This is a genomic window from Clostridium sp. AM27-31LB (assembly GCF_003480745.1).
GTDB lineage: Bacteria > Bacillota > Clostridia > Lachnospirales > Lachnospiraceae > Butyribacter > Butyribacter intestini.
Map to the genome: position 1 here is coordinate 231,552 of NZ_QUJS01000005.1, position 50,825 is coordinate 282,376.

At 37.0% G+C, this 50,825-nt stretch carries 53 protein-coding genes and 1 pseudogene (1 of these 54 only partly in view); 9 read left to right on the top strand and 45 right to left on the bottom strand.

Annotation, left to right across the window (positions count from 1 at the left end; all coding sequences use genetic code 11):
• Positions 1–452 carry the start of a sugar ABC transporter substrate-binding protein gene (locus tag DW721_RS09410; protein WP_055945011.1) on the bottom strand. Its footprint begins 871 nt before the window's first position, so only the first 452 of its 1,323 coding nucleotides appear in the window; it begins with the start codon at positions 450–452; its stop codon lies off the left edge, out of view.
• Positions 453–696: 244 nt separating this feature from the next.
• On the opposite strand from DW721_RS09410, the gene DW721_RS09415 reads away from it, so the two are divergent.
• A complete protein-coding gene (locus DW721_RS09415; RefSeq protein ID WP_118745590.1) occupies positions 697–1,731 on the top strand; it encodes a substrate-binding domain-containing protein in 1,035 nt (344 codons plus the stop codon).
• Positions 1,732–1,734: 3 nt separating this feature from the next.
• On the opposite strand, the gene DW721_RS09420 is transcribed toward DW721_RS09415, so the two are convergent.
• Together DW721_RS09420 and DW721_RS09425 are read right to left on the bottom strand one after the other, a co-directional pair.
• Positions 1,735–2,964 carry a chloride channel protein gene (locus DW721_RS09420; RefSeq protein WP_118745591.1) on the bottom strand — a complete coding sequence of 410 codons (1,230 nt, stop codon included), beginning with the start codon at positions 2,962–2,964 and terminating at the stop codon, positions 1,735–1,737.
• A gap of 291 nt (positions 2,965–3,255) precedes the next feature.
• Complete coding sequence (locus DW721_RS09425) at positions 3,256–4,467, bottom strand: iron-containing alcohol dehydrogenase (RefSeq protein WP_022013677.1); 1,212 nt, start codon at positions 4,465–4,467, stop codon at positions 3,256–3,258.
• Between the two features lie 646 nt (positions 4,468–5,113).
• Here DW721_RS09425 and DW721_RS09430 point away from each other — a divergent pair.
• Positions 5,114–5,353, top strand: a complete 240-nt coding sequence (locus DW721_RS09430; RefSeq protein ID WP_055232114.1) for a DUF6061 family protein — start codon at positions 5,114–5,116, stop codon at positions 5,351–5,353.
• 121 nt (positions 5,354–5,474) lie between these two features.
• Here the strand turns inward: DW721_RS09430 and DW721_RS09435 are convergent, their stop codons facing one another.
• The 13 genes from DW721_RS09435 to DW721_RS09495 form a co-directional block, all read right to left on the bottom strand.
• Positions 5,475–5,738 carry an HTH domain-containing protein gene (locus DW721_RS09435; protein WP_118140411.1) on the bottom strand — a complete coding sequence of 88 codons (264 nt, stop codon included), beginning with the start codon at positions 5,736–5,738 and terminating at the stop codon, positions 5,475–5,477.
• 31 nt (positions 5,739–5,769) lie between these two features.
• Positions 5,770–6,519, bottom strand: a complete 750-nt coding sequence (locus DW721_RS09440) for a hypothetical protein (protein WP_118535702.1) — start codon at positions 6,517–6,519, stop codon at positions 5,770–5,772.
• A 40-nt stretch (positions 6,520–6,559) separates the two neighbouring features.
• Positions 6,560–7,507: a hypothetical protein gene (locus DW721_RS09445; protein WP_118535704.1), complete on the bottom strand. Its 948-nt coding sequence runs from the start codon at positions 7,505–7,507 to the stop codon at positions 6,560–6,562.
• Between the two features lie 27 nt (positions 7,508–7,534).
• Positions 7,535–8,434 carry a hypothetical protein gene (locus tag DW721_RS09450; protein ID WP_021739841.1) on the bottom strand — a complete coding sequence of 300 codons (900 nt, stop codon included), beginning with the start codon at positions 8,432–8,434 and terminating at the stop codon, positions 7,535–7,537.
• A 29-nt stretch (positions 8,435–8,463) separates the two neighbouring features.
• Positions 8,464–9,219, bottom strand: coding sequence for a flagellar filament capping protein FliD (gene fliD, locus DW721_RS16380; protein ID WP_243035980.1), 756 nt, complete (start codon positions 9,217–9,219; stop codon positions 8,464–8,466).
• A gap of 21 nt (positions 9,220–9,240) precedes the next feature.
• Entirely contained in the window at positions 9,241–10,020 is a 780-nt protein-coding gene (locus DW721_RS09460) for a FlxA-like family protein (protein ID WP_117465676.1), read from the bottom strand.
• A gap of 279 nt (positions 10,021–10,299) precedes the next feature.
• Positions 10,300–11,670: a GHKL domain-containing protein gene (locus tag DW721_RS09465; protein WP_118745592.1), complete on the bottom strand. Its 1,371-nt coding sequence runs from the start codon at positions 11,668–11,670 to the stop codon at positions 10,300–10,302.
• On the bottom strand, positions 11,667–12,380 hold the full coding sequence (locus DW721_RS09470; RefSeq protein WP_118142328.1) for a LytTR family DNA-binding domain-containing protein: 714 nt from the start codon (positions 12,378–12,380) through the stop codon (positions 11,667–11,669). The genes DW721_RS09465 and DW721_RS09470 overlap by 4 nt, the downstream gene beginning before the upstream one ends.
• Positions 12,381–12,734: 354 nt before the next feature.
• Positions 12,735–13,445: a DUF6040 family protein gene (locus DW721_RS09475; protein WP_015520980.1), complete on the bottom strand. Its 711-nt coding sequence runs from the start codon at positions 13,443–13,445 to the stop codon at positions 12,735–12,737.
• On the bottom strand, positions 13,423–15,144 hold the full coding sequence (locus DW721_RS09480) for a MobA/MobL family protein (RefSeq protein ID WP_055195989.1): 1,722 nt from the start codon (positions 15,142–15,144) through the stop codon (positions 13,423–13,425). The genes DW721_RS09475 and DW721_RS09480 overlap by 23 nt, the downstream gene beginning before the upstream one ends.
• Complete coding sequence (locus DW721_RS09485) at positions 15,120–15,425, bottom strand: hypothetical protein (protein ID WP_118333199.1); 306 nt, start codon at positions 15,423–15,425, stop codon at positions 15,120–15,122. Before DW721_RS09485 ends, DW721_RS09480 begins: the two co-directional genes overlap by 25 nt.
• Entirely contained in the window at positions 15,425–15,739 is a 315-nt protein-coding gene (locus DW721_RS09490; protein ID WP_041254741.1) for a hypothetical protein, read from the bottom strand. The genes DW721_RS09485 and DW721_RS09490 overlap by 1 nt, the downstream gene beginning before the upstream one ends.
• Before the next feature lie 144 nt (positions 15,740–15,883).
• Positions 15,884–16,114 (bottom strand): helix-turn-helix domain-containing protein, encoded by a 231-nt coding sequence (locus DW721_RS09495; RefSeq protein ID WP_003505382.1) that lies wholly within the window; start codon positions 16,112–16,114, stop codon positions 15,884–15,886.
• 174 nt (positions 16,115–16,288) lie between these two features.
• Here DW721_RS09495 and DW721_RS09500 point away from each other — a divergent pair, with 174 nt between their 5' ends.
• From DW721_RS09500 to truA (DW721_RS09525), 6 genes and pseudogenes are all read left to right on the top strand, one after another.
• Entirely contained in the window at positions 16,289–16,918 is a 630-nt protein-coding gene (locus DW721_RS09500; RefSeq protein WP_015520978.1) for a helix-turn-helix transcriptional regulator, read from the top strand.
• A gap of 86 nt (positions 16,919–17,004) precedes the next feature.
• Entirely contained in the window at positions 17,005–18,300 is a 1,296-nt protein-coding gene (locus DW721_RS09505; protein WP_118333201.1) for a tyrosine-type recombinase/integrase, read from the top strand.
• A 334-nt stretch (positions 18,301–18,634) separates the two neighbouring features.
• Complete coding sequence (locus DW721_RS09510; RefSeq protein ID WP_015567822.1) at positions 18,635–19,072, top strand: radical SAM mobile pair system MarR family transcriptional regulator; 438 nt, start codon at positions 18,635–18,637, stop codon at positions 19,070–19,072.
• Positions 19,069–19,759: pseudogene (locus DW721_RS09515) on the top strand (radical SAM mobile pair protein A). The gene DW721_RS09510 and the pseudogene DW721_RS09515 overlap by 4 nt, the downstream one beginning before the upstream one ends.
• A complete protein-coding gene (locus DW721_RS09520) occupies positions 19,747–20,655 on the top strand; it encodes a radical SAM mobile pair protein B (RefSeq protein ID WP_055945035.1) in 909 nt (302 codons plus the stop codon). The pseudogene DW721_RS09515 and the gene DW721_RS09520 overlap by 13 nt, the downstream one beginning before the upstream one ends.
• Positions 20,656–20,688: 33 nt before the next feature.
• Entirely contained in the window at positions 20,689–21,426 is a 738-nt protein-coding gene (gene truA, locus DW721_RS09525) for a tRNA pseudouridine(38-40) synthase TruA (RefSeq protein WP_118745593.1), read from the top strand.
• Positions 21,427–21,445: 19 nt separating this feature from the next.
• Here truA (DW721_RS09525) and coaBC read toward each other — a convergent pair whose 3' ends face one another.
• From coaBC to DW721_RS09590, 13 genes are all read right to left on the bottom strand, one after another.
• Positions 21,446–22,642, bottom strand: a complete 1,197-nt coding sequence (coaBC, locus tag DW721_RS09530) for a bifunctional phosphopantothenoylcysteine decarboxylase/phosphopantothenate--cysteine ligase CoaBC (RefSeq protein WP_118745594.1) — start codon at positions 22,640–22,642, stop codon at positions 21,446–21,448.
• 132 nt (positions 22,643–22,774) lie between these two features.
• Positions 22,775–23,173 (bottom strand): aspartate 1-decarboxylase, encoded by a 399-nt coding sequence (gene panD, locus DW721_RS09535; protein ID WP_022013680.1) that lies wholly within the window; start codon positions 23,171–23,173, stop codon positions 22,775–22,777.
• Between the two features lie 87 nt (positions 23,174–23,260).
• Positions 23,261–24,103: a pantoate--beta-alanine ligase gene (gene panC / locus DW721_RS09540; RefSeq protein WP_118745595.1), complete on the bottom strand. Its 843-nt coding sequence runs from the start codon at positions 24,101–24,103 to the stop codon at positions 23,261–23,263.
• 123 nt (positions 24,104–24,226) lie between these two features.
• Complete coding sequence (gene panB / locus DW721_RS09545; RefSeq protein ID WP_055945044.1) at positions 24,227–25,054, bottom strand: 3-methyl-2-oxobutanoate hydroxymethyltransferase; 828 nt, start codon at positions 25,052–25,054, stop codon at positions 24,227–24,229.
• A 59-nt stretch (positions 25,055–25,113) separates the two neighbouring features.
• Positions 25,114–25,992, bottom strand: coding sequence for a Rossmann-like and DUF2520 domain-containing protein (locus tag DW721_RS09550; protein WP_118745596.1), 879 nt, complete (start codon positions 25,990–25,992; stop codon positions 25,114–25,116).
• Positions 25,993–26,165: 173 nt separating this feature from the next.
• A complete protein-coding gene (truA, locus tag DW721_RS09555) occupies positions 26,166–27,089 on the bottom strand; it encodes a tRNA pseudouridine(38-40) synthase TruA (protein WP_118745597.1) in 924 nt (307 codons plus the stop codon).
• Between the two features lie 82 nt (positions 27,090–27,171).
• Positions 27,172–28,587: an ATP-binding protein gene (locus tag DW721_RS09560; RefSeq protein WP_118745598.1), complete on the bottom strand. Its 1,416-nt coding sequence runs from the start codon at positions 28,585–28,587 to the stop codon at positions 27,172–27,174.
• Positions 28,588–28,933: 346 nt separating this feature from the next.
• Entirely contained in the window at positions 28,934–29,242 is a 309-nt protein-coding gene (locus DW721_RS09565; protein ID WP_118745599.1) for a hypothetical protein, read from the bottom strand.
• Positions 29,239–29,793 carry a hypothetical protein gene (locus tag DW721_RS09570; RefSeq protein WP_147355398.1) on the bottom strand — a complete coding sequence of 185 codons (555 nt, stop codon included), beginning with the start codon at positions 29,791–29,793 and terminating at the stop codon, positions 29,239–29,241. Before DW721_RS09570 ends, DW721_RS09565 begins: the two co-directional genes overlap by 4 nt.
• 111 nt (positions 29,794–29,904) lie before the next feature.
• Positions 29,905–30,474, bottom strand: a complete 570-nt coding sequence (locus DW721_RS09575; protein WP_118745601.1) for a hypothetical protein — start codon at positions 30,472–30,474, stop codon at positions 29,905–29,907.
• A 36-nt stretch (positions 30,475–30,510) separates the two neighbouring features.
• Positions 30,511–31,029 (bottom strand): sigma-70 family RNA polymerase sigma factor, encoded by a 519-nt coding sequence (locus DW721_RS09580; RefSeq protein WP_147355399.1) that lies wholly within the window; start codon positions 31,027–31,029, stop codon positions 30,511–30,513.
• 126 nt (positions 31,030–31,155) lie between these two features.
• The gene (locus tag DW721_RS09585; protein ID WP_118745603.1) at positions 31,156–31,809 is read right to left on the bottom strand and encodes a DUF4352 domain-containing protein; all 654 of its coding nucleotides are present in this window, start codon (positions 31,807–31,809) and stop codon (positions 31,156–31,158) included.
• Positions 31,810–32,126: 317 nt separating this feature from the next.
• The gene (locus DW721_RS09590) at positions 32,127–33,284 is read right to left on the bottom strand and encodes a serine/threonine-protein kinase (protein ID WP_118745604.1); all 1,158 of its coding nucleotides are present in this window, start codon (positions 33,282–33,284) and stop codon (positions 32,127–32,129) included.
• Positions 33,285–33,469: 185 nt separating this feature from the next.
• Here DW721_RS09590 and DW721_RS09595 point away from each other — a divergent pair, with 185 nt between their 5' ends.
• A complete protein-coding gene (locus tag DW721_RS09595; protein WP_118745605.1) occupies positions 33,470–33,898 on the top strand; it encodes a helix-turn-helix transcriptional regulator in 429 nt (142 codons plus the stop codon).
• A 129-nt stretch (positions 33,899–34,027) separates the two neighbouring features.
• On the opposite strand, the gene DW721_RS09600 is transcribed toward DW721_RS09595, so the two are convergent.
• The 16 genes from DW721_RS09600 to DW721_RS09670 form a co-directional block, all read right to left on the bottom strand.
• Positions 34,028–34,804, bottom strand: coding sequence for a carboxymuconolactone decarboxylase family protein (locus tag DW721_RS09600; RefSeq protein ID WP_118745606.1), 777 nt, complete (start codon positions 34,802–34,804; stop codon positions 34,028–34,030).
• Between the two features lie 18 nt (positions 34,805–34,822).
• Positions 34,823–35,293 carry a flavodoxin gene (locus tag DW721_RS09605; RefSeq protein ID WP_118498850.1) on the bottom strand — a complete coding sequence of 157 codons (471 nt, stop codon included), beginning with the start codon at positions 35,291–35,293 and terminating at the stop codon, positions 34,823–34,825.
• Positions 35,294–35,611: 318 nt separating this feature from the next.
• Positions 35,612–35,746 (bottom strand): hypothetical protein, encoded by a 135-nt coding sequence (locus DW721_RS16610; RefSeq protein WP_279221167.1) that lies wholly within the window; start codon positions 35,744–35,746, stop codon positions 35,612–35,614.
• A gap of 34 nt (positions 35,747–35,780) precedes the next feature.
• On the bottom strand, positions 35,781–36,071 hold the full coding sequence (locus tag DW721_RS16615) for a LysR family transcriptional regulator (protein ID WP_207665618.1): 291 nt from the start codon (positions 36,069–36,071) through the stop codon (positions 35,781–35,783).
• A gap of 226 nt (positions 36,072–36,297) precedes the next feature.
• Positions 36,298–36,753: a hypothetical protein gene (locus DW721_RS09615; RefSeq protein ID WP_182436284.1), complete on the bottom strand. Its 456-nt coding sequence runs from the start codon at positions 36,751–36,753 to the stop codon at positions 36,298–36,300.
• Between the two features lie 314 nt (positions 36,754–37,067).
• Positions 37,068–37,838, bottom strand: coding sequence for a hypothetical protein (locus DW721_RS09620; RefSeq protein ID WP_118745608.1), 771 nt, complete (start codon positions 37,836–37,838; stop codon positions 37,068–37,070).
• 324 nt (positions 37,839–38,162) lie between these two features.
• Entirely contained in the window at positions 38,163–39,809 is a 1,647-nt protein-coding gene (locus DW721_RS09625) for a glycoside hydrolase family 43 protein (RefSeq protein ID WP_118745609.1), read from the bottom strand.
• Positions 39,809–41,134, bottom strand: a complete 1,326-nt coding sequence (locus DW721_RS09630; protein ID WP_118745610.1) for an MFS transporter — start codon at positions 41,132–41,134, stop codon at positions 39,809–39,811. Before DW721_RS09630 ends, DW721_RS09625 begins: the two co-directional genes overlap by 1 nt.
• A gap of 329 nt (positions 41,135–41,463) precedes the next feature.
• Positions 41,464–42,324: an AraC family transcriptional regulator gene (locus DW721_RS09635; protein WP_118745611.1), complete on the bottom strand. Its 861-nt coding sequence runs from the start codon at positions 42,322–42,324 to the stop codon at positions 41,464–41,466.
• Positions 42,299–44,044 (bottom strand): AAA family ATPase, encoded by a 1,746-nt coding sequence (locus DW721_RS09640; protein WP_118745612.1) that lies wholly within the window; start codon positions 44,042–44,044, stop codon positions 42,299–42,301. Before DW721_RS09640 ends, DW721_RS09635 begins: the two co-directional genes overlap by 26 nt.
• Positions 44,045–44,285: 241 nt before the next feature.
• Entirely contained in the window at positions 44,286–46,130 is a 1,845-nt protein-coding gene (locus DW721_RS09645; RefSeq protein WP_022013702.1) for an ABC transporter ATP-binding protein, read from the bottom strand.
• A gap of 2 nt (positions 46,131–46,132) precedes the next feature.
• Positions 46,133–47,971 (bottom strand): ABC transporter ATP-binding protein, encoded by a 1,839-nt coding sequence (locus DW721_RS09650; protein WP_022013703.1) that lies wholly within the window; start codon positions 47,969–47,971, stop codon positions 46,133–46,135.
• 206 nt (positions 47,972–48,177) lie between these two features.
• The gene (locus DW721_RS09655; protein ID WP_243035981.1) at positions 48,178–48,900 is read right to left on the bottom strand and encodes a GHKL domain-containing protein; all 723 of its coding nucleotides are present in this window, start codon (positions 48,898–48,900) and stop codon (positions 48,178–48,180) included.
• Positions 48,901–48,909: 9 nt separating this feature from the next.
• Positions 48,910–49,200, bottom strand: a complete 291-nt coding sequence (locus tag DW721_RS09660; protein WP_347560371.1) for a LytTR family DNA-binding domain-containing protein — start codon at positions 49,198–49,200, stop codon at positions 48,910–48,912.
• A gap of 6 nt (positions 49,201–49,206) precedes the next feature.
• On the bottom strand, positions 49,207–49,650 hold the full coding sequence (locus DW721_RS09665) for a response regulator (protein WP_182436285.1): 444 nt from the start codon (positions 49,648–49,650) through the stop codon (positions 49,207–49,209).
• Between the two features lie 53 nt (positions 49,651–49,703).
• The gene (locus tag DW721_RS09670; protein WP_118745615.1) at positions 49,704–50,366 is read right to left on the bottom strand and encodes a TRIC cation channel family protein; all 663 of its coding nucleotides are present in this window, start codon (positions 50,364–50,366) and stop codon (positions 49,704–49,706) included.
• Between the last annotated feature and the right edge of the window lie 459 nt (positions 50,367–50,825).

A 50,825-nucleotide genomic window follows, 5' to 3' on the forward strand; every position in this document is an offset into this window, starting at 1 on the left:
GCATATAACTTATCGTTATATGTACCCTGTTCAATAATAGATTCAAGATACTCTGACTTTTCTTTCTCTGAAATCTCCGCTAATGGCTGTATAATCCCATTCTCTGCATATGCTGCAATATTCGGGCCATCTACGGTAAGAACATCTGGAAGATCCCCCGACATAACTGATGCATTTATTTTGTCAGAATATCCTCCACCACTGTCATTTCTCGGAATAAATTCAATGTCAGCAAAATATTTTCCATCATATGCTTTATTGAATGACTCTACTGCTTCCCTGTAGCATTTTCCTTCGTCAGTGTCTTCAATGGAATGCACCCATATTGACAAATATTTTTCCCCTTCGTCATATCCAGAAATGCTCCCCGCTTCATGTGTGCTCTTTTGGCAGCCAACCGTAGTTAATACTATACAACAGGCTGTCAATAAGGCAAGTATGTGCTTTCTCATAGCAACTTCTCCTTTCCCAATGTTTTTTTAATATATTGATTTCGTTTGCATAACCGGTTAAGTAACCGGTTACTTTATGTCACATATATTACTCTTATAATCTTTACTTGTCAAGTAGTTTTCAGCAAAAAAATAACCGGTTACTTAACCAGTTATTTTTTTGTTGTCTTTTATCTGGATAATTGCTATACTTAACTAATGTGATTTATAACATTACCAGTTTTCAACAAGAGAGGTTAGTAATATGGCATCTGAGAAAAAAAAAGTAACATTTAATGATATAGCAAAATATACAAATTTTTCAAAAACTACTATTTCACGCTATTTTAATAATCCTGATTCTTTGACATTAAAAAATCAGGAAATAATTGCAAAAGCACTGGTAGATTTAAATTATCAGGAAAACAAGCTTGCAAAAGTATTGGCAAATGGAAAAAGTGAATTTGTAGGAATACTACTTCCAAATCTTTACTTACATTATTATTCAGAAATGCTAAACCAGTTATTGGCAACATATGAAAAGTTTGGATATAAATTTATTGTTTTTGCCGGCACCGGAGCCGAAGAAACAGAGCGAAAATATCTTCAGGAACTTCTTTCATATAAAATTGAGGGGCTTATTGTTCTCAGCCATACTATTTCTTCCAAAGAACTGTCATCTTACAATATTCCTGTGGTAACTATTGAACGCGAGGATAAATATGTAAATAGTATCAATACCGACAATTATATGGGTGCAGTTCAGGCAACCAGTCTGCTGATAAAAAATAATTGTGACATTTTAATTCATATAAATTCACATGTCAAACAGGAAATTCCGGCATATAACAGAATCAAAGGTTTCACAGACATCTGTAAAGAGCATAATATGAAATATAGACTTTTCCTTGAAGATCTTGGAAATACATATGACGAAACACAAAATCATATTAAAAAGATTTTTGATACTATACAAAAATCATACCCAGGTACACGAAAAGGTATATTTGTGGCAAATGACACCCACGCAAATATATTAATAAATATATTAATGCGTGAATATGGCAAATTTCCCGATGAATATAAGGTTGTAGGTTTTGATAATTCTCCAATCGCTTCAGAAGCTATTATTCCCATAAGTACGGTAGGACAGCAGATAGATAAGATTGCATATGAAGCCATGAGTCTGCTTGTAAGCCAGATGAATGAATTAAAGAAAAGAAATCCACAGCCACAAACAGAGATAATTCATAAAAAAGTAACGCCTGTCTTAATCAGGAGGGAAACAACATCCATATAAATATTATAACTGGCAACTGTTGGAACTTCCCTGTGCTCCATAAATACACCTGTCTCCATTTACGATATATGCTATACTGCACACCAGCACAAACGCAAGTGCATTTTTTGCCCCAAACACTTCAATTCCTATCAGAAACGGTGCTATAACGGTATTTGTTGCACTTCCAAAGACGGCTGCATATCCAAGTGCCCCACACAATACAGGTGAAATTCCAAATAAATTTCCCAGACAGAAGCCGAGCGAGGCCCCGATTGAAAACAGAGGTGTAACCTCGCCGCCCTGAAATCCGATTGATAATGTAATAACTGTCAAAAGCAGTTTTATAATCCAGTCAAAGCTAAAAATTTCTCCTCCTGTAAATGTCTGTGATATAAGATTTGTTCCAAGGCCACAGTAACGACCATTCCAAAATGCAAAAAGAATTATTGCAAGCGGTATTGATACAAATCCAATTCTTTTATATGGATTTGCAAGTTTCTCCCCCATAAACGCTTTAGCTCTTTTTAGCAGCACTGAAAACACACGCCCCGTAAGTCCGAATGCCACACCTAGAATAACCATATAAAACATAGTCTTAGATTCTGACAGGTTAAAGCTCTGCTTAAGCGGTACTTCAAATTTTTCAAGTCCAAGTGTATTTGAAACTGTCGAAGCCGTAACTGCCGCTACCAATGACGGCAAAAATGCCTGATATAACATTTTTCCGGTAACGACAACCTCCATCGCAAAAAACACAGCCGCAAACGGTGTCTGGAACAATCCGCCAAAACCTGCCGCCATTCCTGCTATGAGCAAAATTGTTCTATTATCAGCAAACTTAAATCTGCGTGCAAACCAATGAGACAATGTTGCTCCAATCTGAACTGCAACTCCCTCCCTGCCTGCACTTCCCCCAAAAAGATGAGTAATCCATGTTCCAACCATAACCAGTGGAACAAGTGCGAGCGGTATATCCGCCCTCTTTCCTTGGGCAGTTTCAAGAACAAGCGTCATTCCCTTTAAACTCATCTCATTAAAACGATGATACATCCAACAGATAAACAGACCTGCAATCGGCAGAAACCAAATAAGAATTTGAATATACCTTCCCCGGAAATCAGTAATTGCAATAAGGACACACCCAAATAAAGCATCAATGCCTCCTACAATAAGTCCTATCATAAGTGCTGATAAAATATAATATAAATTTTCTTTTGTTTTTTTTATTTTCTTTTGAATTAATCTTTTCATTCTTTTCCCCTTTTTAATTTCTGCCAAATAGCCTTAGCTCTCTGTTCATCCTGACGCATAAGGATCATCAGCAGAAAAAATGATGATTTTTTCAATAAGATAACTATAAAATATAGATTATTGCTAAGTCAATACTTTACGATAAATATTCCTGCTTATCTTTATTATAATAAAAAACACCTTCTAAACAGATATATGTGAAATTTCCATACTCTGCTCAGAAGGTATTTTTGTAACTATAAAATATTTTATCCGACAATTTTTTTAATTTTGTCGATTTTCGATACTTTTTTAGAAATCAACTTCTGTATCGTAATAACAGCATTTAAGAAGTTTCTCCATTTCCTCCTGTGATGGCTGACGAGGATTTGAACCCGTGCAGGCATCAAGAATAGCATTTGCTGCTATATCGTGAAGTTTTTCAAGGAATTCATCCTCAGGCACGATTCCTTCATCTGCCGGAAGTCCGCCCTCACCATAGTTTTTAATGCAATGAGGAATATTAAGGTCATCGTTCATCTGGCGAAGGTATTTGATAAGTAAATCTACCTTTTCATCATCACTATTTCCACCTAATCCCATATAATCAGCTATCTCACCATAGCGTTTCTTTGCCGTCTCGTCCTTGCTGTTATATTTGATAACCTTTGGAAGATACATTGCATTTGCCGCACCATGAATGATATGTCCGTTCTTGAAAGCTGCACCTGTCTTATGTGCCATAGAATGTACGATTCCAAGGAGTGCATTTGAGAATGACATACCAGCAAGACACTGTGCATCATGCATCTGATCTCTGCTCTCCATATCCTCATTATATGATTTTACAAGATGCTTCTGTATCATCTTGATAGCCCATATAGCAAGCGGGTCAGTATAATTGCAATTTGCTGTTGATACATATGCCTCGATAGCATGAGTCATGGCATCCATACCTGTATGTGCAACAAGTTTAACCGGCATTGTCTCCGCAAGTTCAGGATCTACAATGGCAACATCAGGTGTAATCTCAAAGTCCGCAATCGGATATTTGATACCTTTCTCATAATCCGTGATAATAGAAAATGCCGTAACCTCAGTAGCAGTACCCGATGTAGAAGAAATCGCACAGAAATGTGCTTTCTGTCTGAGTTTTGGAAGTCCGAATACCTTACACATATCCTCAAATGTCACATCCGGATATTCATACTTAATCCACATAGCCTTTGCCGCATCAATAGGAGAACCGCCACCCATAGCAACAATCCAGTCAGGTTTAAACTTCTGCATAACTTCCGCTCCACGCATAACAGTTTCTACTGACGGATCAGGCTCAATGCCCTCAAAAAGTTCTACTTCCATACCTGCTTCTTTAAGATAACCTATCGCTCTGTCAAGAAATCCGTTTCTTTTCATAGAACCACCGCCGACACAGACAATAGCTCTCTTTCCGTCAAAGTCCTTCAAAGCCTCCAAAGAACCCTTTCCATGATATAAATCTCTTGGTAATGTAAATCTTGCCATTATCTAAAACCCTCCTTACCGACTGCCGATATTGTAGGAAATAAGCAGCCTAAAAATATTTATCGCTGCCATGCATAACTAACTGTATGCAAGACAATCGTTTATTACCCTAATTAATATCTGTTGCAAAAATATAATCAGTTTTGTATTTTGGGCAACTTCAATTTTGCTAAAGTTTTTCTCCAAACTCCTTTTCTATCTTAACACTGATAAAATTTATCGTCAATCTTTTTTGGTGATTTTATATATTTTTAATCTTTATCACTAAAATCCATTGTATAATTTTTACAAATAAATGCATTTTTATGGAAATTTCTATCTTATTTCTGATATTATGATAGATAAGGCAAATCGGAATTGAGATTTCACCTGTTTTAAGAGATTTAATAACTGTTATATTTTGTTATTAAATTCTCCACAAGCCCTTGAAAACACTGGATTTATCGCAGGTGAGCTTTTCCTTATTGTTTCCCTTGTGTTATATCGTCCCATCAGTGTTTACGAACTCTGATAAGGGCAAATACAAGGGCAAGAAAAATCTATAAAACAGTATAACACAAAATAAAAGTGACATGGTGAACTGATTGAAATGCTTCTGATTTTTGTAACTGATAATTGATTGAATGATAAGGAGAGATAAGATACGATGAGAACAATATTTGCAGAATACAATCCACAGCGCAATAGTATTGATGTTTACACCTCTGCTGGCTATATGCTCCGCATTGATTGCTGGGAAGCTGAAAAGAATTTAAAAACTACACCCGGATCAGACTGTGCATTAAACGCACTTGCTATTGATGAACCACTTGAATATGTACGATTATATTTGGACGGGAATATGCAGATGTGGGTAGATGCAGAAGATTCATTAGAACTATGGTGATTTTTCGACGGTGTGAAATTTTTTCTGTAAATTCAGATCTTCTATGATAATTGATGCGGCTTAACAGCAGTTTTCTGTTGTTAAGCCGTTGTTTATTTAATAGCAAAAATAAGCCGGTATGTCAAGAGCACCCAGAAAATCTGAACGTACATTTACTCTTGATCATCCGGCTTATTTTCAACAGCACTAAGATTACCTTTTTTAATATTGTTTGGGATACTCCCTCCATAACCGTCACATCAATTTTATACTTTACTTCGATTTCAACTTTTTCTGGTGGATTGACTAAAAGCCTGTCAATATCATTTTCCTCAACACCAGCCATTTTTGCTATCGTTAGCTTGGATATGCCATGATAGGAAACAAGCACTTCCAACCAATGCACCGATTTGATATTTTCCTTTTACCGAACCCTCTTATGCCTTAATATCAAAACTTGATCTATCAGGTGCAGAAATACTCACAGATTCTGCTACAAGGCTCTGTGTCATACTTTTTACATCATTACCAGTTACGGATAAGGTATAATCACCCGTTTCTTTTCTTTCTGCCGATTTTTCTGCACGTTTCTTTGCAGCTTTTTCTTCCTCTGCTTTTTTAGCAGCTCTTTTCTCTTTTACTTTTTCCTCTTTTTCTCTGTTCTCTTTTGCTTTTCGTTCAGCATTCTCTTTCGCTATTTTCCCATCTGGATCATTTGTACAAGATGCTGTCTCTATAATATTTCCGTTTGCATCAATCATATAACTCTGATTTGTCACAGTGCCCAAACATCCATTAATCGTATCTTTTGTACAATCCGGAATGGCTGCTAAGTTTTCCTCCAAATACTTTGCTTTTTCCGGATCATTCATGCACTTTTGTAAAAATGCACTTGAAACAGATACCGTTGTCGGAATACCCTGCATTGAAGTCAGCCCTATATTCATATAATGGTATTTTCCTTGCAAGTATTTTGAATAATCATTTACATTACTATACCCTGTCTTAATCTGCTCTGTTTTTGTCACACCGGGACGTGATGTTTTTAATTCAACTGTACTTGTTGTCACGTTGCCATCTTTTGTATTTGTACTATCCTTTTCACTATCTGTTTTTTTTACAGTATTCTTATAATTTGAAGCATAATACGATGTGTAACTGCTGTTATTGATACCTGTAATTGCCATAATCCTACCTCCCTGTTATTGAAACTTAAAATAATTTCTATTATATTGAACGACTTGGATATTTAATTTCCGTTGATGTAAATTCATCTTCCGCCGAAACATTGATATGCCCACTGCTGTCAATAGCATACTCTTTACCATAAACGGAAAACGTATCTCCTTCTTTATATCCGATTTCTATCCAGTTTATATCATTTAACTGTTTTATCTTTGCGTCAACATTTATGGTCTTTCCTGATTCCTGCAATAAATAAGTGTGTTTTCCTGCTCCCGCATCTATAGAAAAGAATCCCGGAGAAATCCCGACTTTCTCACAGACGGACAATACCTCCTCATTGCTGTAGAGATACCCACACACACTCTTTCCCTGTGCCAGATCAGACAGGATATTGCCTGCCTTACACATTTCCCACTTATAATTTGTTCCTTTTTGATTTGTATTCTCTGCAAGCAACGATTCCGAGGCTGCCCAGCCTATTCTTCCATTATTGACCGTCCATGTATATTTACCGCCACTTGATGTTGTCCATGCATAATAACTTTTATTACTTAGTACCAGAGAATTATTCGCAGCACAAATGCCTGACATGGTGCTTGTATTCATTTTCGGTACTGCATAATTAGGTACTACCTGTCTGCTCCCATTAAGGTCAAAGGAAATAACCCCGTACTCCTTAAAATCAGAATTATATCCACAGGAAACATTCTCCCCAAAATTGATTGCATCCAAAATAGCACTTGAATTATTATAGTTTGCAAAATAATAAGCTAATTCACTGTTAGAAATATTCGCATTTTTATCTATCAGTGCAGCTATGGATTGCTTTGAAAAGCCTCGTGCAGCATCAGAAATACTTAAACTGTCCTGTTTTTTATTATTTCCTGCTCCAAGCAACATCTGTATTGCTTTTTGGTGTATTCCTGCCTCTGCCTGCTTTGAATATGTCAACAGCTGGTTTACTGTGTTTACATCTGTTACTGTCTTCATAATTATTCTCCAAACCCTTTTTCAACATTAAACGCCAAACATATGCTGCAATTTGTCCAGCATATTATTTACTCTGCCTTCAACAGCTTCTGGCTGATTCCTTAATTCATACCTGCTTCCATAGTAATCATTTAAACGGTCTTTCATCTCATTACAAAATAATTTTTGATCTGTTTTACCATTTAAAAACTGATTGCAGATACCACTTATCTCTTTCTTCTCATTTGTATAAAAAGCTGTCTCATCTGAGATTATTTCTGACTTGTACTTATAAGATTCTGTTTTGCTTCCAATTCCAACAACCATGTAATCTGGTGTCATTCTCTCCATGATGGAATTACGTGCTGAATCATTAAAATGAACATATTCGTCAATCATGTCTGAAAAACCAGCTTGAAATTGCTCTGGAACATACATTTCATTTACTTTCCTTAGCCCCACTTCACTTGCACTTAACAAAAATACAGATTCATAAGAAGTTCCTCTATATCCCTCCTGAGCATTCAAAGAATCTACATCTGCTGTCATTGCATTAATCTTCTCTTTTAAATCTTTCATTTCATCTTCTGTCAAATATTCAGAAGCATTTTCGTCCAGCCATTTTTCAAAAACCTCTGACTGATTTTCCGAACAGCCTTCAAACGCACTTTGTTCTCCAGAAATGGAAGCTGCTTTCAAATCTAATTTGAATAAATTTTCACATTTATATTCTGCTGGTATCTCTCTTATCTCTCCCATAATAGATGAAAAATGCATTGTATGAAAATCCGATACCTTATTACGAGCAGTCTCAACTAACTTTCTTGCTGAATCACTGATTTTCACATCATCCTCCGAAATAATATTCTGAGGAACAGTTGTTTTCTTCTCAACCTTATTTTTTATCATCTCTGGATTATTAATATACCTATTTCCTTGAACTTTCATAGCAACCTCCTTAAGTTAGTCCACACTTTCTATACTTCTTTATCTATCTTGCTCGATGTCAAAGAAGAATCCGTCTTAGAGTACGTACCATTATTTGTATAGGTTGCACTCGCCCAGTTTGCAGCATTCGATATACCAGTTGCTTTCTGCGATATTTTGCTTACAAAAGAATTATATCCTGTAAAGACCGTTTTCAGCGAACTGATATCTGCCTGCTTTAAAGCATCCTCATCTAATTCCAACTTGTTTCCTTTTCCTATGGTAATACCTATTTTGGCAAGCATATTACTGTTTTTGTCTGTCATTCCAGTCATCCATGAAGCATTTCGCAATACATCCTTTGTATTAGATTCTCCGGCTTCCTTAACTACATCATTATAATCTTCAACAAAAGATTTTACTGCCTTGGTGATTTTATCCCAGTCATAATCCTCTACCTCAATCTCTTCCCCCGTTTTTTCATCTTTCTTTTTTATTTTCTTTTTTTCCCAAAGAGAAGAGTCATTCAAAGCATCTGCTGATTTTTTCAGAGAATCTGCACTTGTTTTCATCAAGGTAAGTTTTTGTGAAGTATCACCTTTTCCCGATAATTTTTCAGCATCCTGTTTTGCATAATATGCTTTCATAAGTTTTCCATAGCTTCCATTTTTGATTGCAGCATAATCAGAAAGCATATTTGTATTGCCTACTGATGAACTATCTGACGTTCCACTAAACAACGCTGAAAAATCTACATTGCTGTTATATTTACTTGTATAATCACTAAAACTTTTGATTTCTGACATAACACCAGCCTCCTTTCCGAACTATAAACGTATATCGATCGGTGTATATACTACCGACTGTCCACTTTCTGATGCTGGATTTTTTATTGTTTCTGCTGTTTCTGTTTTAACATCTGCATTCTCTGATGCATCTGTTGCCGTATCTGCATTTTCCTGTGTATTCTCTGCTTTCTGCGTTTGATCCTTCTTTGTTTCTGCTGCATCTGTACGGTTGTCTGCCTTTGCTGCTTCTTCCATAGATTTATTTGCATCTGAAAGTGAAGACATCTGTGATGCTGTTGCAGACTGCGCTTTTGCCTGCAAATCTGCCAGTTCTTCTTCTTTCTTTTCGGTATTGCCTTTTCCAGCATCCTGCTTGATTTCAGACTCAAGCACACCGGCTCTTCCTTCCATCTGTGTTGCCATACTACCCTGCACTTTTGCTTGCTTCATAGATGAATCTGCGGAAATCATTGCCCGCATACCTGCCTGTGACAAGCCTGTTCCTTTCTTTGCAGATGTATTTTTTGTACCAGCCACCATATCATCCATAGATGATTTTTTACTCTGCTGTTCCTTTCTCTGTTCAATCTGGTGCTGTCTTAACTGTTGATTGAGATTTGTAATTTCCTGTTGTATCTCCTGACGTTTCTTCATCTTATCCTCTAATGACAGTTCTTCATTTGATGATAAGTCCTGCAATTTCTGCTGTGCATTTGCAATCTGATTCTGAATATTTTTACTCACAGAATCATTCGCCTGTGCCATTCCCATTGCTCCTGTCTGCGTATTCGTTCCGTTAAATCCATTAATTTTCATCATTTCGTTGTCCTCCTTGAGCTAATACTCTGAAATCCGTTTCCTGAAAATCTGTATAACATGATTTCTCTTTATTTTTTCTTTCGGCATATCTTTCTTCACAATAAACTGTGATGTTGTGAACCGCCCTTTTTTTGTTGTGAAGCAGTCTGAAAATGCTTTTCAGACTGTCGCAGTGCTCCTCAAATATTGTTGCAAGCAACATATTTTCATCGCTACCTGCGCAAAAAAAGCACTACATATTTCTGTAATTTACAAAATACATAGTGCCAATTTATTTCTTTATTCTACCTGCATCATAATGCTAAGGATTACTTCCTCATTTCCCTGCTCCAAAGATATATCTCCCATATACATTCTGGCAACCCGGCGAATGTTATTCAGACCCATTCCATGTTCCCTCCCAGATTTGGTTGTTTCTGGCAAATCGCTATCACCAAAATTAAGCTGACCCCCAAAACTGTTTTTTATGGTTATCATAAAGATACTGTTTTTCCGAAAAGAAGAAATGCTGATATACGGATCATCTCCACTTACATTTTCCATGCAGTTATTCAAGGCATTATTCATGATCACACTCAGATCAAATGCATTTAACTTCGTATTCTGCGGATAATGAAAATCCGACAGAAACCGAATCTGCCTTTCTTTTGCTTCTCTCAGCTTTTCCATCAAAATGACATCAATTACCGGACTTCCTGTCTTTATTTCCAGAGATACCTCGTCCCATTCATTTTTCAGATGTTCCAAGTATTCTGCAGCATCATCCATATTATTATGTGCCACCAGATGTTCCAGTGTCTGTATATGATTTCCCATATCATGGCGCATGGAGCGGATATCCCGATACAACTTTTCGACTTCCCCGATATGCTTTTTCATGTCACTGATCTGATTTAATACCAGCTCTTGTCCCCGCTGTTCTTCCTGCATCTCTTTCCAGTTTTGAAACATTACAATCACAACAAAAATAGCAACTATGGAAATCAGATAGTGTAAAAAGCTTAAAGCTCCATAAAATCCATATGTATCAATCAAGTTCTTTCCAGTATCTCTTTCGTATATCATGAGATAATATTGTAAAATGCCATACCCAGTGACGCCTACAAGTGAAGGTATAATAAGCATTACCATCTCTTTGACGCTCATTTCATCTTTTTTGTATATATACGCTTTATTGATCAGTCCTATTGCAACCGCAATAAAAGCAATACAAAGTACAATATCCAAAACTCTGGTTCCAACATATAGTCCGTACTGCAACCACACTTTTTCTGCACTCATATTCCGAAATACAAGTGCTTTTGTAACAAGATCATCAAGTCTGGCTGCCATTGCAACCGTTAACCATCGGATCGAAAAGAACGTAATTGCAAGAAATATTTTCTGATATATATTTCTTCTGTCCTCTATATACATTGCAAGAAACGCTGCTATAACTCCAATCAGATATGCGGAAAAATTATCAATCTGTGGCGGAATCATATATAAAACAAGCATAATCGTAATATAAACAATACTGACTGCCACAGCCCCTTTTTTCTTTTTTATATAGGGACAAACAAATTTTCCAAAATAGATTCCTGTAATCATAAGGAGTGCAATAACAGAAATTTTCGATGTAACCATCCAGCATTTTTCTACCAAACTCATCCGATTTCTTTTCCTTTCCTCTGATTATATTTCAAATATTGTTTTACAAACTCAGAATAATTCTGTTTTGCAATCAATGCAGTTCCATTTTCCATCGTCACACAATTTGCATCATATTTCTGAACATATTTGAAATGTACGAGGTAGGCTCTGTGTGTACGAAAAAAATCTGCTCCCGCAATTTCACTCAGTTCCTGCAATTTTCCATAATATTCAATATTCGTATCCCGTGTATGGATAATGACTTTTCGATTATATACCTCGGCATACACAATATCCTTCAAAAACACTTTCATATGGCTTCCTCCGGACTGCACCATCATGTATTTTTCATCCGATTGATTTTCAGAATATTTTTCAATGCTTCTGACTGCACGTTTCACAACTTCCTCAAATTTTTCATCTGAAAACGGTTTCACCAGATAATGAAATGCTGCAACATCAAATGCCTGAAAAACATACTCCTCCACAGCAGTTACAAATATCAATACCATTCTTTCATTTTTCTGACGCAGAATCCTTGCCGTTTCCATTCCATCCATTCCTGGCATCTGAATATCCAAAAATAGAATATCCGGCTCACAACCACTTGCAATCAATTCATCACCAGATAAATATTTTTCTATTACTGCATCCGGTAATAATTTCTTTATTTTTTCTTCTAATATCAATCCTATAGACTTATCATCATCACAGATTGCAATTTGCATCTTGTCACTTCCTTGCTTACATACAATTATATTTATTATATCGGAAAAGTTCTTTTAATAGCTAGCCACCATGTTGTGAACCGACCTTTTTTTGTTGTGAAATAGAATATCACATATAACGCGTTATTTGCTTCCTGTTAATACGCAAAAACACTGTATCTCAAACTCATTGAAATACCATGCTTCCCCGCATTTTCTATATTGTTCTATTGATATTATTACTTTACTATCCGACACGCCTCTTGGCGTGACTGTATCTATCAAAAAAGAAGCCAGCAGTTTATTCACACACTACTGACTTCCTATACTACTCATTTTATTTACTTCGCTGCGTCTCAGACAAGTTTTCCATCACTAAACATAACCTCTGTTTTCCCGCCATCCTTTTACATACCACCTGATTCCAACATATACCAGTTGCACAAATAATAAGAGAAATAGCAGATTGATCGGCAATACTGTCTTTATCGAATCTCCAAAGTAGATTGTTATTGCCATGCTTATAAGTATCACCATTACAGTAATCATATCCCAACAGTATTTCTTATATAACCCTGCAATCTTCATCCCTATAAACACTACAAGTATTCCCGCACCCACCAGACATCCACTATAAACCAGTATTTTTATCAGCCAGTATATAATTCCAGCAACGACAGGATTGGATATTCCATTACTAATCTGTGCCACGGTCTTTCCTGTCAGTACAACCCAGCCAGCAATGGTCTGTGTGAAAGTTGCGATTGTATCAAAGAATACCACGCAATCAGAAATAAATATTTTTGACCGTATCATCTGAAAAAGAGTAGTTGATATGGAATACCATATCAACAGAAATATCAATGCTTCATACATGACTGTTTTTGCTTTATATCTGCCTGCCAGTTTTTCTCTCTGTGTATCATACCTTTCCTTCGCTTTCAGATAAGCTGTCTGGTTACAATTCCAGCACTTTTGATAGAATACCGGCTTTTCAACCGGTATCTCTACTTTTTTCTGATGGGAGAGTGCATAATCCCGTTCCTGTTCTGCCTGCCTTAGCTTATCTTGACATTCCTCTGTCATGATTTCGGCAGCGTGCGTTTTCTCTTTCTCGCTCTGCAATAATTCTTTTGTTTTCCTCAAGTCGTTCTTTAAGGCTTGAATGTTCCCTGCTTTGTTCTCGCTGTTTAACTTCTCGTTCAAGGTCAGCGATTCGTCGATCTGCATTTTCAATTTCTCGATAGTCCGGTCTTTCTGGTCGAGTTCTTCCTGCATCTGCTCTGTCAGCATTAGCAGTTCTTCCAGTTGATCGTCGCTCTTTGAGTTTTCGTATTCTGTCATCTATATCCCTCGCTTTCTCTATCTGCTGTTCAATGTCAGTAATTCGCTGTTCTGTTTCTGTAATAATCGGTTCTCGCTGTTTAATTTCTGTGCTAATTCCTGCCATTGCTGATTCTCGTCTGTAAGTCGCTGTATCTGGTCTGCCTTTTCTTCCAGAAGCATCAGCAGTTCTTCTGTATCCGGCAAGATTTGAAGCAGCTCTGATAATTCTTTCTCTAATTGCTGCAATCGTTCTTCCTGCTCCTGAAAGCACATCAGCTTCTCGTCCTTTTCCTGTATCTCCTGAAGCATCTCTGCCATGATATTCTGTTGTCCCTCTATCTGTGTAATCATTGCTTCCATCATGGGAATTACTTCTTTGCTTTCTTCTAATGTCATTCAAACACTCCCTCCACATTGACAATGCACCGGATACCTTACCAAAGGTTGCAATTACCTTTTGTAACAGTGCATTTTGTTTTTTAATCATCCGGTTTTCCTCAACCTTCCATGAACCTTTCCTTATCTGTCCGGTGAGATATTTTTCGTCAATCTTTCTTGCATCCGCACCCTCATGAATCATAGGGACTTTTAATTTGCCCTGTCTTTCATAAGAGCGGTGGTCAATCTGATTGTCTATGGATAAATGCCGGTTACACATCCCAGCCCATTCGCTTCGCCATAACTCACAATTCTTTGGATTGTTCCATCCGGTAGCGTCAGTCAGAACCCGTTTCCATTGTTTTCTGTTTCTTGCCCCGACTTTCTGTACTCCGTTTTCATCAAGTACCGGAATGCGGATTCCATGCCGGTCAGGATTTTTCTTATCCTGCCACCAGTCCGGGTGGGATTCATCAACCACGATATTTCCGTCAGTATCTCTGACAAAATCCCAGTCCTTGACTTCTTTGTTGCCCCATGAGTGATCTGGATTGAATGGTCGCATGGTTACAAGTAAATGCACATGTGGGTTCCCATCGTTCTTATCGTGTATGCTCCAATCGGCACACATTCCCTTGTCCACGAAAGTTTTTTGAATATATTCGGTTGTATAATCAATCTGTTCCTGTCTGCTCCATTCTTTCGGCAGGGAAAATTCAAATGAGCGTCCAAGCTGTGCATCTGCATTTTTTTCTATCTTTAAGACCTCATTCCATAGACGCTGTTTCTGAAATGTGATTTTAAACTTTTCCAGTGCGGCATCTTTATCATCCGCTCTTTTATAACGGATAGACTGTTGAAACCTTTTTATATTTTCTTCCGGTACATGCAGCCATTCAGGAGGTGCATTTTCGCACATCATCAGACTGGTGTAGACGACTTCCTTTTTGGAAGTATAGTAACTGATTCTGCCTGTTTCCTCATTCTTCATCACATCTCCATTAAGATATGCCGATGCGGATATGACAGATTTTCCTTTACTGCGCCCGACAATCTTTACTGTAAAGTGAAATATCGCCATGATACGATTCCCCCTTTCTGCCGTATCCGGCATTGATTTCCGACAGCATCTTCTTCTGATTTTGCAGGAGTGAAGCTGTCGGAACGCCCTCTGCGCAAGAGTGCCCCCTGCGGCATGAGCAGGTCTGGCTGAAAGCCCCGCCGACGGAACGAGCCCGGCAAGCGTAAGCGCAGACCGGTTGCCACTTGTGGCAAACTTATAAGGACGACCTCTGGTTGTCCATAAGTGCGCCCTTCATTCAAAGGCAATGAAGGGAATGGAAAACCCACTCCCTCCGCCATTACACTTCCTCCATGTCTGTAACTAATTCTTTCTGCATCGCTTTTGAGAAAAACTTCCCGTTTGTTTCCTGCCTTTTTAAGAATCCTATCAACTTTGGTAAATCTTCCTCCTCAATCGGACAGCCAAGAACCGATTCCACCGCTCCTCCAATCTGACAGAGCCTGTGGGTTCGTTTTTTACTTTCTTCCGCTTTCTTTCTCTTTTCCAGTTCCTTCCGCTGTGCTATGAGCTTTTTTGTAGCTTCAATGCTTTCCTGTTCCTTTTTCTCTAATGCACGTATTCTTTCTTCATAAGTCTTTGTTGATTTCGCCATATCGTCTTCATCCTCTCTTTTTCCGATAAACAACAGTTCCCGGTTGCATATCAGGAGAAGCACATGGTATAATCCTCTTGCGTGTAGGTATATCATGGCTTCGGTCTGATAGAACCTTTGGCGGTTTCGTAGGAAGCCGCCTTTTTAAGTTGCCACATTTCTTGTGACAGCTTTTACATTTCCTTTATCCCTCAGATCTCGCCCCTCGTTGGCTTCCATGAACTTTTCCAGAATGTCAGTTTTAATAAGGACTTTTCTTCCGACTTTTAATACCGGAAGCTTCTTCCATTCAACCAGCTTTCTCAAAGTATTTCTGCCAATTCCTGTATAGTCGGCTGCTTCCTCGATGGATAATGCAATCTTTCTTTCCGTCATCTTGTCACCTCCTATTAAATTGCATTATGCAATTTTTGTTGTGCTGTTAGTATAGCGGTTTTATATTGCGTTGTCAAGCGTTATGAAATTTTAAAATTAATCATTAGATTGCATATTGCAATTACGTGAGGTACATGCTATAATTCATACATACCGAAAAAGGAGGCAATCAGCATGAAAGATAAAGAATTACGCAAGCTGATAGGCAGCAGGGCAAAACAGCGTCGTCTGGAATTAAATCTGACACAGCCTTATGTTGCAGAGAAGATGGGAGTTACAGCTTCCACAATCCTGCGTTATGAGAATGGTTCGATTGACAATACCAAAAAGATGGTGCTGGAAGGTCTTTCGGAAGCACTTCATGTATCTATTGAATGGCTCAGAGGTGAAACCGATGAATACGAAACCGATATTACGGATAAGAAAGAATTACAGATTCGTGATGCAATGGGCGATATTCTCAAACAGCTACCTCTCGACCTTAGTAAAAAGGAAGATGCTTTTTCAAAAGATTTACTGCTGTTAATGTTAAAGCAATATAACCTGTTTCTGGAATCATTCCAGTTTGCCTGCAAGAATTACAAGGGCAGCACGAATGAATCGGATATTGCAAAGGTAATGGGGTTTGAATCGAATGATGAATATAACGAGATTATGTTTCTCCGGGAGATCACCCATACTGTTAATGCCTTTAATGACATGGCAGATATTGTAAGGCTCTATTCCAAGAAACCGGAAATGGCAGAACAAAGGCTTGAAAATCTTTTATCAGAAGTTTTGTATGAAGATTCCGATTCGGTATAGAACGACAACCGGAGTTATGATATACTTACACGCAAGAAGCATTTCATCAGTTCCGATTGTCTGATATCGAAAGGAGACACACGATTATGGCAAAAGGATCTGTAAGAAAAAAAGGAAAGAAATGGTACTACCGCTTCTATGTAGAAGATGCAAGCGGCAATCTAGTTCAGAAAGAATACGCTGGAACAGAAAGCAAAAGTGAAACGGAAAAACTGCTCCGTCAGGCAATGGACGATTACGAAAGCAAAAAATTCATTGCAAAGTCGGAAAATATTACAGTTGGAGAATTACTTGATATATGGGCAGAGGAAGAATTAAAGACCGGTACTCTCAGTAATGGGACAGTCCAGAATTACCTCGGTGCAATTACCAACATCAAGAAGCATCCAATTTCAGAGAGAAAGTTGAAAAATGTAACATCTGAGCATTTACAAGCCTTCTTCAATCTGCTTTCCTTTGGTGGCACTTATCCAGATGGTTCAGAAAGAAAAGGTTATAGCAAAGATTACATTCGTTCTTTCTCGGCAGTATTACAGCAGTCATTCCGGTTTGCAGTATCACCAAAGCAATATATCACTTTCAATCCGATGCAGTATATTAAGCTGAAATACCAGACGGATGAGGTTGACCTGTTTTCTGATGATGACATGGATGGCGATATACAGCCAATTCCACGAGAGGATTATGAAAGACTGATTGAATTTCTACAGGATTACAATCCACCGGCAATACTTCCAATCCAGATAGCTTATTATGCAGGACTTCGTATCGGTGAAGCCTGTGGTCTGGCATGGCAGGATGTAAATCTTGAAGAACAGTGCCTTACAATCAGACGCAGTATCCGCTATGATGGTTCAAGGCACAAGAATATCATCGGACCAACCAAACGAAAAAAGGTAAGGATTGTTGATTTTGGAGATACACTGGCAGAGATTCTTCGTAATGCCCAAAAGGAACAGCTTAAAAACCGAATGCAGTACGGAGAACTTTACCACAAAAACTACTACAGAGAAGTAAAAGACAAAAACAGAGTTTACTATGAGTTCTATCATTTGGACGGAACAGAGAATGTTCCAGAAGATTATAAGGAAATATCCTTTGTCTGCTTAAGACCGAATGGAAGTTTGGAACTGCCAAGCACGTTAGGAATTGTTTGCAGGAAGATTGCTCAGAAACTGGATGGATTTGAAGGATTTCATTTTCACCAGTTGCGACACACCTACACAAGCAACCTTCTGGCAAATGGAGCAGCTCCGAAAGATGTACAGGAACTGTTAGGACACTCAGATGTCAGTACCACAATGAATGTCTACGCCCATTCCACAAGAAAAGCCAAGCGGGAATCCGCAAAGTTACTTGATAAAGTGGCAGGCAACGACTAAATAAAACTTTCCCTTATTTCCCTTACGATTATCTCATAAGGGCAAAAATAAGGGAAAATACATATCATTTCACTAATGAATGGGCTGGAATGTCTGTAAAATAGGGAAAGTTAGAAATATATTTCGGCAAACTGGAATTGACCGAGCTCTTTGAGCGAGGGATGCTTCTTGTCCGAAGGGCAAGAAGATGGGCTATAGATTAAAATTGTAGATTAATAACTTCCAGTTTGAAGAATTGAAAAAAACGGAATTTACCTATTAAGACATATAAACTCTTGACAATAAAACTCCTATATAGTATGTTTTTAATAAACTACTATATAGGAGCTTTTGTATGGAAATGAATGGAGGATTTCTTGTCACCAAAATAAAACAGCTTGGAGACCGGATTTTCGAGAAGATTCTCAGCGAAAAGAATATTGATGCGTTTAATGGAGCCCAGGGGCGTATTCTTTATGTGCTGTGGCAGGAGGATGGTATCTCAATCAGGTCACTCTCGACTAAATGCGGATTAGCGATAACATCTCTTACTACGATGCTGGAAAGAATGGAAAATCAAGGGCTGATAAGCCGTGTTCAGTCTAAAACGGACAAAAGGAAAACACTTCTGTTTCTGACTGAGAAAGCACATGCCTTAAAGGGCGAGTACGATTCTGTATCTGATGAGATGGGCAGTATTTACTACAAAGGTTTTTCAGAGGAAGAAATTACCCGGTTTGAGGAATGCCTCGACCGCATCAGAAAGAATCTTGAGGAGTGGCAGAAGTCATGAGTATTTGTATCAAAGATCAGATTCAGAACATGAATATCGTCATTGGCTGCACAGTGGGGTGTGCATATTGCTATGCCCGCAACAACGTGAAACGCTGGCATATGATTGATGACTTCGCTGCCCCTGAATTCTTTCCGGGTAAGCTCAAGATGATGGAAAAGAAACGTCCGCAGAACTTTCTTCTTACCGGCATGAGCGATCTCTCCGGATGGAAGCCGGAATGGAGAGACGAGGTATTTGAAAAGATCCGTGAAAATCCACAGCATCAGTTCCTGTTCCTTACCAAGCGACCTGATTTGCTGGATTTTGATACCGATCTGAAAAACGCATGGTTTGGCGTTACGGTGACGAGGAAAGCAGAACTGTGGCGTATCGACGCCCTTCGAACAAACGTCAGAGCAAAACATTACCATGTTACCTTTGAGCCGTTATTCGACGATCCCGGCACAGTTGACCTTTCCGGAATCAATTGGATCGTTGTCGGCACCATGACCGGAGCTCAGAGCAGGAAGATTCATACGGAGCCGGAATGGGCATGGTCTCCTGGCGGACCAGGCACATAAGCTCGGCATTCCGGTGTTTATGAAGGAAGACCTTGTCCCTATCATAGGGGATGAAAATATGATTCAGGAAATGCCGGAAGAATTTAATAAAGTGTTAGAGGTACAGAAATCATGGAAGAAGTAATGAATGGAATCCTCATTCGTGAGGTGGAAACAAAGAACATCATGACTAAGTCTAGTCTGCCGGTAGGCGGTTACTCGGTCAACCCATATGTGGGCTGTACACATGCCTGCAAGTATTGCTATGCTTCTTTTATGAAGCGCTTTACCGGGCACAAGGAGGAATGGGGCACTTTCCTTGATGTGAAGCATTGGCCGGAAATTAAAAATACGAAGAAATATGCCGGACAGCGGGTGGTCATCGGTTCTGTGACAGATGGCTACAATCCACAGGAGGAGCAATTCGGGAATACCAGAAAACTTCTGGAGCAGCTGATCGGCAGTGACGCAGATATTTTGATCTGCACAAAGTCGGATCTTGTAGTACGGGATATTGATCTGCTGAAGAAGCTTGGACGTGTAACCGTTTCATGGTCGATCAACACACTAGATGAAAATTTCAAGAACGATATGGACTCTGCTTCGAGCATTGAGCGCCGTATCGCTGCTATGAAGCAGGTATATGAAGCAGGTATCCGTACAGTCTGTTTCGTATCCCCGGTATTCCCTGGTATCACGGATTTTGAAGCAATCTTTGATCGTGTAAAGGATCAGTGCGATCTGTTCTGGCTCGAAAATCTCAATCTTCGAGGCGGTTTCAAAAAGACAATTATGGATTATATCGCCGGAAAATATCCTGATCTTGTACCACTTTACGACGAGATCTATAACAAGCATAACCGCAGCTACTTTGAAGCACTTGAAGTAAAAGCTGAGAAAATGGCTAAGAAGTATGATTGTGCCTTTGTGGATAATGAAATGCCTTATGGCAGAGTCCCGCAGGGACATCCGGTGATAGTAGATTATTTCTATCATGAGGAAATCCGTGGGACAGAGAATACCGGAAAAAGAAATCGCTAACTTCCAATTTATCAAACCAAATACGGAGGAACTATGACAAATTTTAAACTTACGATACAATATGATGGGACGCGCTTTAGCGGCTGGCAGAAACAGGGCAACACCGACAACACCATTCAGGGAAAAATAGAAAATATCTTAAGTAAAATGACCGGTGAAGAAATAGAAATTCACGGTTCAGGCAGAACAGATGCAGGAGTTCATGCAATAAAGCAGATAGCAAATTTTAAAACAAATGCCACATTGTCCGAAACTGATATAAGGGATTATATAAACCAATATCTGCCGCTCGATATACGCATTTTGAGTGTTGAAAAAGCTGATAACCGCTTTCATGCAAGACTTAATGCCAAAGGAAAGCATTACAGATATACTATTGACAATGGTGAGGTGGCAAATGTTTTTGAGCGAAAGTATATGACAAGACTTACAGAAAACTATGATATAGAGGCTATGAAAAAAGCTGCCGTATATCTTATCGGTGAACATGATTTTAAAAGTTTCTGTGACAATAAACGCATGAAGAAATCCACAATACGCAGGATTTCTGACATACAGATTAACAATTCTGACGGGATAATAACAATTGATTTTTACGGAAACGGTTTTCTATATCATATGGTGCGTATCCTTACAGGAACTTTACTTATGGTGGGCACTCATGAACTTTCATGTGATGATATTCCGGATATAATAGAAAAAAAATCCCGTGATGCAGCCGGATTTACGGCTCCGCCACAGGGACTTTGTTTAGTTGAGGTGGATTATTGATTTACCGACGCAGGCAAAATTAATATATCTTTTCAACAATCTCATCAAGTATGGCTGCTGCCACATCTTCTTTGCTCATCTGCGGCAGCTTTCTGACCTCATCTTTTGTTATGAGCGTGACTATATTTGTGTCTGTTCCAAAGCCTGCCCCTTCTACTTTTAGATTGTTTGCTACTATCATATCCACATTTTTCTTTTCAAGTTTCTTTTTGGAGTTTTCCAACATATTTTGTGTTTCCATCGAAAATCCACAGATAAACTGATTTTCTTTTTTGTTTTCTCCAAGTGTTTTTAATATGTCTTTTGTCCGCTTGAGCGGTATTGACATTTCACCGCCGTCTTTTTTCTTTATCTTTTCATCGGCTGTATTTTCAGGTGTGTAATCGGCTACCGCTGCCGCTTTTATGATAATATCCTGTGCATCTGCTCTCTTTATGACTTCTTCATACATCTGAGCGGCACTTTCTATCTGCACTGTTTCTACAAATCGTGGCGGTAAAAGATTTACAGGTCCACTTACAAGTGTTACTTTCGCTCCTCGTCTTGCGGCTGTTTTTGCCACCGCATAACCCATTTTTCCGGTTGAATGATTTGAAATAAATCGCACCGGGTCTATTGCTTCCATTGTAGGTCCTGCTGTCACAAGTACATTTTTTCCTGTTAAATCTTTTTCAAATAATATTTCCTGAAGAATAAAATCAAGAAGTGTGTCCTCCGACGGCATTTTTCCAGCACCAACATCCTTGCAGGCAAGAAGCCCCACATCAGGCTCTATGACCTGCATACCAAATCGTTTTAACTTAGCTATATTATCCTGAACGATTGGATTTTCATACATATTTGTATTCATGGCAGGTGAGATTATCTTCTTGCACTTGCAAGCCATAACAGTCGTTGTCAGCATATCATCCGCTATTCCATTTGCAATTTTTCCGATAACATTTGCCGAAGCCGGAGCTATAAGCACAACATCCGCTTTTTTTGCAAGTGAAACATGCTCAACATTAAACTGGAAATTTCTGTCAAATGTGTCTATAAGACATTTATTTCCCGTAAGCGTTTCAAATGTAATCGGATTTATAAAATTAGTTGCATTTTGTGTCATCAATACATGAATGTCTGCGTGAAGTTTTGACAGCATACTTGCAAGATTTGCAATCTTATAAGCCGCAATACTTCCTGTTACGCCTAAAACAACCGTCTTTCCCTTTAACATAATTTTATCCTCATTTCCGGCTGCCGTTCACATCTTAGATGCGTCTGGCAACAATTTGCACACTATTAAAACTAACATCTTATTATTTAAGTTACAGCCTTGTATATTGTATCATTGATATTAACCAGATAACTATTTTACTGCTTCCTGTGTAAGTGTACCATATTTTTCATAAGATGACACCTTAGCAATCTTGTTTTCATCATCAACAAATACAACTTTTGGTTTATGTTCCTTAACTTCCTCAGGTGACATCTGACAGTAGCACATAATAATAACATGGTCGCCTACCTGAACCTGTCTTGCTGCTGCACCATTTAGGCATATCATTCCACTTCCCGGCTCACCTGCTATTGTATATGTTTCAAATCTGTTTCCGTTCTCAACATCGACTATCTGCACAAGTTCGTATTCATATATCCCTGCCGCCTCCATAAGTTCAGGGTCAACAGTGATACTTCCCACATAATTTAACTCAGCCTGTTTAACTACTGCTCTGTGAATTTTACCTTTAAGCATTGTAACTGTCATATTTTACTCCATTTCCAAACAGACACAACTCACTACTTCACAAAGGATGTATAAAAACAAGATGTGCCTATCATACATAATTATTTTTTACTCAACGATGAAATTGTCAATAAGTCTTGTCTTTCCAATATAAACGGCTATAGCTGTAAGTACAGGTCCGTCAATCTTTTCTACAGGCTCAAGTGTATTCCAATCGACAACCTCAACATAATCAATCTTCGCAAGAGCTTCCTTCTCTATTATATCAGTAATTGTTTTCTTTACCTTTGCCGCATCCTTCTCGCCATCATCAACAAGTTTTCTGCCCTCTTTTAATGAACGGCTGAGTACAAGTGCAGCCTTACGCTCGTCCTCACTAAGATAAGTATTTCTTGAACTTTTTGCAAGACCGTCCTCCTCACGGATAATAGGACATCCTACAATCTCGATACCAAAACTAAGGTCATTTACCATGTGTCTTATGACTGCAAGCTGCTGTGCATCCTTCTGACCGAAATAAGCTCTGTCAGGAGTTACAATATTAAATAATTTTGCAACAACAGTACAAACTCCACGGAAATGAATAGGTCTTGTCTTTCCACAAAGACCGCCTGTAAGTGTATTCATATCAACAAATGATGAGAAATTATCATCATACATTTCCTCCGGTTCAGGATGGAATATAAGAGACGCACCCGCTTTCTCACAAAGAGCCGCATCCCTGTCCATATCTCTCGGATAACTCTCTAAATCCTCTGTAGGTCCAAACTGCATAGGATTAACAAAAACGCTGACAACAACTTTGTCATTCTGCTCAACTGCTTTATCTATAAGACTCTTATGTCCCTCATGAAGATAACCCATAGTAGGTACAAGACCAACCGTAAGACCAGCCTTTCTCCACTCTCTAACCTGTTCCCTGACTCTCTTAATACTACCTGTAATTTCCATTGTTTTTGCTCCAATCTATATATAATCAAAAATGTTTTTTTCTGTTTGTTTCACTCATATAATTTTCACAAAAAATAATCATATGCAAGCATACACTATTTCTCTTAGAAAATTACATTCATTTTAATACAATTTTTCCAAAACATCCTCATCAATCTTAAATGTGTGTTCCTGTGCAGGGTATGTACCTGCTGAAACCTCACTGATATAATCCTTAAATGCCTGTTTCATCACATCACCGACATTTGCAAATTTCTTGACAAACTTAGGTACATAATCTGAAAACATTCCAAGCATATCCTGATATACAAGTATCTGACCGTCACAGCCTGCTCCTGCACCTATTCCGATAGTTGGAATATCAAGTTTTTCAGTAACAATCTTTGCAAGTTTTTCAGGAATACATTCAAGTACAACTGCAAAAGCTCCAGCCTCCTGTACTGCAAGTGCATCCTCGATAAGTTTCTTTGCTGCTTCCTCTGTTTTTCCCTGAACTCTGTTGCCGCCAAATGCATTTACAGACTGTGGTGTAAGTCCGAGATGAGCCATAACAGGAATTCCTGCTTCAGTTATTGCCTTTATCTGCGGGCACACACTTGCTCCACCTTCAAGTTTAACTGCTCCTGCGCGTCCCTCTTTCATAAGACGGCCTGCATTGATAAGTGCATCTCTTGTTCCCGTCTGATAAGACATAAACGGCATGTCTATAACAACCATAGTATCACTTGTTCCCCTGGCAACTGCTGCCCCATGATGTATCATGTCTTCAACAGTAACGGAAATCGTATCTTCATAACCAAGCATTGTATTTCCAAGAGAATCTCCGACAAGAATAGCATTTATACCTGCTTCTTCCATAAGTCTTGCTGTTGAATAATCATAGGCGGTAAGCATTGTAAGCTTTTCACCTTTTTCCTTTGCCATCTGAAATGTTCTTACTGTGTTTTTCATAATTTAATTCCTTTCCGAATACCTGCCTTTTGTGGGTCAGGTTTCTTTGCATTGACAAATTACATAATCTTTCTTAACTCACTGTAATCCCTGTCGGGATTTTTCTTCTCAGACATTTTAATAAGTCGCTCTCCTACACTTTTATATATCTTAAGTGCGTCCGTGCCCTCAAGTGCTTCAATGTGTTTTTTAACAGTTCCCGTATCATTTCTTATAACGGGACCTGTGAGAGCATCTAAAGTTCCATTTTCAATCAAGGATTTAACATTTCCCATTGTCAATGGACCTAAAAGAGAAAACGCATCTTCGTCGGTAAATCCACAGTCTTTTAAAAGTTCAAGTGCAACATCAAAAATTCCGACAACATAATTGCTTGCAAATGCCGCCGCCGCATGATATTTCACTTTATCAGAAGCCTTTAACATAAAAATCTTATGATGTAATTCATCTCCAAAAAGCTCCTGCATCACCTTTACTGCTTTACTGCTTCCCTCCATTGTGAGCCTTGCCGTATTTAATTGTCTATATGATGTAAATTTGTCGCTGAACGCATACATAGGATGAATAGAAATCTTTTCTGCCTTTGTTTCCTCTATTCCTGAAAATATATCAGATGATAATGAACCGCTAAAATGACATATGATTTTTTGTTGCAGATTATAATTTTTAATCTGCTCCCACACTTTTAAAATAATATCGTCAGGTGTTGTTATACATATAACATCACATTCATTCACCAGTTCTTCCGGTGAAGCATATGCTTTTGAATTTGTAAAAGTCGCTGCAATGTCAACGCTTTTGCTTGTTCTGCTATAATAACCTTTAATCTTTGCAATGCTGCTGTTTTCACACAGATACTTTCCCATGCTGCAACCGACAGCTCCTGCTCCTATAAAACCTATATTTATATTACCACCTCCACATTTATCACCATTCACAATTATGGCATATCAGCTCTTACAGCCGATGCTAATTTGCAAATGACAGTAATCTGTATTTTGCAGAGGTCACATTATCCCTGATGCAGTTTCTTTTCATTCTATATCCGAATACCGCTCGCAAATGAGATAATAGCACAATCTAAGGTGCATTGCAAGTGTGGATGAAGTTTTCACACATACCTGATTTCCACAAGTTTTAGTCCCTTAGCCGGTGCTGTCGGTCCTGCTTCTTTTCTGTCAGCGGATTTTATTATATCTTCCATCTGCTCCGGTGCTACATTTCCTTTTCCCACTTCAAGAAGTGTTCCGGCGATTATCCGTACCATATTGTAAAGGAAACCATTTCCATTCACCCTTATTTTTATCAGTCTGTTATTTTCCTGTTCTTCACCAGTCTTAATATTTGCCAATCTGGTATTTTCCTGTTCTTCATCAACTTTAATATTTACCAGTCTGTTATTTTCCTGTTCTTCATCAGTCTTAATATTTACATCATCCGATATTTTTTCACATTCCGTTTTCTTTTCTGCATGATTTTCTCTTTGCACTCCACCAAGTTCCATGCACTCAACTTCCAAACTGTATATTGTCCTTACCGTTGTTTTTACCTGTGCTCCCGCCGAACAAAATCCTGCAAAGTCATGTTCTCCTATAAACGCTTTGCACGCTTTTTTCATGGCTTCAATATCGAGGTTTCCATAGTCAAAATGTGCCGTGTTTCTGTATTCGGGCAATGGAAATCTTCTATTTAATATAGTATATTCATATGTTTTTCTGCACTCCTGATAACGGGGATGAAAATCTCTATCTACTTCCTCTGATTTCTGTATTATTATGTCATCAGGAAGCCGCTGGTTTAAAGCATAAGAAAATTTTTCTCCGGGGATACGGCTCTCTGTATCAAATACAGCCACATTGCCTAGTGCATGAACTCCCGCATCCGTCCTGCTCGCCCCTATAACCTCTATCTGTTCCCCTGTAAGTTCAGATATTGCCTTATTTAATTCGCCCTCTATCGTATCAGCATTTGGCTGAACCTGCCATCCGTGATAATTTGTGCCGTCATAAGCAACTGTTAATTTTATTCGTTTCATTTATATTCCTCGTCTTTAATCATTTTTCATCAATTCCTAACAAAACTCAATCTCCCTAACAACTTTAATTTAAAAATTATCATTAAAACAAATCATCCATTGTTACCACCGACTGTACTTCCTGTGAATATGAATTTTCAACAAGACCATATGTTGTGATAATAGTTGGATATATGGCATATTTTGTCCCAGAAACAGTAATCAGATCATTTATTTTATTTCTGATATTTCTATCAACTTTTTCAGTTATCGTGTATTCAGATTGTGAATATTTCATTTCGCACAAATTTATAACCTGATCTTTTCTCACTATCAGCATATCTATCTGAGAGCCAAACACTCCATTATCCAAATCAGCCTTACAATACCATGAATTAACCTCAGTAAGCACCCCTGAAATTCCTAATTTAACTTTTATCTGTTCAATATGCTCCATGCATACCCGCTCAAATGCCAATCCCATCCATGTGTTCACCAGCGGAGTATTAATCTGATTTGTCCAAAAATGTTCATCCGTAGGTTGAGATTTCAGAAACTTGAAATAAAACAATGTGAAGCAATCCATTAATTGATATATGGCATTTTTCTTTTTCATTCCAAATGCGTAATATTTTCGGATAAAACCGCAGCTTTCAAGTTCTTCAAGTTTTGTAGTCAAATCCCCTGAATTAGAAATTTTAGCAGCATTTATAATCTCTTCTCTTGTCATTCCCACTTTTTTTGTTCCCAGAGCCTCTATTATCTTTACATAATTTTCCGGTTTTTTAAACACAGAAGCATACAGATACTTAAACTCGTCTCTAAGAGGTGCATCCTTCTCAAACAATATCCGGTCAATATTTTGCGACAGACTTAGCCCCTTTTTTAAAAATCCCCAATAATACGGCACTCCACCAAATATCATATAATATTGTAATATCTGATTTCTATTGAAAGCCAAACCGGAATTTTTTACATACTCCTCACATTCTCCAAGACAAAAAGTCCGCAAATGTATCTGTTCCGTAAGCCTGTTGTATAATCCGCCTTTATTATGAACAACTTTTGAAAGCATCCATGATGTTGCAGACGCACATACAATAAGCACTATATCCTTTCTGGCTGACGCAAATCCATTCCAAAAATTTTCAAGTGCAACCATCAGATCACATTTGGGAGTATCCATCCACGATAACTCATCAATAAAAATTATCTTTTTCTTTTCACTTGACTTCCTAATCAAATCCTTTAAATATTCAAAAGCTTCAAGCCAGTTTTTTGGCTGTTTTTTCACTTCATAGCCTGCATCCTTTAAAGATGAAACAAATGCAAATATCTGTCCTTTCATTCCACTATCTGACAAACCTGCGTGCTGAAATGCAAACCTATAATCAAAAGCTTCGCGTATCAAAAAAGTCTTTCCGACACGCCTGCGTCCATAAATTGCTAAAAAATGAGAACTGTCATCATTTTGTATTTCATGTAATAAATTTATTTCCTTTTTTCTTCCTATAAGCATAGCATGTGTCACCTCCAATGAATCATCACTATTGTCTACTTATTTATTTCGGTATAACAGCGCATATTTATATAATATTATAATTTGCTTAATCACTGTTTTTTATATACTTTAAGCGAATTATAGCATTGTTTTCAACCAAAAACAAGGACAAAGTGAGTACCCCGGCTTCAGCTCTACTGTCTCTTAATTTTGGAGGTATTGCAACACTTTGCGTGCAAAAAAATATTGCTATAATCTTCTTAATCTTAATAAAAATAACAGATTAAGAAGATTATAGCTACAAACAATTACCAAGTGGATATTCGCAATCCTCTCTGCCACTTGCTCATAATACTTTTAGCTGCTACCACAATTTATCAAATACATTTTCAGGCATATGCGAAAACACCATATCAGCTCCAGCCATGCACATCGCAAAGAAAACTATCATTATCAATATGACAACCGCCGCAAAATCATATGTTCCTGATTTTTCAGGGGCAAAAAAACTGTAATATAATATCTCACCGCCGAGAACAATAAGTATCAAAGGCCAGAGATGAAATATAAGCATATAGTTTAGCACACCACCAAATATATGTATCAGAAACAATATTCCAAATACCACAAGCGAAATTCCTAATGTAATCGTACCTATTCTGCGCTGTCTCATTTGTCATCTCTCCCCTCAAAATACTTTTCATTTTCATCAAATTCTATTTCCTGCTTTTTTCCGGCTATCATTCTAAGTCCGACAGCTATTATAACAAACGCAACAATAAACTGTGGTATATAATGAAGTAAAAATTGGTTTACTTCATATGATATATATATTCCCATTCCTGCAAGTACCGAAACAACACTGTTGCACAACATATATATGCCAAAACATATTAAAACTATTGCTAAAATCTTTCTTCCTTTACCCTTTGGCAGCTTCGGCAGACAATCCAAGTTATCTCCCCAGATATAAGCATCTTCAAGCATTGCAAATTCTTCATCAGGCATTGAGTTTTTGTTCATAGCATCAAAAAACGCATAGAACCATACAATTATTGCACCAAGTGAAAGTACGCTAAGATACAGCCAGTGCGAAACAATGAAAATCCCAAAAAATACTGTCATAAGGCTGACGCCCTGTTTAAAAAATCCCAAAAACATCTGTCCCGCTCCCGGCATACACGAAAAACAGAATGTCAAAAACTTATTTCTTTTATGTGTCATATTAATCCTCACTTCTACACACTTTTTGCATATCAGATTTGTGTCAAGTGTGCACAGACACAAATCTTGTGTGTGAAAAATATTATTTTTCACACTATCCTCCATACTATACTATTTTTTAATCCGCAAAAAACTCCGCAGACTATTAAAAACCCTGTTTATACTAAAACTTTCTCTCCCACTGTTTTCCCTATTTTTTTCTATAAATTTTTTTCTGTCTTTCTCCTGCTTTTTTTTCATTTCTGACTGTTTTTTATCATACTTTGACTTCTCTGCCATAACATTTTTAGTATCACCTATCCCAAGCCCTGTATTTGCATTTTGCCCGACTTGTTCAATTATCGGCACTGTCTCTGCCGGATTTCTTAAATATGAACCATTTGAAAAACTAACGGTAACTAAAATGCCGAGTGCCATGCACATCCCAAGTGCGACTCTTGTGCAATACCCGTAATATTCTTTTCGCCTGTCATGCCCTGTCGGTATTTTCTCTGCTTTCTCCAAAATCCCAGCCGTAACCCCACGCGGCAGCTTTATCATCTCTGTTTCAGGTATTCCTGCTGCAAACCTGCCTGCACAATATTCACATTTTGCAATGTGGGTGAGCATATTTATTTCTTCGTACTGCTCCATATCATGCATATAATATTTTTTAATCTGCTCATCGGTTATATGTGCCATAATAAACCTCCTTTCCAACTGCACGGCTCATCGCTATTATTCATGCCTTTTTTCCAATTTTTTCTGAAGCATCTTTTTCGACCTTAAAATCTGTGTCTGTATTGTTTTAAGCTTGACACCTCGATTTTTTGAAATCTCTTTTGCCGTTTTGTCGCAGCAATAAAATTCATAGGCAACCTCATCATAGGGAGGTTTAAGAGTACGGCAGGCATTGCTGAGCTCCTCGTTTATCTCCTTTTCCAAAAAAGACTCCTCAAGAGATGAAACCGTACCGACATTACTTTCTAATATACCATCTTCAGTCGGCATCTCTTTTCGTCTTTTTGATTTGAGAAAATCAAGACATTTGTTTGTAGCTATTTTCGTCAAAAAAGCCTTTTCATTCTCACCGTCAAACCGGTCAAGCACTCTATAATATGTAAGAAATGTTTCCTGTGTCATATCCTGTGCATCAAAATAATCTCCCAACATACGGTAACAGATTGAAAATATAAGTTTTTCATATTGTTCCATAGCTTTTTCAAGCTGTACCATATGTCTGGTACTGTCCGCCAAGTCTCATCACCTCCCATTTTTCCCTTTTCATTATACTTAAACGAATGAAATTTACAAAAGTCTTCAAAAAAAATGCAAAAAAATATACAGAATTAAAATTTTTTTCAATTCTGTATATTTTCAATATTATTTTCCCAAGAAAATTATTTTCTTATTAGACCATATAGAATTATTTTCATACTCAAGTTCTATATCTTTCATTTTAGCTTCTTTTGGGACTTCATATGTAATACTGCCGCTTATCTCTCGTCCCCCTGAAACTTCCTGCAACAAAAAGCTTTCATCTGAACCGTCAAGATATTCCTGATCATATTTTTTGTTATTCACATAACAGCCAAATGACCCCGGATAACTGTCTGAGTTTCCTGTATTTTTAAATGTAAAATAAAATTTAACATATTTATAACCATCTTTTGGCTGTATAAACTGATTGTTTGATTTGTATTTCTCCGCACCCGTATATGCAATCTCAAAATCCCCAAACTCTACCACATCACCGGGATGAAACCTGTTATCATCCGTTTTGCCATTGTTTTTACTGCTTTTATTACTTTTTTTCTTATTACTGTTTTTCTTATTGCTTTTTTTGTCTTTTGAACTGCTTTTGTTCCTCTTTTTATCTTTAGATGTACTTCCTGAACTTTCAGTTACACTTCCTACTTTTTTTGACTCATTTTTCGTATCATCATTCCCGGAATTTGATGCCGCCACAATTATAAACACCGCTATAACTACAATAACTATCCACTTGCCTTTTCCTTTTTTCCCTGTCGTTCTCATAGAAATCTTCTCCTTTTCATGTAATTATCATTTAGGCGTTTGCGAAACTGTCTTTATCTGTAAATTATTTGTTATATTCTCACAATTAACACAACATATAATTAGTTCTGCAACCACTTATGATTAATAACTTTTATTTATCAAGCTATTTTATTTTACATAAAGAAATTTCTATTTTGGTGTGCCGGCAGCATACATTTTCAGGCATTTTTAATTTTTATACAATGAATAGGCAATATTAAATAACTATGCAATAAACAGGCATCTGTTATAACCAAACACATTTTGACAACATTAACTACCAATAAACACCAGCATCATTTAACGATTGTCTTCATATATTCTTCAATCTGTATTCCTGCATAGAAAATCATAATACTTAAGATAACTCTTGAAAACATCTTTACAACACTATCCATATCTTTATAAATTGGCATCCTGTTATACCAGTTTTTATAATTTCCTGCTATTACTACAGTTGAAAATACATACATAAACGCCGCAGCACATTCATACATAACAGCCTGCGTATTTCCCTTGCATTTCTCAAATCCTACAGCCATCACTGTTACCAGAAATACATAAACGCAAACTCCCAGTATCTTTTTCCACAAAGCTCCACTTCTAAATCCCGGCATTTTTGAATAATCATAATCCTGTTTTACGGATGCTGTATCCTGTTTACCCGTGGTTTTATAAGCACTGTTTGTAAATTTGACCGTATTTTCATTTGATTTCGCATCATAATGTATGTAATTTTTCATAAGTTCTTCATATGCCTGACAAGCCGTCTGAAACCTGTTTTCGGGTGATATATTTATACATTTTTGTATAAATTCCTTATAATCATAACATATACATTTATTTCCCTCAGGCATTTTTCCCGTAAGCATTTCATGAAAAACGACACCAATAGAATATATGTCACTCCGTATATCAGTCTGCATAAATCCAAACTGCTCCGGTGCCGCATATCCCGCCGTTCCCAAAATCGTTGTATCTTTTGTTCTGCCCTCTTTCGTTTTCCTTGAAATCCCAAAATCTATCAATTTAACTACATTGTCACTTGAAATCAGTATATTTTTAGGTGTTATATCCCTGTGAACAATATTTACTTTCTCAAGTTCAGATAAAACTTCAAAAAGCTGACAAGTATAGTCTAAGGCATCTTCTTTTGTTATATTTTTATTTTCAATCTTGTCCGCAAGAATATCTCCGCTTATATATTCCTCGATAACAACAGCTTTATTTTCAATCTCAATAATATTTTTTACTGCTGCCAGATGCCTGTTTTTTATATATTGGAGACTCTCATATATTGAAATATTCTCAATTTCTATCTCTTTTAAAACAAATATTTTATTAGAATTTTTCTGCCTGACAAGCCATGTTTTTCTATCATTATTTTCACCAAACAATGCGATTTTCTCATATTGCTCATTTAAAAGTGCTGTTTTCAGATTTATATTTTCCATAATTCTCCTTATTTTATCTTACAAATATTTATAGCCACGGATATTCGTGGTACTTATGTTAAATATGGTATCATTTAATAAATTCAGATGCAACATTGTAAAAATAAGTTTACAAGCAACTCCAATTAAATTATTATATGATGTAAGTGTCAAAAGCAAACATTTCATTTTGGGAGATAACATATATGAACAATTATAAAAAAACCGATAAATTATTGGATATATTAAAAAAATCGCCTACCGTAGACGATTATATAGAAAATGAGAACGACAATCTTGTAAACATGACTCTCTCGGAATATTTGAATAAAATACTTTCTGACAGAAACCTAAAAACAAGCGACCTCGTAAAACTGACGGGACTTGACCGAACATATACATACCAGATAATGTCGGGCAGAAAAAATCCGTCCAGAGATAAAGTTATCGCCATCTGTTTTGCACTTAATATGTCATTTGAAGATACCCAGCAGCTTTTAAAAGCCACCGGATACCCTATTTTGTACGCCCGTTTCCAGCGTGACAGCATAATCATATTTGCATTGCAGCACAACGCATCTCTTACAGATACAAATGAACTTTTGTATGATTATAATTTTGATACGCTGACTTAAAGAACTAATCTGCAAGCTGAAGATTTATTGCTGCCTTGACAACTTTGCCATTTTTTACTTTAATATAATCAGCATAATCCTTATGTCAGACTAATTTTTTTCAAATTATTTCTTGGTTGCCTTGTATATTCACTTCTGATCTTTAAGTTTTCCATACTCTGCATCTGTCACGGCTTCACACCATTCATTTGATGTTTCCTCGCCCGGTACTTCTACCGCAAGATGACTAAACCAGCTATCCGGTGCTGCTCCATGCCAGTGTTTTACTTCTGCCGGAATGTTAATACAGTCACCAGGATTAAGTTCGATTGCTTCTTTGCCCTCTTCCTGATAATATCCGCGACCTGCCACGCACACAAGTATCTGACCGCCGCCACTCTTAGCGTGATGGATATGCCAGTTATTTCTGCATCCCGGCTCGAATGTTACATTGAAAATTCCTACCTGACTTGGCGATACAGGTGCAAGGTAACTTTGTCCGATAAAATATTTTGCAAATGCGTCATTTGGTTCACCGATTGGAAATACCATCTGCTTTGCATGAGCTCTCATTGCTTCATCCTCGTATGGCAAATCTCCCTCGCCATTGCTCCAAACTTCCTTTGCAAGATTAAATACTGCCCAGCCTTTTGGCCAGCCTGCATAAAAAGCAACATGAGTTATGATTGCTGCGATTTCTTTCTGTGTCACACCGTGGTCCTTTGCATTCTGCAAATGGAATTTTAATGAAGAGTCAGTAATTCCTGAAGCCATAAGTGCTACTACTGTTATAATACTTCTTGTTTTTACATCTATATCCTGATTGTTCCAGTTCTCACCGAAAAGAACATCATCATTAAAATGTGCAAACTCAGGAGCAAACTCTCCGAGTGCATTTCTTCCTGCTGTCTGTACTATCTTAGCCATAAAAGCCTCCCTATATCCCTAAATTTCCTTAATCCAATCGGCTATTTCCTGCTTTGTCGCTCTGTTTAAAAGTTTTCCTTCCACGATTTCAGAGTTTGGTGCTGATGGCTGTAATTCCTTAACCGTATTGCCAAATCCACTTCCTCCTGATGTTGCAAACAGAATAATCTTTTTGCCTGAGAAATCATATTTTTCCAAAAATGTATTTACAATAGTTGGTGCAACATACCACCAGATAGGAAAACCTAAAATAATCTCATCATACTGACTCATATCAATATCATTGTTCTTGATTTCAGGTCTTATCTTCTTATCTTTCATCTCGACGCTGCTTCTTGACTTTTTATCCATCCAGTTGAGGTCTGCCTTTGTGTATGCCTCTTTTGGAGTAATCTCACAAATATCATAACCGCCTTCTTCTGCTATCATATTTGCGACTTTTTCCGTCGTTTTACTTGCACTAAAATAAGCTACTAATCTTTTCATTATAATAATCCCTCCTAAAATATGTGCATCAGATAATTCCAAAATCGCATAACAATATAACACTATTGTGCATCAATTAGTGTCAAAATGCCTTTTTGCCACAGTAATATAATGTATTATCACAATCCTGCAATATCTAACAGATACATAAGTGCTATTAATTCTTTAAAAATCATTGTATATACATTATAAAGCCTTATATCTTATTATGTCTAATACTTATATCGTATATCTTGTTATGCTTTTTAGGCATACTTTAGCAGTTAATACACTATATCTCTGACTTGTACAATAAAGATTAAAGTTCTTATCCACAGTACACTAATGCCAATTCTGCGAGCGGGCATAAGCATTGATTTCCTCTATAAAACGGCTTGTCGCTGGTGAATACGGGATATTTCTCCGCCATGCGATAACTGTGCTTGTCTCAATCTCAGGATATAGTCTTTTTTGCACGACAACATCCCTGCTCCAATATCTTGCTGCCCCCTCAACCGATAGTTATCTTTCCCTCTATTGACTCATTATCACCCTTAAATTCACTGACAATCTTGTCCTCAAGGTCTACAATTTCCAAGGCACGCCGTTTTAGTAACTGTCCCTCACTCGTCAGGGTAATACTGTGACCGCCCCGTTCAAAAAGTGTCGCACCAAGTTCATCCTCAAGTGCCGCAAGCTGTCTTGAAAGTGTCGGCTGTGTGATATTTAACTGATGTGCCGCTTTTGTAAAACTCTGTTCTTTTGCCACCGTCAAAAAATAACGCAATACTCTTAAATCCATATCTCACTCCCGCAATAAAATTTTTTGTACCTTAATATTTTTAATTACTGACTCATTCAACATTTGACTACCTCCATTTTATGAACTGTTATTTTTATCAAGCCCATAATAATGGATTTACTTCTAATTTTAAATATATTATCAAATTTATAAGTCACTAATAAATTTGTTAGTTTACTTTTTCCATCTTATAGTCCGATACGAAATTTATTCATAACTTACCGATTTATAAACACGCAGCCGATAACTTTTTTATAACTTCTTTCACATACTCCTCTGACTTTGATACCTTTTTTGCAATTTCAGCTATAGGCATATTACAATCATTATATGCCTCAATTTGTCCTTCAATTTTTCCCTCAATTTTTCCTTCGTCTCTAGTTTCTTCAAATACTCTCCACATACTGTCGCCCTCCTTAAACAAATTGTCAACATCTAAGTCACATCTTGCCGCTCCTGCTACGGTATTTAATACATTTTTATCTACTTTATGATCTACACTGTATTTTATTGCTTCTTCTCTCAACTCTCTTGTACTCTTGTCCTTATTAAGTAATATTCCAAACAGATTAAACAAGTCTCGATTATTAACATTATGAAATAATAAATCATTTTGTCTGGCTTCTACTAATTTCATCTTATAGTCATTAACTATATTTTCCATTTCTTTTGGTATTGCCATCATCTTCTTTAATGATAATGCACCATCCCATTCCTTGCCGCCTGTTTTACTTCAAGCGGCATAAAAAATAATTTTTTATAATTTTTGTAACAGTTCAGCCCAAAAAAGATAAGTCAATAATACATGAGCTTGCTCAATGTATTATTGACTTGTTTTTTGGGGCTGAATAGCCTTTCATTTATGAAATAAAGTAAACACAAGCTGCATAGCAGCGACTGACAGCTTGCTGGCAGGTTTACGAATGTAATAAATGAGAGGCTGAACTGTTACTAATTTTCTGTTCAATCTTAATACATATTTAGCCAAATATAGATTTACTTAAACGAATATGAAACTGACTCGTTTCCTGCCAAATCTGAAACTACACAGTCTCCTTTGACAGTATATGATTTGATTATTTTTCCATTCTTTGATATTTTCTTGCCGTTTACTTCATCTATTCCTGATTTGTCCGTTATTTTGCAAGTTATCTTTTTTCCTTTTCTAGTGACTTTTATCTTAGGTGCTTTTGTATCTTTCCAAACCTTAAGAATAGATTTATGACCATGTTTATCTGTAATCGACAAGGTATGCTTACCCTCCGGAATTTTTAATTTCGATGCTGTCTTAAATTCCATATTTAATTCAGCCGCTGTCTTTTTTCCGAAGTCTTCCCATGATACATTATCATTTTCTGCCGGCTTTCTTACCTTATCTAATTTGTAAGATTTCTTGCCGTCAAGCACTATCTTATCTACAGAGCCGGTATTATCAAGCACCTCATAACTTATGCACTTACCAAATTTATTAACATTACCTATCATTACATATCCTGTAAGTGGTCTTTGCTTTCCAGACCCTGAACCATAAACTGAATATGACACCGGATTATATCCTGAAGTCTCTGCATATTTTTCCCTAAATGATAACACCTCTCCGGTCTTTTTATAAAACGCTGTATCTTTGACAAGGTAATCCGTCTTTACTCCCGTTTTATAATATGGTGTCTTTACTTTTGCTGCATGGCTTACTTCCCCACATAACATACTTGTCATCAACCCTGCTGCAACTGCCATTGTCATAATTTTTTCAATCTGTCTTTTCATAAGCGTCAGCTCCTTTCTAAAATTAAGCGGACATTTGCAATCCACTCTGCTGCCTGATAGTGTTAAAGTTATTTCCCACCCTTTGTAATTTTTCAAATTCTTGAACTTTCTTCAAGATGTATCAACCGCTTTTAACCCGGTCACTTTTTATTTGTCATTACTGTTTCACTTATAAAGACAGATATTTTTCTTACTTGTTGCAAAAGATTCAAAATTAATTTAAATTTATTTTTTTATCTTCCCTCAATGCCCAACAAGGCCGCATATACATTTTTATGTGTATATACAGCCCTGCATCCTTTTTTATTTTTTTAATTTCTATAATTATTCCACCGCTTTGTCTTCATCTGCCTTATACTCAAAGAAATCAAAGTCCGCATAATGCTTATGCTTTACCCTGTCAGCACAGGTGATACCGACCATTGTTCCGGTAAATTCACCGTACTTACAATACTCATCTGAAAATTTTGTCGTATCAAACGGTATTCCTATCTTATTGTAATCTTTTCCGTTATAGCTCCAGAAGAACTGTGAATGTTTTCCTCTTATTTCAAGCCTGAAGTAAATAGGTACGTCATCTACTGCAAGTCTTGTGTTGACAAACTCAGTTTTTTCTCCGTTTTCAAGTGCGATTATTGAGATTGCACTCTGTCCAAGTGTCTCGCTGTAATATTTGCGGAGATTTATATAATTCATATTGTCATAATAAATTATAAGACCTGCTGAATGCTGGTGCACTTCCGGCACAAATTCCATCTTTGTTGTAACAGTGGCATACACACTTGTAAGTTTTCTTGCAAGTATGCTTACTTTATTTAAAGATGCTCTCGATTCCTGTCCACGCAGACGGACATAACCTTTTCTTGCCCTTACATCAGCGAAACTCTGCGGCATGATTCTCGGTGCATAATAGAAATTGCCAAGTGTGTCATCATCAAAATCATCAAAATCCGGCACCTGTTTTACCGGATATTCAGGCAGCTTGCTCTCATCGCAATACTCTTTTGCAATATTGCTTCCGTCTGCCATGCGAAGCCATCCGTCCTCTGTCCATTTCATTTTCTGTATTGCCGTTTCACGGCCGAGTGTGCAGCGAAGTTCAGGTCTGAACGGTCTTGAACAAAGGTGCACAAGATATACCTCTCCAAGCTGTGTCTCAACATAACTTCCATGTCCGGCTTTTTGCAATACCACATCAGGATTGAAATATTTTGGTTTTAAATGGTCCGGGTCATGTCTCTCATTTGATACGAGCGGATTTGATGTGACTATAGGATTCATAGGGTCACCTTCATATGGTCCCCACACATTTTTTGAGCGGCCCATTGTTACACAGTGGTTATATCCCGTGCCGCCCTCCGCACACATAATATAATAATATCCGTTTCTCTTTGTAAGATGAGGTGCTTCGATGCAACCTCTGTCCGTGCCACCACGCCATATGCGTTTTGGATAGCCGATTATCTCTTTCTTTTCAGGGTCATACTCAGAGATTGCGATAACTCCCGGCTTTTCGTATCCCTCTCTTGTCTCCCAGTCAAGTGAAACAATATATTTTCTTCCATCATCATCGTGGAGTATTGATGCGTCAAATCCTGATGAATGTAAATATACCGGCTCACTCCACGGTCCTCTTATATCCTTTGCCGTGATAACAAAATTATCTACATCAAAATATCTTGCATTCATTGAGTTCATGACACCATACACAACATAGAACATATCTTCCTGCTCACAATATGTAAGACACGGTGCCCATATTCCCTTTGCTGAAGGAAGTTTTTTAAGGTCTGGATTTGTATCATCTGTGAGGACATGAGTGTAAAGTTCCCAGTTTTTCATATCCTTTGAGTGATAAACCGGTATTCCCGGAAACCACTCAAATGTTGATACTGCAATATAATAATCATCGCCTTTGCGGCAGATACACGGGTCAGGGTTAAAACCTTTTAATATTGGATTTTTAAGCATTATTTAGCAGCTCCTTCCTTTTCAAGTGCTTCAACGATTCCGTCATACTCTTTATCAAGTTTGTAGAACCACATTACAACAACCTGTCCTATACAAAGTATTGCCGGTATCCAGATAAATGTAATTTCTGAACCTGTACCTGCTCCTGCTGCACCGATAACCCAGCCAAGGATTGCAGAACCAAGTCCATTTCCTACCTTGAAACCAAAACTTGAGGCAGAATTTATAAGTCCCTCTGTACGGTAGCCTGTTTTCCACTCACCATACTCGATAGTATCAGATACGATTGCAAACATACATGATGAAATTCCTGCATTTCCAACACCTTTAAGTACACACGCAATTATTATTCCTGTCATATTTGTTCCGACGAAACCAAACATTGCAAAACCGAGTCCGTAGATAACAGCTCCTATGATGAGCATATTTCTCTTACCAATTTTTTTAATGATAAATGCAGTAAAGAACATTACACCTATCTGAACAAGGTTTGCAACAAGGTTCATTGTTCCGACCATGTCACTATTATGGAGTATATTTTTTGCATAATATACTGCTGCTCCGCCGTTTAATGAATAATTGATAAAGATAAATACAAGTGTTATTGTTATCATCATCCAGTATTTATTCTGGAATAATAAACTGATTCCCTTTACAAATGGAACTTTTTCCTGCTTTGTATCTTTTGCAGGAACTACACGCTCTTTTGTCCCCGTAAATGTAATCATAAATACTATTACTGCCAAAATTCCAAAGACGGCGAATGTCTTTGTCCATGCTGAAAGATTATTTCCGAAAAATTCAACTAAAGGAAGTGTAAGATTTGTTATAATCAATGTTCCTGTTGTAGCCAATATCATGCGGAAAATGCTGAGCACTGAACGCTCGTACTGATCCTGTGTAATCAGTGAATTAAGCGTTGCATACGGTACATTTATAGCCGTATATATAACAGAAGAAACTAAGTTGTAAGTTATAAAAATGTACGCAAGTTTTGCTGTATTGCCAAGACCTGACGGCACGGTAAACAGTAGGATTCCTGCCAGTGCAAACGGTATCGCCATGCGGAGTATCCACGGTCTGCACTTTCCAAATCTTGATTTTGTCCTATCAACAATAATTCCCATTATCAAATCAGTAATACCATCAAACACTCTTGACAAAAGCATTATAGTACCGATAACACCTGCACTTACATGAACATAATCTGTGTAATAAAATAAAAGAAATGATGACATTGCCGAGTAGATGATGTTACATCCTAAATCTCCACAACCATAAGAAAATCGCTCCCAAAAACGGATTTCACTTTTTTTCTGACTCATAACGAGCCCTCCTTTCGCATTTTGCACATTATAATGAACATTTTGAATTCATTATGTAATAACCGGTTTACAGGGGTATATGTAAAACAATCGTTATGATGTTTTGCATTTACCTTTAATGTAACTATAGTATAAATGCTCAAGCCAAAAATGAAATCCATCTATTCAGACGCAAAAAAGGTATCATTCCGACTTTTAGTATATAATGTTCAATTCAAAACCAACTGACAATGCAGCAAACCACAACATCAGACTAGAGCAAAATATCTTTTTACTTAAGCATAATAATATAAACAAAATAAAAGACACCATAAAAATGCTGCCTTTATCTATGTCTTATATTTACTTTGTTCTTTTTTCCTGTGCTCCCTCGGTGTGCAGCCGTACTGATTGCGAAAATATTTCATTGAAAGATGATGATTTGTGCATCCATGCCTTTCAAAAATATCAGCCACCGAATCATTTGTATTAACAAGAGCACGGTGCACATATCCTATACGCACAAGATATATATAATCAGTAACAGTACAGTTCATATATTTCTTAAAAAATCTTGCCATATAATCAGGATTGTATCCAAACTTCTCTGCAATAACGGCTGTTGATATGCCATATGCATGATTTTCATCTATAAAATCCATTATGTCTTTTAATCGGTTAAAATACTTGTCATCCCTCTCAAAATCCCTTTGCAATAATTTCTCCGAATAGGAATGGATAAGTGTAAATAAAAGTTCATAAAGCAGGCTGTTAAACCGAAGCAGATACCCCTCTGGTCTTACATCATAGATAACATACATATCCGTAAAAATCTTTTTTAACCGTTCAAGTTTTGTTCTTTCAACCTCATCCCCCGGATGCATATCAACAAAAAATCTTCGCAGATGCATTGACGGAACATATTTGTCATAAAAACGCTGTGGTATCTGAAGCACAAGAGCCTCATTTTTTTCAGAAAAAACTGAATGGATTTCCCTCGGATTTGCCATAAAAAACTCACCGTCACTCGCCGTCACCTTAACACCTCTTGGAAGATTAAGCACAACTTTTCCCTTTATAACATAGACAATCTCAAGACTGTTATGCCAATGTGGTGAAACATAACTGCCCTCATCCTTAGACAGATAAAATCTCACATCTACATCCGGGTTACTTGTCACAATTTCATGACGCATCTTTTCTGGTTCCATCTATCAACACTTCCTTGCCTTTAAACGCAAAACCATAATGGTGGATATTTGAAGGATTTACTCCTCTCCCTATCAGCTCTGCATCGTAATTTTTTTCTTCTATCTGTTTTAATGCCGCTTCGACTGTTTCCTCAAGTGTGTTTTCTTTTCTTGGATTTATTACTTTAAATTCTATAATGATACCTGGAAGTATTCTTCCCGTAGGAATACTTCCTTGATATTTTGCACTATTTTTATTTATAGGTTCTAGCATTATGTCATATCTGCCAAAACCGCTTTCTCTGTTTGAGGTTATGATATAGTTGTCTATCTGGTCTACCATAAGTCCTAAAACGAAACCGTGATAGAAGTTCTCCGGTCTTATTCTTGATTCTTCTTTTCCGGCTACATCAAAACAACTAAAGATATTAGCCGTAATCTCATTTATATAATAATTCATTGCATCTAAGTCACCTTGAATTAAGGCACTTACAAATTCACTTGACGAGTCGTCCCTTGTTTTGAACCAGTTATCAATCATCTTTTCAAACATTTTTTTTACTTCAAAGTTTGTTAGGCTTAATTCATATATGTTATTTCCTTCAGAATTTGCAAAGTCAACATAATCTACCTTTAAATAACCACTAGCTAATAATAAACTCCATATTGCTTCTGAACTTCCGTCAAGCTGATTAAAGACAATCTGTTCATCCAGTTTTGTTTTTATGCTTTTTCCTTCCAACAACTCCTCCATTATCACCTTAGTTTTTGAAGAACCTTGTTGTATCAGTTGTGATACAAGTCCATTTGAACTCGAATCTGCCCAGTATGTTTTATATTTTTTTTCGTCAAGAAAGTTAATTATCGACCATGGATTATATACATCTTTACTCGTGCCAAATGTAAAACCATCATACCATTTTTTTACTTTCTCTTTTTCACTTGAAAGTTCCTGCTCGTCAAGTGCATCAAATACTTCCTCCTCGGTAAAACCAAAACATTTTGAATACTCATCACTTGTAACTGTTATAACCTTAAGATTATTTAAATCACTAAAGATGCTCTCCTTGGAAACCCTTGTTATTCCGGTCATTATTGCTCGCTCAAGATATGGATTTGTCTTAAAGGTTGAATTAAAAAGACTTCTTGTAAATGCAACGAGTTCTTCCCAGTAACCGTTTACATATGCCTCCTGCATCGGTGTGTCATATTCGTCAAGAAGTATTATTACTTTCTTTTTATAATAACGGCTCAAATAATTTGATAACTCGTTTAATTTAAATGATATATCTTCATCCATTGGATTTTCCAAAAATGATATATATCTTGCCTTTTCTGTATCACTTATACAATCTGACTTAAGCAAAAATCTGTTACTTTCATATAAGTCAATAATCCTATCAGATATTTGTTTTCTCGACAATTCAAATGTATTCCCTTTTATCCCCGCAAAACTTAAAAAGATTACCGGATATGCTCCCTGAATTTTACGATACTTTTCATCCTCCCAGATATTAAGTCCTTCAAAAAGCTCTCCCCTGTCCTTATATTCATTTGAAAAAAAACATCTGAGCATATCCATATTCAATGTTTTTCCAAAACGGCGTGGACGGGTTATAAGTGTTACTATATCTTCATTTTCCCACCACTCTTTTATAAATGCTGTTTTGTCTATATAAAAAGTGTCTTTTTTCCGTATTGATTCAAAACTCTGATTTCCTATCCCTACAACTCTTGCCATACGCTCCCTCCTGTATGCATTTTTAACCTCACGCTAATCCTCATTTCTGAGTAGCTTTTTTACAAAATAATTCTATGAAAGCTATTCGCTTCCGCTCAGAAATAATATAGCCAACATAAGGCTATGCTTAACTTGCAAAAAATAGTTTCGTACAAAAACACACAATATTCTATAACTGCATTTTAACATTGAAACATCTCAAAGTAAAGAAAGATAAGTGCCGGAAGTTTTTTCAGTAACATCACTGAGTTTTCTGATAATATTTTGCCTGTGTTTTCCAAAGCTTTGCATAAAGACCTTCCTCGTCGATCAATTTTTCATGACTGCCTCTTTGTACTGCCTTTCCATCATCAATCACAAGAATATCATTGCAAAACTGACAACTTGAAAGTCGATGCGATATATATACTGCTGTTTTTGTTCCAATAAGTTCATCAAATTTAGCATACACCTCGTATTCAGCAATAGGATCAAGTGCTGCTGTCGGCTCATCAAGTATGACAAATGGAGTATCGTGGTACAATGCTCTTGCAATCGCAAGTTTTTGTGCTTCACCACCTGATATATTAACTCCGGTTTTATCAAATTCCTTTGTAAGATATGTCTCATTTCCATACGGCATTCTTGCTGCCAGACTTGAAAGTCCTGCTTTTTTTACGGCATCATTTACATGCTCCTCATCATATTCCTGTGATGCTGCAACTGCCTGACCCAATGTAAATGCCGGTATCTGGAAGTCTTGAAATACTACACTGAACAGACTTAAATATTCCTTATAGTCATATTTTTTTATATCTATTCCGTTTAAAAGTATCCTTCCCTCGGTTGGATCATACAAACGGCACAACAGCTTGATAAATGTCGTTTTACCTGAACCATTTCTACCGACAACGGCAAGTCTTTCACCTATATTAAATCTGATAGAAAAATTCTCCAATACATTTTTCTCACTGCCCGGATAATGAAATGATACATTTTCAAACTCAATCATAAATTTATCGTCATCACGCTTTTCCACCGGCAGTGTTCCCTCGTATTTTTTATTTTTTATATCCATAAAATCAAGGTACTGTTTTACATATTTTGTATTCATTTTCAATAATGATACCTGCTGGTTCCATTTTTGAAAATGCCACAAAAAATTGGTAATGCATCCCGCATAAAGACATATACTTCCAACAGAAATTACACGCTTCAATGCCATAATGCCAAGCAAAAGATAGATCATTCCTGAGATTAATACATTTATTCCCTCTGCCCACTGGTTCATTCTTGCTTCAAGAATTGTCTGCCTGCTCAAAAGCTTTGATACTTTCTTAAAAATCTCATTAAGTGTTTCTGACAAAAGACTTTGCTGGTTAAACAGCCGCACTGTTTTTCCACATTCTTCTCTACCTATATATTCATCAACATAAAAATCATATTTTCTCGTATATGGAAGTCTTTCTTCTACACTTTTATTTATTTTAGCCTGTATCTTCTGTGTCATTCTCTGATTTACATACAAAAATATTATCAAAAATGCAACAAAAGATAAAACTATTAAAATTCCTTTCCACTCCTGTGTCTTATAAGCTGTAAGACATTTTACAAAAAGCTGTACTGTTATGATACCCGCAACGACAAGCTGAAGCAGACGCTCAACAAATGGTGTAGCTGTCCAGAAAAGCATATTAAGTCCACAGCCATGCTCACGAGCCATATTGTCAATATCGCGCCGTTTGTTTTGGATAGTTTCAGATTCCATATATTCATAATCCATCGACATAAGCTTTTTGTTTAATTCATGATTTGCATCCTCCCATATCATGGAACCACCATAAAAATAAAATTTTATTACCACACACATTGCAAAATACAAAATCCCATTTCCAACTGTAAGTCCTAAAAAATCTCCTAATATACGCTCTCTTTCAACCCTTAAAACAAGGTCATCAATAAGGTGCGAAGCAAAAAACAAACCCCAGTAATTATACATTACATCAAATACAATAAATAATATAACAAAAATCTTTGGAATAGAAAGTGATGAATACACCAATTTCAATCCCCGCAGATTTGTTTTTATCATTTCTTTTTTAGACATATCTAATCCACCACCCTTTCCTGATAATATCTGCTCTGAAGAGAAAACATCTTTGCATATATTCCATTTTTTTCAAGCAGGCTTTTGTGTGTCCCCTCCTCAGCAATCTTTCCTCCATCAATCAAAATAATGCGGTCACAAAATCTTGTGCTTGACAATCTGTGCGATACAAAAAACGATGTTTTATTCTGCGTAAAGTATGCATATTTTTGATAAATATCATTTTCCGCTATCGCATCAAGTGCTGCTGTCGGCTCATCCAATATCAAAACTCCGCTGTCTCTGTACAATGCTCTCGCAAGCATCAGCTTCTGACACTGTCCTCCTGAAAAATCTGTTGCCTCATCATTTAGTGATTTTTCCATCAAGGTATCATCTTTCCCTGGCAACTCGTTAATAACCTCACTCATTCCAGCTTTATCAAGACATTCCCATACCCTGTCATCAACTTTGCCATTTAAAGGTTTCATACTGATATTTTCCCTGACTGAAAGCGGCAGAAAATGGACATCCTGAAAAACACATGAAAACCACGCATATATTTCCTGTTGCGTCATTGTTTCCATATCTACTCCGTTTAGAAGAATTTTTCCCTTTGTCGGATGTAAAAGTCCGCAAATAAGCTTCATAAGAGTTGTCTTTCCTGCACCATTGAGCCCAACAACTGCTATTTTTTCCCCTGCATCTATCTTAAGGCTCATATCATCAATGATGTTATGCTCTGAAGAAGGATATGCAAAGCTGACATGTTTAAGCTCTATCTGTGGTGCAGCTTTTTTAAGCTCAGCAGCTTCTGCCGACATATCATCACCATATATAATAAATTCTTTATAACGACCAAATGCTGATACACTATTTATAAGATGATGCAGATTAGTCATACCTGAGTTTCTCTGAAGCATAAAGCCTGATATCATTCCATTATAGAATATAACATCAGATATCGGCATCTCTCCTTTAAAAAATTTCCAGACTATCACTCCGTAAAATAATACATACGATATCATTTCAGGCAAAGCAGTAACCCCTTCTCCAAACAGACGATATTCCATTTCTTTTGCTTTATAATCAAGTCTTTTCTTACGATATTTTTTAAAAAGTGTATCGAACCAATTCTCCATATTGTACATTCTTATATCTTTCGCCATCGAAAAATCCTCGGTGCGTCTGGTAATATAATCCATCTTCTGCCAGACCTCACCACCCTCTTTTGCCCATTTTTTTTCGTATGCTCCTGTAAGCTTTCCACTAAAAAAGCTCACCGCAAACAACATTGCAAATATCAAAACAAGCCACCATTCAAGCCGGACAATAAATGCGATATAGACTATCAACATTATAAATGTTGAAAATAATTCAAAAATATCTTTCACAAAATACTTTAAATTTCCTGTGGAATCATCATCGCCAACCTTTCCACCAAACAGATCCTTTTTTACTACATTTTTAAGTTCAAGAAATTTCTTATCCTCCAGATAACTATAATCTACCATAAGTAATTTTTTCGCAAATCTGTTTTGCAGCCCTTTTGCAATAATCTGATTGCGACTTGTAATCTGTCCACTGAAATGCCATCTGACAATAACACATATTAAAAGCAAAAAAACTAAAGCACAAAGCTGAAGTATAAGCATTGTCATTCTGGCACTTTCTTCAACTCCCTGCACTACCAGCTTAGGCATATAAAATGGCAGTATCTGCTGTAATGCTGCAAATGGCAATGCTGCTAAGCCATAAAGATACACTTTTTTATCCATACTCCATATAGTTCTGATACAATCCCAAAATGCAGAACAATAACTTGGCATGGCAAGATTTACACCTCTTTTTCTCTCTCCCATTTTTCTCATCCTTTCTCAAAATATTTGATAAACTATCATGAACTGCTTTTAGTATAATAAAAAATCATACCTCTTGTGCCTTTTTTGCATAAGCGGTATGATTTTTAACTTAAGCGGTCTTTTATTCTTATATTCTTCTGATACAAACAAGTCACTACACGAAATTTATTGTTCTACACAATAAAAGCGATACTTTCTTAATACTGCTAAATATATGGCAGCATTATCTCAGTCGCAAATACTCCCGGTTCATTCTGACGATTGAGGTATCCGTTTTTGTCATGAATGATCTTATCAATACGCTGTAAACCAAATCCATGCCCTTCACCCTTCATTGATAAATATTTTTTTGTCCGTTTTTTCTGATCTGTAGAATTGCTGACGGACATATAAAACTGTTTTTTAAATACACCTATATATACTCTGATAAATTTATTTTCTTTTGATGCAAGTTTTTCACATGCCTCTATTGCATTGTCCATAATATTTCCAAAAACAACGCAAAATTCCACATCCGTCATCGGAATTTCCTTTGGTATTTTTGCTGTTACATCAAGTTTTATGTCTTTCTTCTTTGCAAGAGATACCTTACTGTTTACGATAGCATCTGCCATAATATTTCCTGTTTTTATAACAGGATCTATGCTCTCTAAATCCTCATTCATCTGTACAATATAATCCCTTGCATTTTCCCACTGTCTGTTTTCGACATAAATCTTAAGCACCTGCATATGATTTTTATAATCATGCCGCCATCCACGCATCTCACGATATGTATTGTCAATCTCCTCAAACTGACGTTCAAGAAGCTTGTTTTGATATTGCTCCATTTCACGCACCATATATCCCGGCAGCCATATTTTCAAAATGCTGAAAGATAATAATGCAATGAAAATGCATATTGAAACTATTGCTATTATAAGTTCCATAATAATCCTCTAATCTTCCTGTTTTCTATTGTAATCAATAAATTTCTGATTGACCTGCTTATACATTCTCCTGCTCACCGGAACAGTTTTTTCAAAGCTGCGGCACTCCTCTGCCATATACAGCTTATCTTTTTCTATACGCCATATATAACGGAGATTTATTGCAATTCCACGATAACAGCTTACAAAATCCTGATCCGAAAGCTCACTTAAGGCTTCCTTTAATGAACCTGTTTTAAAAAATTCACCCTGCCTTGTCACATATTTCATATCATGACCAAACACTTCTATATAATATATATCCTTTTATAAAACTTTAACAACACCCATATCTCCTGTCAATATCACATGTGCTTCCTGCTGTGCTGCATTGCGGTAAACTCTCTCAAGACATTCAAAAATCTTTTTTTCCTGCACCGGCTTTATCAGATAATGAAGTGCCTCCACCTCGTAACCCTCAAGAATATATTCCCTTTCGCCTGTCACAAATATAATAGGCATATCATCACCAAGCCTGCGAAGATGCTTAGCCAAAGATACCCCATTTTCTCCAGGCATTCTTATATCAAGAAACAGTACATCAAAACTATAATCCTCTCTCGCAAAAAGAAATCTGGCAGCATCTTCAAAAATGCTGACCTCGCCTTCTATGCCTTTATCAGCATACCACTTGTATATCATGTCAGAAAGCCACTGAGCTTCTTCCAAAACATCTTCACATACTGCCGCTCTCATCTTCTCCTGTTCCATAGGACTTTCTCCTCTGTTTAAGTTTGTATTTTCTTTCCACCTTTTATAAAAAATCATTCTCCATATTTTATCTTAGGCAGATTCCACTCAAAATGAGCAGCCAGCACACGCACAACCACGACAAGCACCGAGCAACCAACTATTGCCGTGTTTCTTCCTATATAATTGTCAATGACAATATAAGCACCTGCTCCTACTGCCGATGCAACTGCATATATATGTTTCTTAAATATATATGGTATCATGCCGCTCATTATATCACGCAGAACACCTCCGCCCACTCCTGTTATAACTCCGACAAATATAAGTAGAAACGCATTTGTGTTGTAATCGCTGACCGTTTTTTTCGCCACATCTATTCCGATGACAGTAAATGCTCCAAGTCCTACGGCATCAGAAAACATCAGAATATTTTCATATATTTCCACAAATTTTTCACTCGGATTTTTTGTATGCTCAGACGCATTCATTATCATAAATATAAACACAAGACATGAAACAATTGCAGCTATACTCACATCTCTTGGATTTTTAAATACTGATGGTGGCGTATTGCCAAGCAGCACATCCCTTGTTATGCCGCCACCGACTGCCGTCACGATTCCAAGCACGCATACTCCGAGCAGATCCATCCTCTTTTTTATCGCAGTCATCGCACCTGATATTGCAAATGCAATCACACCTATTATATCCAAAACATCTATCAAATCATTCATTCTTAATCTCAACTTTCAATATGGTGTTTTATTTTCGGTTCCGTAACTACTTACCGTTCTTGCCATATCCATCCTCCTGCTATATTATATGTGCTCTCGTTGTAAACTCCTGTTATTTTGTATTGTATTATTTGTAACAGTTCAGCCTTGCATTTCTTACATTCATAAACCTGCCAGCAAGCTGTTAGTCGCTGCTATGCAGCTTATGTTTATTTACGCGAAAGTAAAGTGAGGATGGAACAAATAAATTTGTTCCATCTGAGCGTGCTCGCGAGGGCTTTGCCCTCATTTCAGAAATGAAAGGCTATTCTACCATAAAAAGGTACTTAACAATACAATGAACAAGCTCATTGTATTGTTAAGTATCTTTTTATGGCTGAACTGTTACTATTATTTAGCAACATTCTAACATTTGGACATATTTCTGTAAAGAATAAGCCATCTTGATATTCTCAAAAT

What these genes read in the sequence shown, in the direction of transcription:
- panC (WP_118745595.1), bottom strand. Translation starts at nt 24,103, where the DNA reads ATGGAAATTACAGGTAGTATTAAGAGAGTCAGGGAACAGGTTAGAGAG.
- DW721_RS09650 (WP_022013703.1), bottom strand. Translation starts at nt 47,971, where the DNA reads ATGGGAGAGAGAAAAAGAGGTGTAAATCTTGCCATGCCAAGTTATTGT.
- DW721_RS09505 (WP_118333201.1), top strand. Translation starts at nt 17,005, where the DNA reads ATGGCAAAAGGATCTGTAAGAAAAAAAGGAAAGAAATGGTACTACCGC.
- truA (WP_118745593.1), top strand. Translation starts at nt 20,689, where the DNA reads ATGACAAATTTTAAACTTACGATACAATATGATGGGACGCGCTTTAGC.
- DW721_RS09450 (WP_021739841.1), bottom strand. Translation starts at nt 8,434, where the DNA reads ATGAAAGTTCAAGGAAATAGGTATATTAATAATCCAGAGATGATAAAA.
- DW721_RS09460 (WP_117465676.1), bottom strand. Translation starts at nt 10,020, where the DNA reads ATGATGAAAATTAATGGATTTAACGGAACGAATACGCAGACAGGAGCA.
- panB (WP_055945044.1), bottom strand. Translation starts at nt 25,054, where the DNA reads ATGAAAAACACAGTAAGAACATTTCAGATGGCAAAGGAAAAAGGTGAA.
- DW721_RS09500 (WP_015520978.1), top strand. Translation starts at nt 16,289, where the DNA reads ATGAAAGATAAAGAATTACGCAAGCTGATAGGCAGCAGGGCAAAACAG.
- DW721_RS09465 (WP_118745592.1), bottom strand. Translation starts at nt 11,670, where the DNA reads ATGAGTTTGGTAGAAAAATGCTGGATGGTTACATCGAAAATTTCTGTT.
- DW721_RS09665 (WP_182436285.1), bottom strand. Translation starts at nt 49,650, where the DNA reads ATGGAACAGGAGAAGATGAGAGCGGCAGTATGTGAAGATGTTTTGGAA.
- coaBC (WP_118745594.1), bottom strand. Translation starts at nt 22,642, where the DNA reads ATGTTAAAGGGAAAGACGGTTGTTTTAGGCGTAACAGGAAGTATTGCG.
- DW721_RS09470 (WP_118142328.1), bottom strand. Translation starts at nt 12,380, where the DNA reads ATGCAAATTGCAATCTGTGATGATGATAAGTCTATAGGATTGATATTA.
- DW721_RS09595 (WP_118745605.1), top strand. Translation starts at nt 33,470, where the DNA reads ATGAACAATTATAAAAAAACCGATAAATTATTGGATATATTAAAAAAA.
- DW721_RS09630 (WP_118745610.1), bottom strand. Translation starts at nt 41,134, where the DNA reads ATGAGTCAGAAAAAAAGTGAAATCCGTTTTTGGGAGCGATTTTCTTAT.
- DW721_RS09670 (WP_118745615.1), bottom strand. Translation starts at nt 50,366, where the DNA reads ATGAATGATTTGATAGATGTTTTGGATATAATAGGTGTGATTGCATTT.
- DW721_RS09560 (WP_118745598.1), bottom strand. Translation starts at nt 28,587, where the DNA reads ATGCTTATAGGAAGAAAAAAGGAAATAAATTTATTACATGAAATACAA.
- DW721_RS09570 (WP_147355398.1), bottom strand. Translation starts at nt 29,793, where the DNA reads ATGACACATAAAAGAAATAAGTTTTTGACATTCTGTTTTTCGTGTATG.
- DW721_RS09485 (WP_118333199.1), bottom strand. Translation starts at nt 15,425, where the DNA reads ATGGCGGAGGGAGTGGGTTTTCCATTCCCTTCATTGCCTTTGAATGAA.
- DW721_RS09600 (WP_118745606.1), bottom strand. Translation starts at nt 34,804, where the DNA reads ATGGCTAAGATAGTACAGACAGCAGGAAGAAATGCACTCGGAGAGTTT.
- DW721_RS09480 (WP_055195989.1), bottom strand. Translation starts at nt 15,144, where the DNA reads ATGGCGATATTTCACTTTACAGTAAAGATTGTCGGGCGCAGTAAAGGA.
- DW721_RS09585 (WP_118745603.1), bottom strand. Translation starts at nt 31,809, where the DNA reads ATGAGAACGACAGGGAAAAAAGGAAAAGGCAAGTGGATAGTTATTGTA.
- DW721_RS09635 (WP_118745611.1), bottom strand. Translation starts at nt 42,324, where the DNA reads ATGGAACCAGAAAAGATGCGTCATGAAATTGTGACAAGTAACCCGGAT.
- DW721_RS09475 (WP_015520980.1), bottom strand. Translation starts at nt 13,445, where the DNA reads ATGACAGAGGAATGTCAAGATAAGCTAAGGCAGGCAGAACAGGAACGG.
- DW721_RS09430 (WP_055232114.1), top strand. Translation starts at nt 5,114, where the DNA reads ATGAGAACAATATTTGCAGAATACAATCCACAGCGCAATAGTATTGAT.
- DW721_RS09565 (WP_118745599.1), bottom strand. Translation starts at nt 29,242, where the DNA reads ATGAGACAGCGCAGAATAGGTACGATTACATTAGGAATTTCGCTTGTG.
- DW721_RS09640 (WP_118745612.1), bottom strand. Translation starts at nt 44,044, where the DNA reads ATGGCAAGAGTTGTAGGGATAGGAAATCAGAGTTTTGAATCAATACGG.
- DW721_RS09590 (WP_118745604.1), bottom strand. Translation starts at nt 33,284, where the DNA reads ATGGAAAATATAAATCTGAAAACAGCACTTTTAAATGAGCAATATGAG.
- DW721_RS09655 (WP_243035981.1), bottom strand. Translation starts at nt 48,900, where the DNA reads ATGGAACTTATAATAGCAATAGTTTCAATATGCATTTTCATTGCATTA.
- DW721_RS09445 (WP_118535704.1), bottom strand. Translation starts at nt 7,507, where the DNA reads ATGAAGACAGTAACAGATGTAAACACAGTAAACCAGCTGTTGACATAT.
- DW721_RS16615 (WP_207665618.1), bottom strand. Translation starts at nt 36,071, where the DNA reads ATGGATTTAAGAGTATTGCGTTATTTTTTGACGGTGGCAAAAGAACAG.
- DW721_RS09575 (WP_118745601.1), bottom strand. Translation starts at nt 30,474, where the DNA reads ATGGCACATATAACCGATGAGCAGATTAAAAAATATTATATGCATGAT.
- truA (WP_118745597.1), bottom strand. Translation starts at nt 27,089, where the DNA reads ATGAAACGAATAAAATTAACAGTTGCTTATGACGGCACAAATTATCAC.
- DW721_RS09645 (WP_022013702.1), bottom strand. Translation starts at nt 46,130, where the DNA reads ATGTCTAAAAAAGAAATGATAAAAACAAATCTGCGGGGATTGAAATTG.
- DW721_RS09490 (WP_041254741.1), bottom strand. Translation starts at nt 15,739, where the DNA reads ATGGCGAAATCAACAAAGACTTATGAAGAAAGAATACGTGCATTAGAG.
- DW721_RS09440 (WP_118535702.1), bottom strand. Translation starts at nt 6,519, where the DNA reads ATGGCAATTACAGGTATCAATAACAGCAGTTACACATCGTATTATGCT.
- DW721_RS09495 (WP_003505382.1), bottom strand. Translation starts at nt 16,114, where the DNA reads ATGACGGAAAGAAAGATTGCATTATCCATCGAGGAAGCAGCCGACTAT.
- DW721_RS09520 (WP_055945035.1), top strand. Translation starts at nt 19,747, where the DNA reads ATGGAAGAAGTAATGAATGGAATCCTCATTCGTGAGGTGGAAACAAAG.
- DW721_RS09425 (WP_022013677.1), bottom strand. Translation starts at nt 4,467, where the DNA reads ATGGCAAGATTTACATTACCAAGAGATTTATATCATGGAAAGGGTTCT.
- DW721_RS09615 (WP_182436284.1), bottom strand. Translation starts at nt 36,753, where the DNA reads ATGGCAATACCAAAAGAAATGGAAAATATAGTTAATGACTATAAGATG.
- DW721_RS09510 (WP_015567822.1), top strand. Translation starts at nt 18,635, where the DNA reads ATGGAAATGAATGGAGGATTTCTTGTCACCAAAATAAAACAGCTTGGA.
- fliD (WP_243035980.1), bottom strand. Translation starts at nt 9,219, where the DNA reads ATGTCAGAAATCAAAAGTTTTAGTGATTATACAAGTAAATATAACAGC.
- DW721_RS09625 (WP_118745609.1), bottom strand. Translation starts at nt 39,809, where the DNA reads ATGCTTAAAAATCCAATATTAAAAGGTTTTAACCCTGACCCGTGTATC.
- panD (WP_022013680.1), bottom strand. Translation starts at nt 23,173, where the DNA reads ATGACAGTTACAATGCTTAAAGGTAAAATTCACAGAGCAGTAGTTAAA.
- DW721_RS09420 (WP_118745591.1), bottom strand. Translation starts at nt 2,964, where the DNA reads ATGAAAAGATTAATTCAAAAGAAAATAAAAAAAACAAAAGAAAATTTA.
- DW721_RS09620 (WP_118745608.1), bottom strand. Translation starts at nt 37,838, where the DNA reads ATGAAAAGACAGATTGAAAAAATTATGACAATGGCAGTTGCAGCAGGG.
- DW721_RS09415 (WP_118745590.1), top strand. Translation starts at nt 697, where the DNA reads ATGGCATCTGAGAAAAAAAAAGTAACATTTAATGATATAGCAAAATAT.